Origin of the sequence: Rhizobium sp. BT04, assembly GCF_030053135.1 — a bacterium.
Lineage (GTDB): Bacteria > Pseudomonadota > Alphaproteobacteria > Rhizobiales > Rhizobiaceae > Rhizobium > Rhizobium binxianense.
This window is the reverse complement of sequence record NZ_CP125652.1, coordinates 1,004,141-1,060,817: the sequence shown is the minus strand read 5'-3', so window position 1 is coordinate 1,060,817 and position 56,677 is coordinate 1,004,141. Positions and strand designations below refer to the sequence as shown.

The following is a 56,677-nucleotide window of genomic DNA, read 5'->3' as shown; positions in this document are numbered from 1 at the left end:
CCTTGAACAGATTGGTGGTCGATATCTGGCAGCTCCAGTCGGCAGGGCAATTGTAGACTGCGCCCTTGGACGCATCGTCCTCGGCCGGGAAGAGTTCGGGATGTTTCAGCGCATCTTCGACCGAACGGATGTCGGGGTGGGCGTCGGCGATGAATTTCGGGATCCACCAGCCCTCGACCGCGCCATCGGCAAGAATCTCGGCTCCCTGCACCAGCCGGCCGCTGTTGACGGCCTGATCGAGCAGGGCCCGGACGGAATTGATCCAATATTCCGAGGCGACGTCGGGGGTGCCTTTCTCGTTCATCGAGGCGAAGGTCGGAAGGGTGTCGCCGTCGACGATGGTGACGGAGCAGCCGTAGCCCTTTTCCAGGATGATCCTGTCGAAGTTTGCCGCTATACCTGCCGAGGCCCATTTCATCTCGGCGATCGAAACCTTGCCGCACTCTGCGGCTTCGGCCGGCGCGATGGTAGAAAGAGCCGCGGCAAACACGGCCGTCATCAGATACGTCTTCATCGTCATTCCCCGAATTCTTAGGCGGACGCGCGGCCGGATTTGCAATCCACCGACAAGGCTGTCCGGCGGCTCGTCGCAGGCGATGGTCAACAATGGCGCATTTTGGCGAAGCCTACGCGTTCGCTCGCAGAAATCAACCGTCTTCTGCTCATGGTTGCGTCTCTAAATATTTGAATTCGAAGAATTTATGTCAGTATCCCCCGAATGGCGCCCTCGGGCGAAACGCACGCTCTTGGCGATCGCCGGCGGACCTTCGGCAGAAATTTCGGCGAGAATGTCAAAAAAGATCGAAATTAACATTTGCGTAAGCCTTCAATAACTCTCCGGTAAGAATGTGCCGTTATCAGTTGGGTCGTGGCGGGAATGACCGCCGCTTCTCTGGTTCAGGTAGTGCGTACCGGAGAGAGCGAGCTTCGCCGTGTAGGGGCGAAGACGCCTGAGTTTTCGGCAAACCGCGCAGAGCCAAGGCGATGCGCGGTTTTCGCGTTTATGCGCGCAGCCAGAGCCGGACCAAGCCTTGACCCGAGATACTAGCCCATTGTAGGCGTCGCCTCAGCGAAAGGCGGCCACCATGGCAAGAGCGATCATGCTGCAGGGAACCGGCTCGGACGTCGGCAAGACGGTGCTGGTCGCGGGCCTCTGCCGGCTGGCGGCCAATCGCGGGCTTGCCGTCCGGCCGTTCAAGCCACAGAACATGTCGAACAATGCGGCAGTTGCCGACGATGGCGGCGAGATCGGCCGGGCGCAGTGGCTGCAGTCGCTGGCGGCTCGCACGCCATCCTCGGTGCACATGAACCCGGTGCTGCTCAAGCCGCAATCGGACAACGGCAGCCAGATTATCGTGCAGGGCAGGGTGTTCGGCCAAGCCAAGGGGCGCGACTACCAGCGGCTGAAGCCGCAGCTGCTCGGCGCCGTGCTCGAAAGCTTCGAGAAAGTGGCTGCGGGTACCGATCTCGTTATCGTCGAAGGTGCGGGATCGCCGGCCGAGATCAATCTCAGGCCCGGCGATATCGCCAATATGGGCTTTGCGACGCGGGCCGGCGTGCCCGTCGTGCTCGTCGGCGATATCGACCGCGGCGGCGTTATCGCTTCACTTGTGGGCACGCATGCGATCCTCGACGAGGGCGACCGGGCGATGATTGCCGGCTATATCATCAACAAGTTCCGCGGCGACATCTCGCTGTTTGACGACGGCATAAGCGCCATCGAAGGCTTTACCGGCTGGCCGTGTTTCGGCGTCGTGCCGTGGCTGCCGGGCGCTGGGCGCCTGCCGGCCGAAGATTCGGTCGTGCTCGAACGGCTGGCGCGGGGCGGAGCGGGGGCGCTGAAGATCGCCGTGCCGGTGCTGCCGCGCATCGCCAATTTCGACGATCTCGACCCGCTGCGGACCGAGCCGGATGTCGAGCTGGTCTTCGTGCGATCAGGCGAGCGGATACCTGCCGATGCGAGCCTCGTTGTGCTTCCCGGCTCGAAATCGACGATATCGGATCTCGCCGATTTCAGGGCTGCGGGCTGGGACCGCGATCTCCAGGCGCATGTCAGGCGCGGCGGCCGGGTGATCGGCATCTGCGGCGGCTACCAGATGCTCGGCCGGACCGTGCATGATCCGCTTGGGCGCGAGGGCGGGACGCTGGAGACGCCGGGGCTTGGGCTTCTCGATGTCGAGACCGAGATGGCGTCGGAGAAAACCGTGCGCAACAGCCAGGCTCGCTCGACCGAATACGATACGCCGCTTGCCGGCTACCAGATCCACCTCGGCATCACCCGCGGCCCGGATTGCGATCGACCTTCGGCGATCATCGACGGGGCGCCCGACGGGGCGCTTTCGGCCGACGGCCGGATCATGGGCACCTACCTGCATGGCCTCTTCGGCAGCGACGCCTACCGCGCCCGGCTGCTTCAAAGCTTCGGGCTCTCGGCTGAGCGGAGGAATTACCGCGAGAGCGTCGATCGGGCGTTGGACGAAGTCGCGAGTGGCCTGCAGAGACATCTCGACCCGCGCTGGCTGGCCGGGCTGCTTGGGTAGACCTGATGTGCTCTGGGCGGGGCTGTCAGCGACACAGCACACCGGTCACCCCAACCTCCATCATTCTTGGGCCTGTCACAGGAATCCAGTGCGCCCAAGTCTCTGGGCGCGGAAGACATCCCGTTTGGATGAGAATCAATCACGGCGCAGACGCGCCGTGGGTGGATTAGGACAAGTGAGGCGCTTGGCCAGAGGAGATGATGCGGGTGAAAACCTGTGATTCATTGGGCATCTCGCTGCTATTGCCAAATTAGTTGACTGAGTCCATTAATTGTCGCGGCGGACTCGGTCGAGAGCGACGAAAACATGAGCGTATTGGATAGATTTTCACTGGCAGGTCAGGTGGCGCTGGTGACCGGCGGTGGCCGTGGTCTGGGCTTCGAAATGGCGCGCGCCCTGGCCGAGGCGGGCGCCCATGTTATCGTCAACGGACGCACGGCGGCGACGCTGGAAGGCGCCGTCAGGACCATCCGTGCCGCGGGCGGGACGGCGGAGGCCGCCGTGTTCGACGTCGCCGACCGGGAGGCTCAGCGTGCTGTGATGGCCGATATCGACAAGATCCATGGCCGTCTCGATATCCTGATCAACAATGTCGGCGCCCGCGACCGGCGGCCGCTGGCTGAATTCGACGATGATGCGATCATCGAGCTGCTGCGCATCGATCTGGCGGCGGCGATCACGCTTTCGCGCGACGCTGCCGTGCTGATGAAGCGGTGCAATCATGGCCGCCTGATCGCGGTCACCTCGATCAGCGGCCATGTCGTCATGCCCGGCGACTGCGTCTATCCTGCCGCCAAGCAGGGACTGACCGGCCTGATGCGTGGCATGGCGGTCGAATTCGGCCCGTACGGGATCACCAGCAACGCAATTGCGCCCGGCTGGTTCGCCACCGAGACGAATGCGGCGATGGCGCAGAATGAGGAATTGATGCCCTTCGTGCGCCAGCGGATCCCGGTGCAGCGCTGGGGACGCCCGGACGAGATTGCCTGCGCGGCATTGTTTCTGGCAAGCGGCGCCGCCTCCTTCGTCAACGGCCACGTGCTGACCGTCGATGGCGGCATGACGGTCAGGATGTGAGCGGCTGGGGATCCCATGCCGAAGGACATCGCCGCGTGGCGAGGCGATGTCCCTTTTATCGCCTCCCAAGAGGCAAACTGCAGCAGGTTTCGCCAATCGCCGGGGAGACTGAGGCAATTTGTCATCCGTGACACTGGCGTTTGTCGCTCTCGAATTCCGCATCTCTCATTCGCCCGGGAGTGGTATCGCGACGCGAAGCAGGCTAATGAATGGCATGCGCGACATGGCTCTTTCAGCCCCTGTCCTGCGGTTCCCGGTGCCTGGCCTCGATCGTGAAAACGGCTTCTGCGGCTCTTGGCCCGATGCGGAGGTTTTGAAAATTAACGATCATATTCACTGGCTTATAGAGCAGGGAATCACCAGCGAGCATATTGGCGATCTCGTCGCCGGGCTGTGCGACCGGCTGATCGCCGAGGGATTTCCGATCTGGCGGGCGAGCATCCGAATGCCCTCCATCCATCCCATGTATCGCGGCATCTCGGCCAATTTCATCAGGGGCGGCGTCACGACCATCGAAAATGCCGAACACGGCATTGCGGGGGAGCGCATTTTCGAGGAGACGCCGATATTCTATCTTTTGAACCGTGGCGAAAGAAGAGGGCGGTGGAGCTTGGAGAGAGGCGAGGGCCTCGCCTACAGCGAGCTTCACGAATTCGCGCTCGCCGGAGGCACGGATCACGTCATCAGCCTTTTCGAATTCCCGAAGGAGGTTGCGTTGCGCGGATTTGGTTTTTCGCTGACCAGCGACGCGCCGGGCGGATTTTCCGATCAACAACTTGGGATTGTCGAAGCGCTTTTCCCGGCGCTGGGGCTTGCGGCCTACCGCGTGGCGGCATCGAAGACCGCGACCGATATCCTCGCCGTCTATACCGGCGCCAGGACGAGTGCGCGCATTCTCGCCGGCGAAACCCAGCGGGGAACGGGCGGCTCCATCAATGCCGCGATCCTGCTTGCGGACCTCAGGAATTTCACCGCCCTGACCGAAGCCTATCAGCCCGAAGAGATCGTCGGCTTTCTGAACGAACATTTCGAACTGATCGACCGGCATGTCGAGGAAAATTCCGGCGAGATCCTGAAGTTCATGGGCGACAGCGTGCTGGCGATCTTTCCGACCGATGCGGACGATCCGCAACGGGCCTGCGTGGCGGCACTCGCTTCGGCGAGGAACCTGCTGAAGGCAAACGAGGCGCTCAATCGCGAGCGGACGGGCAATGGCGGCCCCGATATCGGCGTCGACGTCGTTCTGCATCTCGGCGAGGTTTTCTACGGAAATGTCGGCGCCCATGGCAGGCTCGATTTCACGGTGATCGGCAGGGCGGTCAACGAGGCCTCACGGCTCGAAAAGCTCTGCGGCACGCTGGATCAACCCCTCTTGATGTCGGAGAGCTTCGCGACGACCTGCGCCGCGCCTTGCCAATATCTCGGATCGTTCGAGCTGCGCGGGGTTTCGAAGCGGGCTGATGTCTTCAGGCTCGCCGACGCCGCTGAATAATTCAAAGTGCAGCAGCGTCCTTTGAGCGTCTGAAAAGACGTGGGGCGCTGTCGGTCGGAGCGGCTCAGATCTCGCCTGACACTTCGCGGCGGCGGCGGTCGAGTTCTTCGCTATAGCGGCGCAGCGTGTAGCTTTCGCTGAGCTGGCCGATCACCTTGCGTTCGATCAGATTGTTGACGACGGCGAGCGCTTCGCTTTCGCTCTTGTCGAAGATCGCCGCCGCCTGCCTGGCATTCATCTGCGGCTGCAGGAAATCGTTGCGGTAGCGGATGAAGTCGGCAAGCGACTTGCCCTCGTCCTGGGCGTCGGTCGGATTGGCGTAGATCTCCGGCACCAGCACCAGGCCCACATATTTGTCGCTCTCCTCGACAAGGATGACGCGTTGGGTCGAGCCGATCGGGAAGGCCTGCTTGAATTCTTCCAGCGAGATGCCTGATTTGGCGGTCTTGACGTCTGATCGCATCAGCTTGTTGACGGTCAGGTTGCGAATCCAGCCCACGTCGTGGGCGCTGCGGATGCTCTCGCCGCGCAAGTGGAAGCGCCACGTGGCGAAGGAGTAGCCGAAGGTCGAGCGCACCACGAGCGACGAGGTGATGACGGCGGCAAGCACCAGTGCGGTAATCGGGAAATCGCCGGTGATTTCCAGCGCCAGGAAGGTCATCGTCAGCGGCCCGCCGATGACGGCGACGGCGAGCGAACTCATGCCGACCACGGCATAGATAACAGGCGTCAGCGTCGCATCGGCGAAATAGGGGCCGCAATAGGCAAAGAGCTTGCCGAGCAGGGCACCCATGAACAGCGAGGCGAAGAACAGGCCGCCCCTGAAGCCGGAGCCGATCGAGATCGCCGAGGCGAAGGATTTCAACAGGAAGAGGCCGATCAGCGTCGGGATCGCCACATCGCGGGAGAGGTTGAGATGCAGCGCGCCGTGGCCGGCCGAAAGCACCTGCGGAGAGATCATCGCCAGCAGTCCGACGACGATGCCGCCAAGCGCCGGGCGGAAGGGCGGAGCGATCGCACTCTTGCGCGCCAGTTCCTCGACGAAGGCGACGCCCTGCATGATCAGGATGCCGACACCGGCGCAAAAGGCGCCGAGCAGCAGGGCCGGGATATAATCGGCCGGCACGACCGTGCCGAAGCTGCCGATATCGATGGCGAAATCGCCGTCGGCAAGCAGCCTTGCAATGAGAGTGGAGACAAGGGCCGAGACAACCACGGGGGTCAGCGAGACGATCGTATAGGTGCCGATGATCAGCTCGAAGGCATAGAAGGCGCCGGTCAGCGGCGCGTTGAAGGCGGCGGCGATAGCGCCGGCCGCCCCGCAACCGACGAGCACGCGCAGATCAGAGCGGCGAAGCTGCAGCTTCAGGCCGAATTTCGAGGCGATGCCGGCGGCAAGCTGGGTATAGCCGGCCTCGAGCCCGACGGAGGCGCCGAAGCCGTTGGAGATCAGGTTCTGCACGGCAACGATGATGCTGTCGGTCAAGGACAGGCGGCCGCCATGCAGAGCATTGGCCTCGATCGGATCGACCATCGGCTTCTTGCGTCGTTTCGCCAAGATGAAAAGCAACAGCCCGAGCAGGATGCCGCCGACGACAGGGGCCGCGAGCAGCAGCAGCTTGTCGTCGATGTCGGACGAGCTCAGCCTTTCGTCGTCGGCGATGCCGAAGACCAGCCGGTGCAATTCATTGGAGACGAAGCTCATGCCGGTGACGGCAAGCCCCGAGGCGATGCCGACGACAGCGCCCGCAAGCGACAGGCCGACCTCGCTGCGGCGGGTCAGCGCACGCAGCCGCCCCGGATCAAAGAAAACACGCAGCGCGCGCAGACGGCGCCGATCCAATTTCATAAGCATGGCCAGACAACTAGGCGGGGAGAGGCTCGGTCAAGGGCGGTGGCGCAGTCCGCTTGCAGTGCAATTGCGGCGAAAAGCCGGCGTTCGGGTCAAATATTTATGACGTAAGTCTCTGATAAAAGACGATATTTTTGGTGGAGTAAGTCATGTTTGAATGAGTGCGCCGCCTTACCGGCGATCGGGCGGCCGTCAAGGCCGGTTGACTTCACTCCCGGGCTTGCCTAACCATCCCTCAACGGATGGTCACCTGACCATCCTGATATAACGGATGGTTCCGGATCGGTGTAGCGCCCTTCCGGATGAAAAGGGAATGTGACGGGGCGGACCCAAGCCGGGCGCCTTTATCACAGCCGACCCCGCGACTGTAGAGCGGTCAGGGTCTTCCATCCGGCATCGAGCGCTTCCGGCCGGCCCCTGCAATGGTGCAGGCGGGACGGATGGGCGATATGCCGGAAAAGCCACTGGACATGCATGGTGATCAACCGGGGTCGGACGCCTCTATATCTACGAATCGTCCACTCTTTCACCGATGCAGCCGGGAAGGCGAGGCAGATCCGCCGGCAGGATCAGGGCGACCGGTTTCCGGTCTGCCCCGATCGGCCGACAACCGCGAGCCAGGAGACCTGCCATCCCGTGCCGGGCGAAAAGCCCAACCCTGGGCGCTATGCCCGCTGCCAGCACGGAGGTTGTCTTGGCTGAACGATTGAATTCAGCGCGGCCTGGTGCGGCGCGGCTTGGCGAGACCTTACAGGTGTCGGCGCCTTCCGTTGCGGCGTGTTTGGTGGGCACATTCCTCTCCTCCCTCATTCCTGTGCTCGTCACAGGAATCCAGTGCGCCCAAGTCGTTGGGCGCGGAGGACTCCCCTTTAACCGAGTCATTCACGGCGCGGACGCGCCGTGGCTGGATTCCTGTGACATCCCTCGGGCAAAGTCCGAGGAAGGGAATGAGGGAGGGTGGCGGAGCGTCGCGTTTCCTCTGGCGACGGTCTGCATATGACAAGCGCCCCATCCAACACCGTCTTCATCCTCGGCGGCGCCCGCTCCGGCAAATCCCGCTTTGCCGAATCCCTCGTCACCGCAACCGGCCTCGACCGCCACTACGTCGCCACCGGCCGTGCCTGGGACGAGGAGATGCAGGCGCGCATCATCAAGCACAAGGCCGATCGCGGCCCGTCCTGGACGACGCATGAGGAGCCGCTCGATCTCGTCGGTAAGCTCGCCGCCATCGACGGCGAGGGGCGTATCGTGCTGATCGACTGCCTGACGCTCTGGGTCACCAATCTGATGATGGAGCAGCGTGACATGGCGGCGGAATTTGCCGCCCTTGCCGATTTCCTGCCCGGCGCCAAAGCGCGGCTCGTTTTCGTTTCCAACGAGGTCGGCCTCGGCATCGTGCCCGACAATCGCATGGCGCGGGATTTTCGCGATCATGCCGGCCGGCTGCACCAATCGATCGCGGCGAAGGCCGCTGAAGTCTATTTCATCGCGGCAGGCCTGCCGCTGAAAATGAAGGGTTAAGTCCATGAACCAGCAGAAGATTCCCGCAACCGTCATCACCGGCTTCCTCGGCGCCGGCAAGACGACAATGATCCGCAACCTGCTCACCAATGCCGGCGGCAAAAAGATCGCGCTCATCATCAACGAATTCGGCGATCTCGGTGTCGACGGCGACGTGCTGAAAGGCTGCGGTGCGGAGAATTGTAGCGAGGACGATATCATCGAGCTCACCAACGGCTGCATCTGCTGCACCGTCGCCGACGATTTTATTCCGACGATGACGAAGCTGCTCGAGCGCGAACAGCGGCCCGACCATATCGTCATCGAAACCTCGGGCCTCGCCTTGCCGCAGCCGCTGGTCGCTGCCTTCAACTGGCCCGATATTCGCACCCAGGTGACCGTCGATGGCGTCATCACGGTGGTTGACAGTGCGGCCGTGGCCGCCGGGCGTTTTGCCGACGACCATGATGCCGTCGATGCGCGCCGCGCCGAGGATGAATCGCTCGATCACGAAAGCCCGATCGAGGAGCTGTTCGAGGATCAGCTCACCTGCGCCGATCTCATCGTTCTCAACAAGACCGACCTGATCGACGTCGCCGGCCTTGGCCGCGTGAAGAGTGAGGTCGCCTCGCGCATTGCCCGCAAGCCCGTGATGATCGAAGCCAGGAATGGCGAGGTGCCGGCAAGCGTGCTGCTCGGCCTCGGCATCGGCGCGGAAGACGATATCGCCAACCGCAAGTCCCATCACGAGCTGGAGCATGAGGACGGCGAGCCGCACGATCACGACGAATTCGACAGTTTCGTCGTCGAGCTTGGTGCGATTGCGGATACATCAAGTTTCGTCGAGAAGCTGAAGGGCATCATCGCTGAGCATGATGTGCTGCGCCTCAAGGGCTTCATCGAGGTTTCCGGCAAGCCCATGCGCCTGCAGCTGCAGGCCGTGGGTGCGCGCATCGACCAATATTTCGACCGCGCCTGGGCACCGGGTGAAGCGCGCAACACGCGTCTCGTCGTCATCGGCCTCCACGAGATGGATCAGGACGCGGTGCGCAAGGCGATCGAAGCGCTGGTCTGAGGATAGAGAATGCATCTGCTTCTGGCCCAGCAGGGGACGATCAGTGACGGCGACGAGGCCATCGACCTCGGCCAGTCGCCGGGCGATGTCCTGTTCCTCTCGGCCGCCGACACCGAGCTTGCGGCAATCGCCGCGGCTCATGCCGGCGGGGCGAGCGGATATGCGCTGAGGCTTGCCAGCCTGATGAGCCTGAAGCATCCGATGTCGGTCGATACCTATGTCGAGCGGACGGCGCGGCATGCGAAGCTGATCATCGTGCGGGCGCTGGGCGGAGCGAGCTATTTCCACTATGCGCTGGAGGCGTTGCATGCGGTCGCGGCTCGCAGCGGGGCGCTGATTGCAGTGCTGCCGGGCGATGCCAAGCCGGATGCGGGACTGGTTTCTTTTTCCAATGTTGATCTCGACGATCTCAATGCGCTCTGGGCCTATCTGATCGAGGGCGGCGATGCCAATGCGCGGGCTTTTCTCGATTATGCCGGGGCGATGTTGTCGGGTGCCGAGAAGCCGGCACCGGCGGTGCCTTTGATGAAGGCGGGGATCTGGTGGCCGGGGCGAGGGCTGATCGGGGTTGAGGAATGGCTGCCGGTTGTTGCTGCGGAGGTGTCTTCGGGTGTGGCGATGGTCGCAGAGGAGGGATTTGAACCCCCGACAGTCGCCATCAGCTTCTACCGCGCCCTCGTTCAAAGCGGCGAGACCGGGCCGATCGAGGCACTGGTCGAGGCGCTGGCCGCACTCGGCCTTCGGCCACTGCCGGTCTTTGCCTATAGCCTCAAGGATCCGATTTCCAAAGGCATTCTCGAAAGCGTGTTTTCGGCGCTGAAGCCCGATGTGGTCATCAATACCACCGGCTTTGCGGTCTCCGCGCCGGGTGCGGACCGGCAGCCGACGGTGCTGGAGGCGAATGGGGCGATCGTGCTGCAGGCGATCCTCTCGGCCTCGTCGAGGGATGCCTGGGCCGCTACCTCTCAGGGCCTTTCGGCGCGTGATCTCGGCATGAACGTTGCGCTGCCCGAGGTTGACGGCCGAGTGCTGGCGCGGGCTGTCTCCTTCAAGACGGCGGCGCGCTACGACGCGGCGGTCGAAACGAATATCGTCGCCAGCGAACCGGATGCCGGCCGGGTGCGTTATACGGCGGAGCTTGCCGCCAACTGGGCGCGGCTGCGCGGGACACCGGCGCAGGGCCGGCGCATCGCGCTCGTGATGGCGAACTATCCGAACCGTGATGGCCGGCTCGGCAACGGTGTCGGCCTCGATACGCCGGCCGGAACCATCGAGGTGCTTCGCGCGATGGAGGCAGCGGGTTATCCGGCCGCCGATATTCCGGCCAACGGTGACGCGCTGATCCGGCATCTGATGGAGGGGCCGACCAACTCGGGACGCGACGGCAGGGTCATCCGCGAGACACTTTCCCTGAGTCGCTACAACGGCTTCCTGGAATCTCTTCCCAATCAGATTCAGGATGAGGTGCGAGCCCGCTGGGGTAATCCCGAGGACGATCCGTATTTTCGCGAGGGCGTCTTCGCCCTGCCTTTCGCCCGCTTCGGCGGGGTGCTCGTCGGCATCCAGCCGGCGCGGGGCTACAATATCGATCCGAAGGAGAGCTATCATTCGCCGGATCTCGTACCGCCGCACGGTTATCTCGCTTTCTATGCCTTTCTGCGCCGTGAATTCGCGGCCCATGCGGTCATTCACATGGGCAAACACGGCAATCTCGAATGGCTGCCGGGCAAGGCGCTGTCGCTGTCGGAGAACTGCTATCCCGAGGCGATCCTTGGGCCGCTGCCGCATCTCTATCCCTTCATCGTCAACGATCCGGGCGAGGGCACACAGGCCAAGCGCCGGACTGCAGCTGTCATCATCGATCATCTGACGCCGCCTTTGACGCGGGCCGAGAGCTACGGACCGCTCAAGGACCTGGAAGCGCTGGTCGACGAATATTACGAGGCCTCCGGCGGCGATCCCCGCCGCATCCGCCTGCTCAGCCGGCAAATTCTCGATCTTGTGACCGATATCGGACTCGACCGGGATGCGGGCATTGCCGAGGGCGAGAGCGAAGGCGAGGCGCTGAAGAAGCTTGACGCCTATCTCTGCGATCTCAAGGAAATGCAGATCCGCGATGGCTTGCATGTGTTCGGCGTGTCGCCCGAGGGACGGTTGCTGACCGATCTGACCGTGGCGCTGGCGCGGGTGCCGCGCGGACTGGGTGAGGGCGGGGATGCGAGCTTGCAGCGGGCGATCGCTGGGGATGCGTTCGGAAACCCCTTTCAGCCAAAAGACCCCGCCCCAACCCCTCCCCACAAGGGGGAGGGGCTTGCTGGGCGCGCCGTCACTGCATCAGCTTTGGTCGCAGAGGTTGCCGCGAGTGCAGCGATAAGCCCCTCCCACCTGTGGGGAGGGGTTAGGGAGGGGTCTTCCTTCGACCCTCTCGACACGGATATGGCAGCCGTTTGGAGCGGCCCACGGCCGGATATCCTCGCAGAAATTCTCGACACCCTTTGGCGCACCCACGGCGACACCGTCGAGCGCATCGAACTGCTCGCCGCAAAGTTCGTTTCCGGCGAGATGGCGTGCCCGCTCCTCTGGTCCCAAACCAGATCGGTGCTCGCGGAGATCGAAACCCGTCTCAAGCCTTCCATCCTCGCTTGCGGCGCCGCGGAAATCGAAGGGCTGCTCAGAGGCCTCGATGGCCGGTTCGTCGTACCCGGTCCCTCCGGCGCCCCGACCCGCGGCCGGCCTGATGTGCTGCCCACCGGCCGCAACTTTTATTCGGTCGACAGCCGCGCCGTGCCGACGCCGGCGGCTTACGAGCTCGGCAAGAAATCCGCCGAGCTTTTGGTGCGCCGTTACGTGCAGGATCACGGCGAATGGCCGGTTTCCTTCGGCTTGACGGCCTGGGGCACCTCGAACATGCGCACCGGCGGCGACGATATCGCCCAGGCTTTGGCACTGATCGGCGTCAAGCCGCTCTGGGACATGAGTTCGCGCCGGGTCACCGGCTATGAGATCATCGCGCCGGCGATGCTCGGGCGGCCGCGCGTCGACGTGACGCTCCGGATCTCCGGCTTCTTCCGCGATGCCTTTCCCGAGCAGATCGCCCTGTTCGACAAGGCGGTCCGCGCCGTCGGCGCGCTCGAAGAGGACGAGACGGACAACCCGATTGCAGCGCGCATGCGCGGTGAGATGGCAAGGCTTGCCGCCGCCGGTCTCGACGCGGCCTCGGCGAAACGCCGGGCGGGCTACCGGGTTTTCGGCTCGAAGCCCGGCGCTTACGGCGCCGGATTGCAGGCGCTGATCGACCAAAAGGGCTGGGAGCGGCGCGCCGATCTTGCCGAGGCCTATCTCGTCTGGGGCAGCTATGCTTATGGGGCCGGCGAGGAGGGCAAGGCCGAACGCGGCTTGTTCGAGGAACGGCTGCGCTCGGTGCAGGCGGTCATTCAGAACCAGGACAATCGCGAGCACGATCTGCTCGACAGCGACGATTATTACCAGTTCGAGGGCGGCATGGCAGCGGCGGCCGAACAGCTCGCCGGCGCGCGCCCTTCGATCTATCATAACGACCATTCGAGGCCGGAAAAGCCGGTGATCCGGTCGTTGGAAGAGGAGATCGGCCGCGTCGTGCGCGGCCGCGTCGTCAATCCGAAATGGATAGCGGGCGTCATGCGCCACGGTTACAAGGGCGCGGCCGAGATCGCCGCCACCGTCGATTATCTCTTCGCTTTTTCGGCGACGACGGGGGCGGTCGGCGAACATCATTTCGAGGCCGTCTACCAAGCCTTCGTCGCCGATCCCACTGTGCGCAGCTTCATGATGGAGAAGAACCCGGCGGCATTCGACGAGATGCGGGAGCGGCTCAGCGAAGCGATCGACCGCAGCCTCTGGACGCCGCGCAGCAATTCGGCCCGGTTCGACCTGGCCGCCATACAACGCAATGAGGTAAACTGATGAGCGACGAGACCCCGGACAACAACGCGGGCGGCAAGGACGATGCGCGGCACGCCGAGAAAATGGCGAAGAAGAAGGTCGCGCGCGACAAGATCATGGCGACCAAGACCGATGGCAAGGGCCTGATCATCGTCCATACCGGCAAAGGTAAGGGCAAGTCGTCGTCTGCCTTTGGGATGATCTTCCGCCACATCGCCCATGGCAAGCCGTCCGCCGTCGTGCAGTTCATCAAGGGCGCGATGTGGACCGGCGAGCGCGATCTGATCGAGAAGCATTTCTCCGATCTCTGCCAGTTCCACACGATGGGCGAGGGTTTCACCTGGGAAACGCAAGACCGCGCCCGCGATGTCGCCGCAGCCTCGGCCGCCTGGGAAAAGGCCAAGGAGCTGATCCGCGACGAGCGCAATTCCATGGTGCTGCTCGACGAGATCAATATCGCGCTGCGCTACGACTATCTCGACATCAACGATGTCGTCACCTTCCTGAAGAGCGAGAAGCCCGCCATGACGCATGTCGTGCTGACCGGTCGCAATGCCAAGGAAGAGCTGATCGAGATCGCCGATCTGGTCACCGAGATGGAACTGGTCAAACACCCCTTCCGCTCCGGTATCAAGGGTCAGCCGGGCGTCGAGTTCTGAGAGGCAGGCGACATCCATCCCAAGCGGTAATCGAACGCCGATCACATACCGGTCGCGGCTTGGTGATTTGACAGGCGGATGGCCTATCCGGAGATTTGCCGCGACCCTTTGCCCCCGGAGAATACCATCATGAAAACCAAGGCCGCAGCCGCATTCGCCGGCTTTCTTTTGATTGCCACTCTCGGCGCATCCGCCGCCAAGGCGACGATCATCGACGACTGGAGCACAGTGAAGGCGCCGGCTGCCCCTGCTTTGAAACCGGTCGATGTGAAGGCCTCGGAGACGGCGCTTCTGCTCCTCGATTTCAACGGTGCGCAGAACCCGGAGAAGGGGCCCTGCAACACCAAGACCAAGCAGCGCTGCATCGCTTCGTTGCCGAAGGTCGAAAAGCTGATGAAAGAGGCGCGCGCAAGCGGCGTTCCCGTCGTCTACAGCATCACCGGTGGCGCGACGGCAGGTGACATCGCCAACGTGCTGGGGCCAAAGGAGGGCGATCCGGTCGTGCAATCCGGCGCCAACAAGTTCATCAATACCGATCTCGAAAATATCCTGAAGGATAAGGGCATCAAGACGGTCATCGTCACGGGCACGGCCTCGGAAGGGGCGGTGCTGAACACAGCCGCCTATGCGGCGCTCAAGGGCATGAACGTCATCCTGCCGGTCGACGGCATGTCCTCCACCAATCCCTATGCCGAGCAGTATGTCGCCTGGCATTTCGCCAATGCGCCCGGCGTTTCGGCCAAGACGACGCTGACAGCGATCGACGAGATCAAATTCGATAAATAAACACCAAGGAGGAACTGATCGAGATCGCCGATCTGGTGACCGAGAGGGAAAGCTTCAATTGGCGAGATGGCCGCGCAGGATCGCGGCCGTTTCCTCATCGGCCGGGAAGAGCGTCTCGATTGCGAGTTCCGACAGAGTGATATCGACAGGCGTGCCGAAGACTGTTGTTGTCGAGATGAAGGAGAGAAGGCCGGCCCTCGTTGAAAGCTGCAAGGGAACGGCGATGCCGGCAAGGTCGATATGTTGCTCGGTCGTAGCTTCAGGCGCGGGATAGGACAGCAGTTCCTTCAACAGCTTATCCAGTACCGGATCGCCCGAGACCGAAATCTGCTGACGCAACCGATCAAGGAGATGGGCGCGCCATTCCGAGAGATTGATGATGTGCGGTGCCAGCCCCTGTGGATGCAGGCTGAGGCGCAGCACATTGACCGGCGGTTCCAGCAGGGATGGATCGGCAACGGGTTCGAGCAGCGGTGCGATGGCGGCATTGACGGCGACAAGCGTCCAGTGGCGGTCGATGGCGATAGCCGGGAAGGGCTCGTGGCCTTTCAGCACCCTATCGATGGCGCGGCGCGCGGGCTCAAGGGCGGGATCATCCAGCCTGCGTTCGGCAAAGACGGGGGCGAAACCCGCCGCCAGCAGCAGCGGGTTCCGGTCGCGCAACGGCACGCCGAGGCGTTCGGCAAGATGCAGCAGCATGTCGCGGCTCGGTGTCGAGCGCCCGCTCTCGATGAAGCTCAGATGCCGTTGTGAGATATCGGCCTCCAGCGCAAGGTCGAGCTGGCTCATGCGGCGTCGCTGGCGCCATTCGCGCAGATGATCTCCAACGGAACGGGCGGTCGGCGGCATCAGGCGGCTTCCGGCAATTGGTCGATGAAGCCGCGGACGGATTTCAGCTTGCCGCCTTCGAGTTCGGCGAAATCCGTGCCCTTGATCAGCGCTTCGCCATTTTCAGGGCCGAGCCCCCAGGAAAAGCGCATGACCTCGCCATAGCCGTCGGCCGCGCCGATCAGCTCAAAGCGGAAACCGGGGAATCGGCTCTGCACGGCTTCGACCAGCGAATTGATCTGCTCATGGCCTTCGCCGCGCATCAGCGGATCAATGTAGGTTGCGGCTTCGCTCCAGCTCTCGGCGATGAGAGCACGGCGGCGGGCGGCGTCCGTCTCGTTCCAGATGGCGAGGTAGCGCTCTGCATTGGTCTTTGCGTCGTTCATCGGGTCATCTCCTTTTGATCGCCTGTCAGTTCCAGGCAGCGCGATCATGCGGGAAGGCGGTGCACCCTATCAATTACTTCAGAGGTAATGGAAGCTGGTCTGCTTCAGATGCCGAGCCAGACACGCAGCGGATTTGCCGGATCGGAGAGCAGCTTGACCGCAAGGGCGACGCAGACGATCACGAGCAGCGGCTTGATGAGCTTTGCGCCGATGCGCATGGCGAGCCGCGAACCAAGCTGTGCGCCGAGGAACTGGCAGACACCCATCAACAGGCCGATCTTCCAGAGAATGGCGCCGAAGCTTGCAAAGACGATCAGCGCCCCGAGGTTCGAGCCGAAATTGAGAAGTTTGGTGTGGGCGGTGGCCTTCAGCACGCCGAAGCCGGCGAGTGTGACGAAGGCGAGCATGAAGAAGGAGCCGGTGCCGGGGCCGAAGACGCCGTCATAGAAGCCGATGACCGGCACCAGCGTCAGGCCGAAGGCGAAGGGCGTCATGAGACGGTGGGTGTCGAGGTCGTTGAGATTAGGCTTGACGGCAAAGAAGATGGCGATCGCCAACAGCAGCACCGGCATGATCGCCTGCAGCACCTGTCCGGGCACGATCGTGGCGAGCGCGGCGCCGAGCGCCCCGCCCATGACGGCCATCAGTACCATCGGCAATTGTTTGTTGAGCTGCACGTGGCCCTTGCGGGCATAGGCGATCGTTGCCGAGGCGGCGCCGAAGATCGACTGCACCTTGTTGGTACCGAGCGTCTGCAGCGGCGGAATGCCTGCGATCAGCATGGCGGGAACGGTGATCAGGCCGCCGCCGCCGGCAATGGCATCGACGAAACCGGCAAAGAAGGCGGCCACACAGAGCAGCAGCAGAAGATGAAGGGCAATGTCGGGCAAGACGGTATTCCAGGAGGCTTTCTGGCGGCGTTGTTGCATTTGCCGTCCCAAGCTGCAATGGCTGCGGGGACACAGCGGGGCGCATTCGACGGCTTCCATGAGCGATATTTCCTTCGAGACGGCAGAGCGGCATGTTCTCGGGCTCGGCTGCGAGCGCGGGACGCCGCCTGCAGAGGTGCTGGCGCTTGCCGTCGAGGCGTTGAGGGCAGCCGGCATCGATGGAGCGGATCTCGTGGCCATTGCTTCGATCGACAGCCGCAGGCACGAGGCGGCGATCCTTGCGGTTGCCAGCCATTTTGCCGTGCCGGCGGTGTTCTTCGATGCGCCGCGGCTGGAACAGGAAACGCGGCGGCTCAAAAATCCCTCCGAGATCGTCTTTGCCCGCGTCGGCTGCCACGGCGTCGCGGAATCGGCAGCACTTGCGGCTGTCGGCGCGGATGCGGAGCTGCTGCTCGGCAAAATCAAATCCGTGCATGCGACGGCGGCGATTGCCCGCATCGGGTTGCAGAAAGCCTGACGGGCGTTATGGTGGCCGTATGTTGCGGCGCCGTTCGGCAGCCAGCGATTCATATCTAGAGGTATTCAATGCACAAGGTCATTTATGACACGGATCCGGGCGTCGATGACGCCATGGCGCTTCTTTTCTTGCACCGCCATCCCGTAATCGATCTAATCGGCATCACCACCGTTTTCGGCAATGCCTCGGTCGAGACGACGACGCGCAATGCGCTCTTCCTCAAGCGCGAATGGAATATCCCGGCACCGGTTGCCAAGGGCGCGAGCGTCACCATCGATCCCTCGCGCGCCGAGCGGGAATGGCCGGCCATGGTGCATGGCGACAACGGCCTCGGCGATATCGAGGTGCCCGGGACGATCGACCTGCCGCTCGATCCGCGCCCGGCGCATCGCTTTATCATCGACACCGTGCGCGCCAACCCGGGCGAAGTGCGGCTGGTCGCTGTCGGGCGGATGACCAATCTGGCGCGGGCGCTGAAGGAAGACCCGGAGATTGCGAGCCTGGTCAAGGACGTCGTCATCATGGGCGGCAATTTCTATGTGCCGGGCAACGTCTCGCCGGTCGCCGAAGCCAATATTCACGGCGATCCCGAAGCTGCCGACATCGTTATGACCGCACCCTGGAAGGTGGCGGTGATCGGTCTCGACGTCACCTCGATCACGACGATGAGCCGCCGCTATCTCGGCGAGATGGCGGCCAGCGGAGACGGGGCGGTGAAGCTGCTCGACGCACTGTCGCAGTCCTACATCGATTTCTACAAGCATGCGGTCGAGGACGGCATGATGGTGCATGACAGCTGCGCCTCGGTCTATGTCGTGGCGCCCGAGCTGTTTACCACGATCACGGGCGCAGTGCGCGTCGTCTGCGGTGGCATCGCCGATGGGCAGACGGTCGTCAAGCCGGATAGCCGCCGTTTCCCGCCCGGTGACTGGGATGGTCTGCCGAGCCAGATCGTCTGCACCGGCATCGAATCGGAGAAGGTCCTCGACCTCATTCGCAACACGCTGCTTGCCGCTTGACGGCCTGGAAGGCCGGCTGCGCCGCGGCTGGCCTTTGTGATGATATTATAATGTATTCATATTGTTGGGCGGGTTTATTGCCAAATCGAATCCGCCTCTTCGTGAAGTGAGTCATAGCAATCTTAGCAACTTCCAGTGAGGTGACGGGCGCGGCGTTGACCTTGCCCCTTGCTGGGCCTAGATCAGCAGGATGATCGATGCCGCATTCTCCCATCTTCCGGCACTGGAGCCGGGCAGCGTCTGGCTCGTCGGAGCCGGTCCGGGTGATCCCGGGCTGATGACGCTGCTTGCCGCCAAGGGGCTCGCCGAGGCGGATGTGATCGTCCACGATGCGCTGGTCAATGAGGAATGCCTGAAGCTCGCGCATCGCGGTGCCGAGTTGGAATATGCCGGGAAACGCGGCGGCAAGCCCTCGGCCAAGCAGCGGGATATTTCGCTGCGGCTGGTGGAGTTGGCGCGGGCCGGCAAGCGGGTGCTGCGGCTGAAAGGCGGCGATCCCTTCGTCTTCGGCCGTGGCGGCGAAGAGGCGCTGACGCTGGCCGAGCACAACATCCCCTTCCGCATCGTGCCGGGCATCACCGCCGGCATCGGCGGACTTGCCTATGCCGGCATCCCGGTGACGCATCGTGACATCAACCACGCCGTCACCTTCCTCACAGGTCATGATTCCTCCGGCATCGTGCCCGACAGGATCAACTGGGATGCGATCGGCCGCGGCTCGCCTGTTATCGTCATGTATATGGCGATGAAACATATCGCCGAGATCAGCGCCAATCTGATCGCCGCCGGCCGGTCGCCATCCGAACCCGTCGCCTTCGTCTGCAATGCCGCCACCGGCCGGCAGCAGGTGCTGGAGACGACGCTCGGGGAGGCGACCGAGGCGGTCGCCGCCTCCGGGCTGGAACCGCCGGCGGTGGTCGTTGTCGGCGAGGTGGTGAAGCTCCGGGCCTCGCTCGATTGGCTCGGCGCGCTCGGCGGACGGCGCTTGCTGCCCGATCCATTCTGCCGGTCCGGCAAGGTGCTGATATGAGTGGCCTCCTGATCGCAGCGCCGTCCTCCGGCGCCGGCAAGACGACGGTGACGCTCGGATTGCTCAGGGCGCTTCGCCGGCGCGGCATCGCGGTCGCGCCCGGCAAGGCAGGTCCTGACTACATCGACCCGGCCTTTCATGCGGCCGCAAGCGGCGCGCCGTGCCTGAATTTCGACCCTTGGGCGATGCGCCCCGAACTGATCTCGGCCAACTCAGCTCTTCACCGCTCCGGCGACCGCATCCTCGTCATCGAGGCGATGATGGGGCTTTTCGACGGAGCGGCAGACGGAAGAGGAACGGCGGCCGATCTTGCCGCCCAGCTCGGCCTGTCCGTGGTGCTCGTCGTCGATGCCTCGCGCATGTCGCAGTCGGTGGCGCCGCTGGTTGCCGGCTTTGCCGGTTTCCGCGCCGATGTCCGCGTTGCCGGCGTCATCCTCAACAAGGTCGGTAGCGAACGGCACGAGGCGATGCTGCGTCAGGCCCTTGAATCTATCCGCATGCCTGTTGTCGCCGTGATCGGCAGCGACAAGGCGCTTTCCCTGCCGGAGCGTCATCTCGGTCTTGTCCAGGCCGGTGAACATGCGACCCTTGAAAGCTTTATCGATCACGCGGCGGATGCCGTCTCCGAGGAGTGTAATTTCGAATTCCTGCTGCGCATTGCCAGGCAGGGGCTCAATCGGCCATCGTCCGCCAATATCGACCGGCTGATGCCGCTGGGCGCCCGTATCGCGGTGGCACGCGATGTCGCCTTTGCCTTTTCCTATGAGCACATGCTGCTCGGCTGGCGGCGTCGGGGTGCTGCGATCTCCTTTTTCTCGCCGCTTGCGGACGAGGCGCCGGCAGGTGACGCCGATGCGATCTATCTGCCCGGCGGCTATCCCGAGCTGCATGCCGGACGGTTAGCCGAGGCGCAGAATTTCCGCGCCGGCATGCTCGATGCGGCAGCACGCGACGTCAGGATCTATGGCGAGTGCGGCGGCTACATGGTGCTCGGCGATGGGGTGATCGATGCTGGGGGGAAGCGCTACGAAATGCTCGGCCTACTGCCCGTCGTCACCAGCTATGCCGAGCGCCGGCGCCATCTCGGCTATCGCCGTGTGACGCCCCTCGACGGCGCTTTCTTCGCACGGACGATGACGGCGCATGAATTCCACTATTCCACTGTCGTTTCCGAGGGTGAGGGAAAGCGGCTGTTTGCGGCGCAGGATGCACTCGGAACCGATCTCGGTGCTGTCGGGCTGAGGCGCGACCAGGTGGCGGGCTCCTACATGCATCTGATCGATCTGGCCGGAGCGGCCACATGAGCGCACCGATCGCCCATGGCGGCGGCATCACCGCCGCTGCCGCGGCCTTCGGCGGCAGGCCGGAAGACTGGCTCGATCTTTCCACAGGCATCAATCCGTGCCCCGTCGCCCTGCCTGACATTCCGGCAAGGGCCTGGCACCGCTTGCCGGACCGCGATCTCGTCGATGAGGCAAGGGTAGCTGCGCGTGATCATTATGGCACCGGCGAGATCCTGCCGTTGCCGGTGCCCGGCACGCAATCGGTGATCCAGTTGCTGCCGCGCCTGCTTCGACAGGGCAGGCAAGTTGCCGTGACGGACGAACGGGTCGCCGTGGCGGACGACAAGGTCGCCGTGGTGTCGCCGACCTATGGCGAATATGCGCGCGCCTTCACTGCGGCGGGTTTTGCCGTTGATGCGGTCAATGATGTCGCCTCGATTGGAGCTGGGCATCGGCTTGCGGTCGTCGTCAATCCGAACAATCCCGATGGACGCGCCTGGCCGGTTGAAACGCTGGTTGCCTTGCATGACAGGATGAAGGCAGCAGGCGGGCTTCTCGTCGTCGACGAGGCCTTCGGCGATACTGATCAGTGGCTCAGCCTCGCGAGCCGTGCGCAGCAGCTTTCCAACCTGATCATCTTCCGGTCCTTCGGCAAGTTTTTCGGGCTTGCCGGCCTGCGGCTCGGCTTTGCTCTTGCACGGGAGGATATCCTCGCACGTTTCGAGGATTGGCTAGGCCCTTGGGCGGTATCCGGCCCGGCGCTGTCGATTGCCGCCTCGCTGCTGCGTTCGGACGCTTCGACTATAGGCAGCCGCATCGATGAACGTTGCGCCGGCCTGCATGCGGCGCTGGAGGGTGCCGGGTTGCGAATAGCAGGAGGGACGGCGCTCTTCACCCTTGTCGCCGATACAAGGGCGAACGACATTTACACGCATCTGTGCCGCCATCATATTCTCGTCCGCAATTTCGATTATGCGCCGGAGTGGCTGCGTTTCGGGCTGACGCCCGATCCGGCGGCGGACAGGCGGCTTGGCGAAGCCCTTCAGGGATTTGAGCGATGACGATCGACGAAAACCTTCTCGTGCTGCTTCTGGCGCTGCTGCTCGACCGGATCGCCGGCGATCCGCAATGGCTGTGGTCGCGGGTGCCGCATCCCGTCGTCATCTTCGGCGCGGCGATCTCCTATGCCGACCAACAGCTCAATCCCTCAAGCCTGACGGGCTCCCAACGCCGGATGAACGGCGTTGCCGCGATCCTGACGCTGCTGCTTCTGTCGATCGCCGCAGGCTTCGTGTTCGACCGGTTCTTCGCGCTCTTCGGCCTTGCCGGCATCGTGCTGGAGGCCGGTCTTGTGGCGATCTTCCTGGCGCAGAAGAGCCTTGCCGATCATGTCGCGGCCGTCGCTACCGCTCTGCGCGACCACGGGCTTGCCGGCGGGCGAGCCGCTGTTTCGCGCATCGTCGGGCGCGATCCGGAGACGCTGGACGAGCCGGCCGTCTGCCGCGCGGCGATCGAAAGCCTTGCCGAAAACTTCTCCGACGGCGTGGTGGCCCCGGCGCTCTGGTATGCCGTCTTCGGCCTGCCGGGACTGATTGCCTACAAAATGTTGAACACGGCGGATTCGATGATCGGCCACAGGTCGGAAAAATACATCGATTTCGGATGGGCGGCCGCCCGGCTCGACGATATCGCCAACTGGCCGGCCGCCCGGCTCTCCATCCTGCTGATTGCCGCCGGCGCCTGGATCCGGCGGGGCATCAGCCCCTGCCGCGAGGCGATCCGGGTGGGGATGCGCGATGGTGGCCTGCACCGTTCGCCGAATTCCGGCCGGCCGGAGGCGGCGATGGCCGGTGCTCTTAACGTCCAGCTCGCCGGCCCCCGCATCTACGGCGGTGTCATCGTAACCGAGCCGATGATCAACGATGCCGGCCGGGACGTGGCAACCGCAGGCGATATCGACGACGGCGTGTCGGTGTTTAATGCGAGCTGCATGGTGCTCGCCGGTGTTACGTTCGGGTTGTTCTTGTGTTTTCTGTAGCGCCCGTGAGAATGCCCTCTCTGCCCGGCGGGGCAGAAAGGGTATCCCACGGCGCACCCACGCTCCCCGGTAGACAGCCCTCACTCAAACGTTTATTCCGACCGCCTCATACCTCCATCAGTCCGGAAGCAGAGCAATGACAGTCCAGGTTGAACTACCGTGCCCGAAGTGCAAAAGCACCAAGATGAAGTTCGAGCGTGCCGAGATCCGCGAGACCGACATCATCACCTGTGCCGCCTGCGGTCATAATCTCGGCACCATGGCCTCGATCCGCCAGAAGATGAACAAGGCCTACCAGCAGCTCAAGCAGCCTTCGGCGGCACGCAAGCTGCAGTGAGGCGGCCGCTGTCTTGCGGTGCCGTTTTCGGCTTAAACCTGTTAAAATTGTGATTACCATTCGGGTTAAAGCTAAATAGAAAGTATTTCCCTAGTCTCTCTGTCGTGAGGGCGCAGTTAAAACTGCGCGGGTGCGAAGAGGGGTTATCATGAAGACGATTTTGGCGGCTGCGGCCGCAAGTTTATTGCTGCAGTTTTCTCCGGTTGCCGCTCAAGCCGCAACCCTGGTTGCCAATATCAGCATCGGCAAGCAGACAATGACCGTCACCGAGAACGGTTGGGTGAAGTATCGCTGGAAGGTTTCGACTGCGCGCGACGGCTATGTCACGCCGACGGGTTCATGGAGCGCCAAGTGGCTGTCGCGCGATCATCGTTCGCGGAAATACGACAATGCACCAATGCCCTATGCGGTGTTCTTCAACGGCGGTTATGCCGTTCACGCCACCTACGACCTGAAGCGCCTGGGCCGGCCTGCTTCGCACGGCTGCGTCCGCTTGCATCCCGACAATGCAGCCCAGTTCTTCTCGCTGGCGCGCCAAGCCGGTCTTGCCAATACCCGCGTGGTCATTACGCGCTAACCCGCGCTAACCGCAAGGTTATGCGCCGTGCTAATCGCAAGGTTAGTGCCGCGCCAACTCCGGATAGGCGCTCCCGTTTACGTGCTGATCTTCTTTTCCAGCTCATGCATGTCGGGGACGATGATATGTCGGAAATTCTCGATGCGGATGACGCCGCTCTTGCGCAGCCTGGTCATCTGGCGGCTGACGGTTTCGATCGTCAGCCCGAGAAAGTCGGCGATCTCGGCGCGTGACAGCGGCAGGTCGAAGGCGGCGCTTGTTGCCCTTTGCGGCTCGGCATGGGTGGCGATGAGGTGGAGCAGGCTTGCGACCTTTTCCTCGGCAGTGCGCCGGCCGAGCGTCAGCATCCATTCGCGCGCGGCATCCAGCTCCTTCAGCGCCTGATCGTGCAGACTGCGCTGCAGCTCCGGCGTCTCCGATATCATGCGGTCGAGCAGGTTGCGGGGGAAGACGCAGATTTCGGCATCGGTCGCAGCCTCGGCCGACAGCGTGCTTTCGCGCACGAAAGGCCTGCCGATGAAATCGGGGGCGAATTGCAGGCCGACGATCTGCTGGCGCCCGTCTGGCATCACCTTGCAGAGCTTCACCACGCCGCGCATGATGTTCGAATAGAAAGAGCTTTCCGACCCTTGGGCGACGATCTCGCAGCCGGCATCGACCTTGCGGCGCAGCGAGTGGCGGCCGAGTTCACGCAGCTGGCTGCTCGACAAGGCGCCGCAGACGACGCCCTGCCGCGCCTGGCAGGACCGGCAGGCGACGGGGATGCCAAGCTCGAGAACCTCACCATGTGCGACGTCCATACCGTGATCCCTTCGAAATCCTGATGCCCCCCGGCCATGCCGGGCATGACCAGCATGCCGGGCATCTCCCCGACGATTACGCCGCGATCGCGGGTTCGGCTATCCCGATTTCTTCCCGCGCCGTTTGATCATTATCAATTTTGCCGGGATCGCGATTTGATCCAGATCAACTGTCGGTGCCTGCGGTTCCTGCGGGGAGGCGTTTGCGAGAGGGGAAGGCCGCACGCGGTTTTGATTCGGACGGTTTGGTCGCTCCGCTGGCGCAGCGGGCTTCCGGCACCGGCATCGCCTGTAGCCCCGATGATGGCAAAGGCCTGCATTCCATTGCTGTTTAGGCAACACCCGGCCGGCAAATTGCCGCAACGCCCGGACGAAAGCATTGGCTTTTGAAATGGATTTGCCTATGAGGAGGTTTAAATCGTCATTTCATGAGGTACAGCGCGTGACCGCTACATTCGATAAAGTTGCCGACATTATTGCAGAAACCAGCGAGATCGACCGCGCGACGATCACGCCGGAGAGCCATACGATCGACGACCTCGGTATCGACAGTCTCGATTTCCTCGATATCGTCTTTGCGATCGACAAGGAATTCGGCATCAAGATTCCGCTCGAAAAGTGGACGCAGGAAGTCAACGAGGGCAAGGTTTCCACCGAAGAATATTTCGTGCTGAAGAACCTCTGCGCCAAGATCGACGAGCTCAAAGCAGCCAAGGCCTGAGCGATATAATAGTCTCTATTTGAACGCCCTGCCGCCCTTGATATGGCGGCCGGGCGGTTTCGTTCCTAACTAGTGCACGCCGCCCAAATGTGTGCAGCGGTTTTGGGACAACGGCATGTACAAGAACAAAGACCTGAAGTGCGACGCGCTTCAGGCGTCACCGGCGGGCGGATCTGGCCTGTCGGGCCGGAGGATCCGAATGCTGCTGGAATATTTCCAGATGATTGACCGCGTCGAAGCGGTGGACCTGAAGAAGGGCACGCTCAAGGCGCGATCCGTCGTGCCGGCCAAGAGCCCCGTCTTCGAGGGCCATTTTCCCGGCATGCCGCTGGTTCCCGGCGTGCTCCTGATCGAGACCATGGCGCAGGCCTCCGGCATGCTGGTGCTCGCCGTCACCAATTTCGCCGCCATGCCCTTCCTGATGACGGTCGACGGCGCCAAGATGCGCACCTTCGTCGAACCGGAAGCCGTGCTCGACATCGAGGCGGTGCTCGAGCACGATGGTTCGGGTTTTGCGGTCACCAAGGCTAAAATCACCAGCGGCGGCAAGAAGGTCTGCGATGCGCAGCTGAAGCTTCGCACTATGCCGTTTTCCGAGGTGCCGCTCGGCGATATCGTGAAGAAACGTGCCGGCGAGATCGGGCTTTTGGAAGCGATCGCGGCTCAGGGAGTGATTGGATGAGCAAGGCTGCAAACGACGTCGTCATCTCGGGCATCGGCATCGTCACCTGTCAGGGCGTCGGCAAGGATGCGCATATCGCGCTGCTTTCGGCCGCAAGCGCGCCCAAGGCGATCGTCGAGACCGAGAAGTTCAAGCCCTATCCGGTGCATCCGCTGCCGGAGATCGACTGGTCGCAGCAGATCGCCAAGCGCGGCGACCAGCGCCAGATGGAGAACTGGCAGCGCATCGGCGTCTTCGCCGCCGGCTTGGCACTCGACGATGCCGGTTTCAAGGACGATATCGAAGCCTGCGGCACGATGGACATGATTGTGGCGGCCGGCGGCGGCGAGCGCGACATCAATGTCGATACGCTGATCGTCGACGAGGCGCTGAAGCGCAATGACCGCGAGCTGCTTTTGAACGAGAAGCTGACGACCGAACTCAGGCCGACGCTGTTTCTCGCCCAGCTTTCCAACCTGCTCGCCGGCAATATTTCGATCGTGCACAAGGTCACCGGCTCGTCACGCACCTTCATGGGTGAAGAAGCGGCTGGCATTTCGGCCGTCGAGACCGCCTTCTACCGCATCAAATCCGGCGAATCCTCGCATGCGCTGGTTGGCGGCGCCTTTGCGGCCGAGCGGCCCGACATGATCCTGCTCACAGAGGCGATCGGCGCCCATGCGCGCGGCGACTGGGTGCCGCTCTGGTCGCGCAGACCCAGCGACGGCGGCGGCATGATCACCGGTTCGGCAGGCGCCTTCCTGGTGCTCGAATCGCGCCAGCATGCTAGAGCCCGCGGCGCCCATATCTATGCCGTCATCGACGCCGTCGAGGGCGACCGCGGCAATCGCAATGCCGGTAATTTCGAAGTCCGGCTGGAGCGCCTCCTGGCGCCGGCCGCCGGCCTTGCCGCCGAGAGCACGGCGATCTTTTCCGGTTCGACCGGCATGCACGATCTTGCCGCCCGCGAGCGGGCGGTGCTCGAACATCAATTGCCCGACGTTGCAATCCGCGGCTTCGGCGGCGTCACCGGCCATACGATCGAGACGCAGTTCACGCTGGGTCTGGCGCTCGCAGCCCTTGCCGTCGACGGCAAGGCCAAGGTTCCGCCCTTCGATGCCGCCCATGAGGCGCCGATGCGGGCAGGCGCCACTGCCGCCATCGTGACCACGGTCGGCCACCAGCGCGGCGAGGGCGTTGCCGTTCTTTCCGCAGATGCGTGAGGAGTAAGGACATGACAGCTTCCGCTTACAGGGATCATCTCGGCCGTCCGATCGTTGCCGTCACAGGCATGGGCATCATCACCTCGCTCGGCCAGGGCCTCAGCGACAACTGGTCGGCCCTGACCTCCGGAACGTCGGGCATCCACGAGATCAACCGCTTCCCGACCGAGGGACTGTCGACGCGCATTGCCGGCACGGTCGATTTCATCGGCATTCCGGCGCCGAACGCCGTCGAGCGTTCCTATGCCTTCGCCCGCGAAACGACGATCGAGGCGCTGGCCGATGCCGGCCTTTCCGGCGATTTCAACGGCCCGCTGTTCCTCGCCGCCCCGCCGATCGAGCCGGAATGGAGCGCGCGTTTCGAGCTTGCCGACCGTTCGCCGGCATCCGATCATCCGGGGGATGCCTATGAGCGCTTCCTGACGGCGCTGCGCCAGCGGCCGGACCCGGCGTTCCATGAGGCAGCACTGTTCGGCGCTATTTCCGAGCGCCTTGCCGACCGGTTCGGCACCCGCGGCCTTCCCGTGACGCTGTCGACCGCCTGCGCTTCGGGCGTCACGGCGATCCAGCTCGGCATCGAGGCAATCCGCCAGGGCCGTACGACCCGGGCGCTGACGGTTGCGACCGACGGCTCGCTGAGCGCCGAAGCGCTGATCCGCTTCTCGCTGCTGTCTGCGCTTTCGACCCAGAACGATCCGCCGACCAAGGCCTCCAAGCCGTTCAGCAAGGATCGCGACGGCTTCGTCATCGCCGAAGGCGCGGCGACGCTGGTGCTGGAATCGCTGGAATCAGCGGTTGCCCGCGGCGCCAAGGTGCTCGGCATCATGAAGGGCGCCGGCGACAAGGCCGATAGCTTCCACCGCACCCGGTCGTCGCCTGACGGCGGCCCGGCGATTGCGACGATCCGCGCAGCGCTCGCCGATGCCGGCATGAGCGAGGGCGATATCGGCTATATCAATGCCCACGGCACCTCGACGCCTGAGAACGACAAGATGGAATATGGTTCGATGTCAGCCGTCTTCGGTGAGAAGCTGGTCGGCATTCCGGTCTCGTCGAACAAGTCGATGATCGGCCACACGCTGACGGCGGCCGGCGCCGTCGAGGCGGTTTTCTCGCTGCAGACGATGCTGACCGGGACGCTGCCGCCGACCATCAACTATAACAACCCCGATCCGTCGATCGTTCTGGATGTCGTGCCGAACAAGAAGCGGGAAGCTCAGGTTTCAGCCGTGCTTTCCAACTCCTTCGGCTTCGGCGGGCAGAATGCCAGCCTTGTCATGGCGCTCGAACCGGCTTAAGCGGTTCGCGACAATTTCAAAACAAGAAGACCGTCTTGAAGGCGAGGGATTTTGCCATGCGCGCTTTGCAACTGATCGATGACCGCAAACTTGAGATCACCGACCTGCCGGAACCGGACGCGCCTGCCGCCGGCGAGGTGACGTTGCGTGTCAAGGCGGTGGCGCTCAATCATATCGACGTCTGGGGCTGGCGCGGCATGGCTTTTGCCAAGCGCAAGATGCCGCTGGTCATCGGTGCGGAAGCTTCTGGCGTCGTCGAGGCGATCGGGCCGGGCGTCGCCAACGTGCTGCCGGGCCAGCTCGTCTCCATTTACGGCGCGCGCACCTGCGGCCTCTGCCGTCCCTGCCGCGAAGGCCGCGACAATCTCTGCGAACATGTTTCCGGCGTGCACGGCTTCCATCTCGATGGCTTTGCGCAGGAGAAGGTCAACCTTCCCTCGCGTCTGTTAGTACCGGCCCCTCCCGGCGTCGACGCGATCGGCGCGGCGCTTGCGCCCGTTACCTTCGGCACCGTCGAGCACATGCTGTTCGACAATGCCAAGCTCGAGCCCGGCGAGACGATCCTCGTCCATGCCGGCGGCTCCGGCATCGGAACGGCGGCGATCCAGCTTGCCAAGAAGATCGGCTGCACCGTCATCACTACGGTCGGATCCGACGACAAGATCGAAAAGGCCAAGGCGCTCGGCGCCGATCACGTCATCAACTACCGCACCGAACGCTTCGAGGGCGTGGTGCGCAAGCTCACCAAGAAGAAGGGTGTCGACGTCGTCTTCGAACATGTCGGCAAGGATACCTGGGCCGGCTCGATGCTCTGCATGAAGCGCGGCGGGCGGCTCGTCACCTGCGGGTCGACCTCGGGTGTTTCCACCGAGATGAACCTGATGATGCTGTTTCAGCAGCAATTGAAGCTCTTCGGCTCCTTCGGCTGCCGCATGGAGAACATGGCGGATGCGATGCAGAAAATGGGCCGTGGACTCGTCCATCCCGTCATCGACACCGAGGTCAGCTTCAGCGATATCGACCGGGCATTGGAACGGATGGAATCGCGCCAGATCTTCGGCAAGATCATCCTGAAGATGGATTGACCGCGTGAAGCTCTTCATCACCCGAATCGTTCTGGCGCTGAGGAATTTCCAGCAATGGCTGGTGGCCCAGGTAATGTTCGGTTTCCTGAATGTGCTGAAGCTATTTCCGGCCGATGGCGCGATCCGCTTCGCCGACAGGCTGATGCGCCGCCTCGGCCGGCGGACCCGCCGCCACAGGCTGATGCTGACCAATCTGCGCAACGCCTTCCCCGAGAAGAGCGAGGCTGAGATCGAGGAGATCGCACTCGGCAGCTGGGGCAATATGGGTCGGCTGGCCGCCGAATATGTCTTCCTCGACCAGTTGTTCGATTTCGATCCCGAAAAGTTGGAGCCGGGCAGGGTGGAGGTGTCGGGCATCCCTGTCTTTCTCGACCTGCGTGACAATCCGCGGCCCTTCATCGTTTTCACCGGCCATACCGCCAACTTCGAACTGTTGCCGGTGGCCGGCGCTGCCTTCGGGCTTCATGTGACCGTGCTCTTCCGGCCGCCGAACAATCCTTATGTCGCCAAGAAGGTGTTCGACTTCAGGAGCGTGCGCATGGGCAAGCTGGTGCCCTCGCATGCCGGCTCCTCCTTCGCGCTCGCCCGGCAGCTGGAAGCAGGCCAGGGCGTGGGCGTGCTCGTCGACCAGAAATTCCGCAAGGGGCTGAAGGGCACCTTCTTCGGACGCGAGGTCAAGACCAATCCGCTGCTGCCGAAGCTGGTGCGCCAGTTCGATTGCGAGGTCTATCCGGCGCGCTGCATCCGGCTGCCCGGAAATCGCTACCGGCTGGAAATCGAGCCGCGGCTGGATATGCCGCGCGACGCCAAGGGCAATCTCGACCTGCCGGCGGCCGCCCAGCTACTCAACGACAAGGTGGAAAGCTGGGTGCGGGAATATCCGGAACAGTGGCTCTGGTATCACGATCGCTGGCAAATCAAGCAGACGCTCGCGCCTTAGAAAGGGAGTCGCGTCGGGGCTGGAATCTGGAACCTGTTCCAAATGAAAAAGGTCCACCCTCATTTATCAGCGGTGAAAAGCGGCAGGTCCTGTCGGATTGAAACCGGGAACACTTCATGTTACCCGTCACCACTAAGGCGCGAATAATGTCTACTGCAGGGCGCATTTTAGAGGTGTAGCCAGGTCAGGTTTCGGACTCGTCTCTTGGGACAATGGGAGTTGGAGGCGTCTTGTTGGAGCTTTTTCGAGCTTTTTCCTTGCGTTGTACGCAAATCGAGGACGCCATACGCCTCGGCGACGATCAGCGCGTCACGGCGCTCGACCGCCATGTCGAGCCACTGGTCGAGGCCATCCTCGCCCACCGGGCGGTCAATCTGCTCGAAGTCTACATGCAACTGCAGTTTGTGACGCATCTGATCGGCCAGGACGCCGACGACAGCGCCAGCGTCACCGACCACACGACGGTGCTTTCCTTCCTGCTCGACCGTTATTTCGGGACACATGGGCCGGACTGGCGCGTGCCTTCGCCGCAGGATGCGCGCATCGAGCCGCCGGCGGCCTATGTCCCGGATACCGATAACGGCCAGTTCCTCAACGCGGTGATCCTTGACAGCATGCCGGATCGGGTGGCGGTGCTGACAAGGGATTATCGCTACCTCTATTCCAATCCCGCCAACAGCGCCCATCTCGACAGAAAGCCGATGGAACTGATCGGCCGTCATCTTTCCGAATTCATCGGCGAGGAGCGGTTTGCCGAATGCGCCAAGCACAAGCTCGACACCTGTTTTGCCGGCGGCCAGATCGACTACACCTATGAGCGCTCGGCCGGCAACGCCGGATCGCGGCAGGTGCGCTGTCGCATGTCACCGCTGCGCGACGCCGGCGGCACGGTGATCGGCGCGCTGATCGTCATGGGAGATATCGATCGGCAGCCGCAGGCTGGCTGATCCGATGCCTGCCTGCGGCTGCCTGATCATCGACTTTGCCCTCAGGCGGTCGCCCAGACGGCCAGTTCGTAACCGTCGCGGTCGAGGAAGTGGAAGCGGCGACCGCCGGGAAAATCGGTAATCGGCCGGCAGATCGTGCCGCCGGCCCTTTCGACCGAGGTCAGCACCTCTTCCAGATCCTTGGCATAGACGACGACAAGCGGGCCGCCCGGCCGCACGGGGCCGAAATCGGTGAAACCGCCCTTCAGCCGGCCATCGTCGAATTCGCAATAGTTCGGGCCGTAATCGGTGAAACGCCAGCCGAAGGCCGAGCCGTAAAAGGCTTTGGCGGCGGCGATGTCGGCGACGTTGAATTCGACATAATCGATGCGGCGATCGTGGTTTTCTGATTTATCGGCCATCTATCTCTCCATCAGGGCTTTCAGCATGGCGAGATCCTTCTCGACATGGGCGGCATCGGCGGCAAACTGCGCATCGGTCATGCCGGGCAGGCGCAACAGCGTGAACATGACCTCGCAGCCATCGCCGTTCGGCACGATGCGCAGCGCATTATAGACCCTGAGACCGGATTCGATCGTCACCGTATGGTCGATCACGCCGAATTCATTGGTCGGCACGAAGCTCACCTTGACGCTGCCAAGAGCGCCGTGGGCGATCCAATCGGCACCGTGAGGCTCGAGGCCGGTTGCGAGGCCGGAGGCCCAGAGCGGCATATTCTCCGGCTTGCCGGCGAAATCATAGACGTCGCGCCAGTCGCGCTCGATCGACAGGTGGATGATTTTCGCGGACATTGTCGGCATGGCTTGCAGGTCCTTGCATTTGGTTTCGTCAGAATAACAGACCGGCCGGCAGCGTCTTGAACAAAACGGTCAGCCCGGCCTTTCTCACTTGCTGAACTGGTCGAGTTGGCCGAGCTGGCCGAGAATGACGGCGGGCGTCAGTGTCGACAGTTCGCCGACCTCGCGCGTCATGTGGGGCTGGTCGGCAAAGCCCGCTTCGAGTGCAAGCCGGGCAAGCGGCATCACGTCCGACCTGCGGCAGAGGTCGAGGAAACGCTGAAACCGGCGGATGCGTTCCAACGTCTTGGCGCCATAGCCGAAATGGTGGTGGCAGCGGCGGCGCAGTTGCCTTTCGCTCATGCCAAGCCGATCGAGCAGACCGGACGCCTGGTGACCGCTATCGGCGGCGGCGAAGATCATGGCGGCGTCGCGGGCGGGTTCTTCCTCATCGCCGGCGGCCTCGAGCAGGCGGCCAAACAGCGCCATGGCTGTCGAAGGATCGGGACAATCACCAAGCCGCGCCTCGAATTCCGCCGTGTCCTTCCGGCCGATGTCGCCGAGCGGTACCGAACAGCCGACCAGCGCCGAGAGCGGTGTCTTCAGCCAGGGTGCCGCGGCCCCAGGCGCAAAACGTGCGCCGATGACGATCGTGCCGGGTCGGAGAACGGGAAAGGCCGCCGTCCTGTCGGGACCGGCGACGACCAGCCGGCCGCCGATCAAGAGGAGGTCGCAATAGCCGTCCGGCACGATCGCCACCATTGCCGGCGGTCCGTCATGCAGCGCATGCGACCAGAGCCGGCTGAAATGGCGTCTGAGCGGCGGCGGTGGCGCATACTCGCGGTAGCGGCCGGCGCGGGCCGCCAGCAGTGCCGTATCTTTCCGTCTTTCCGATGCCAATGCGATATCTCCCGAAACGCCGATGATACCATCAGATAGGGCGTTGAGGGCAGGTCGCGCAAAAACCTGCTGTCCGCCGATCAGCTTGCCGCCGGCCAGTTGTCGGACAAGTCGGCGTTGCAAGCCTCATTTCATTGACTTTTGCGAACCGATTAGACCCTTGGCAGACTTGCCGTTTGACCGAGACAGTGCCACAACACCGGTCCAAATGACACATCGGAGGTTTGTCGTGGAAAAGGCAGAAATCGGACTGATCGGCCTTGCGGTCATGGGCTCCAACCTGGCGCTCAACATCGCGGAGAAAGGCAATAAAATCGCGGTGTTCAACCGCACGCCGGAGAAAACCGACGAATTCTACGAGAGCGCCGGCGATCTGAAGAAGCAGATCATTCCTTGCAAGACCATCGAAGAATTTGTCGATGCGATCCGGCCGCCGCGCCCGATCATCATCATGATCAAGGCGGGCGATGCCGTCGACCAGCAGATGGAGGCGCTGCGTCCGCATCTTTCCAAGGGCGACATCATGATCGATGCCGGCAACGCCAATTTCCGCGACACCGTCGCCCGCTTCGACCGCCTGAAGAATACCGATCTGACCTTCATCGGCATGGGTGTTTCCGGCGGCGAGGAAGGTGCACGTCACGGCCCGTCGATCATGGTCGGCGGCACCGAGGAATCCTGGAAGCGGGTCGAGAAGGTGCTGACCTCGATTGCCGCCCGCTACAATGACGAGCCCTGCGTCGCCTGGCTCGGCAATGACGGTGCCGGCCATTTCGTCAAGACCATTCATAACGGCATCGAATATGCCGATATGCAGATGATCGCCGAAATCTACGGCATCCTGCGTGACGGCCTCGGCAAGAGTGCCTCCGACATCTCCGGCATCTTCGGCGAGTGGAACAAGGGCCGGCTGAACTCCTACCTGATCGAGATCTCCGAGAAGGTGCTTGCCGCCAACGACCCCGTCTCCGGCGGTCCGATGGTCGATATGATTCTCGACAAAGCGGGCCAGAAGGGCACCGGCAAATGGTCGGCGATCGAGGCGCAGAACATGGGCATTCCGGCAACGGCGATCGAAGCCGCGGTCGCTGCCCGCAGCCTTTCCTCGATGAAGTCGCAGCGCGAAGCCGCCGAAAAGATCTTCGGCACCCAGGCTGTGTCCTTCCCGATCGCCTACGGTCCCGAGCTCAACAAGGATCTGGAGCTGGCGCTGTTCGCCGCCAAGATCGGCGCCTATGCGCAGGGCTTCGCGGTGATGGCGGAAGCCTCGCGCGAGTTCAACTGGTCGCTGCCGATGCCGACGATCGCCCGTATCTGGCGCGCCGGCTGCATCATCCGCTCGCAGTTCCTCGACGAGATCACCTCGGCCTTCACCAAGGCCCCCGATGCCGCGAACCTGATCGTCACGCCGGCCTTCTCGGAAATGGTCAAGGAATCGATCCCGGCGCTTCGCCGCGTCGTCGCTGCTGCGATTTCGGCCGGCCTGCCGGTGCCGGCGCTGACCTCGGCGCTCACCTATTTCGATGCCTATCGCCAGGGCAGGGGAACGGCCAACCTCATCCAGGCACAGCGCGACTTCTTCGGCGCCCACGGCTTCGACCGCCTGGATGGCAAGGATTTCCACCACGGCCCCTGGGGCAGCGGTGCGGCAACCTTCTGAGGTTAGCCGACAAGAGATCAAGGAAGAGCCCGGCCGTCGTACCGGGCTTTTTCGTGGTTGCTGCCTCATGCTATCACCAGCAATCTTCGCTTGGGATCTGCGGTACTTCGCTTCAATGGAATAAGACATTGTTTGCAAGCGACAACGTGGCCGAGGAATTGACCGAGATGCTTATCCGAGACGAAACGCCGGAGGATATCGACGCGATCCATGATCTGACCTGGACCGCCTTCAAGCCGATGCCTTACAGCGACGGGACGGAAGCGGAGATTGTCCGAAGACTTCGCCAAAACGGCGATCTAACGATATCGCTGGTCGCTGCGCAGGACGGCGAGATGCTGGGGCATGTCGCGTTTTCACCTTTTACGATCGACGGCGCGCATGATGGCTGGTTCGGGCTGGGGCCGATATCGGTGAAGCCGGAGAGACAGCGGCAGGGGATCGGCAAGGCGCTGATTGCCAGGGGTCTCGAACTGCTGAACGAAAAGGATGCCAGCGGATGTGCCCTGATCGGCAATCCCGACATCTATAGCCGTGCCGGTTTCAGCAGTGACGGGCAACTGAAGTACCTCGACCTCGATACGCGGCTCGTGCAGCGGATTGTTTTTCGCGGATCCCCGCCAAGCGGGACGTTGCAATTCGCCCCGGCATTTGAAAGCTAGGATATTCCCTTCAAGGGTCGAAACTCCAAACCCAAGCTGACAGAGAAGGCGACGGTATGTCCGAAACGGGCGCGATGACCATTCGAACCCAGCGTCTCAGGCTTCGCATGCCCGAGATCGACGATTTCGCCGCCTATGCGCAGCTGATGGCGTCGCCGCGATCGGTCGGAATGGGCGGGCCGTTTGATCTGCGCGCGGCGTGGGGGATGTTCTGTCATGAAGTCGCTCTCTGGCAGCTTTTCGGGCACGGGGCACTGACGATCGAACTCGGCGAAACCGGCGAATGCGTCGGTCAGGTGGGGATCAATCATGGACCACTCTTTCCTGAGAAGGAGCTCGGTTGGTTCGTCTATGAGGAATATGAGGGCAAGGGTTATGCCACCGAAGCAGCCTCGGCGTTGCGCGACTGGGCCTTTGCGACGCTGAAGCTACCATCACTCGTCAGCTATATCGCTCCCGGCAATGCGGCTTCCGTTGCCGTTGCGGAACGGCTGGGTGCGCGCCTTGATCTCACCGCGGCCCGAAGTGATCCCAAGGATCTCGTCTACCGTCACCTGCCTTTCTGAAAAGAGAACATGGTCGGTGGCGCCGTGCGATTGGTTGCAGGCGTCTCAGTTCCTACATGTCAATCGGCCAGACAACGGGCTTCGCAAGAGATGGTGATATCGGATGACGGGCGCGACGCGGGAACACTGGGACGATGTCTACCGTACGAAAGCTGCCGATAGCGTCAGTTGGTATCAGCCGACGCCAGGGCCTTCCTTGCGAGCGCTTGACGAGCTGCACCTGCCGGCCACGACCTCGCTGATCGACGTGGGCGGCGGCGCATCGAACCTTGTCGACCGGCTTGTCGAGCGCGGGTGGTCTGATCTCACCGTTCTCGACATCGCCGCGCCGGCGCTCGAGGTCGCCAAGGCGCGGCTGCAGAATGATGCCGGCCGGGTTGCTTGGGTGGTTGCCGACGTCACGGCATGGCAGCCCGATCGCCATTACGATGTGTGGCATGACCGTGCCGTCTTTCACTTCCTCACCGAGCCCGAGCAGCGGCTGGCTTATCGTCGTGCGCGCGAAATCGGCACGGCGCCGGGCAGTTTCGTGATCATCGCGACCTTCGCCCCGGATGGGCCGGAACGGTGCAGTGGCTTGCCGGTCCAGCGTTACGACGCGGCCGCCCTTGCGGCAGAATTCTCGCCCGCCTTCACGCTTCAGCGCGACTGGCGCGAGGACCACGCAACACCCGCTGGTGGCCGGCAATCCTTCCAGTGGTGCGTTTTTAGGAGGCGCTAAACGCGCCGCCCCCTCAGCCGGCTCGGCCGGCGCGCGCCAGGCCGTGATCGACGAGGCCGTCGATGATGTCGCTGTAAGGAACGCCGCTTGCCGCCATCGCCTTGGAATACATGCTGATATCGGTGAAGCCGGGGATGGTGTTGATTTCATTGACGAGGAACTGCATGTCATCGGTCAGGAAGAAGTCGACGCGGGCCATGCCGTCGCAGCCGACAGCCCGGAAGGCTCTGGCGGCTACGTCGCGCATGGCCGCCTCGACCTCCTGCGGCAGTTCGGCCGGGACTTTCAGAGCCGCGCCCTTCTCGTCGATATATTTGGCATCGTAGCTGTAGAAGCCGTGACTTTCCGCAGGCACGATCTCGCCCGGCCGGGAGACGAAGAGTTCTCCCGCCGCATCTTCCAGCACGCTGAATTCGATCTCGCGGCCGCGCACGAATTCCTCGGCAAGCAGGATTCGATCATGGCGGAAGGCCTCAGTAAGGGCGGGCGCGAATTCCTGGCTGGCATGGACCTTGGCGACGCCGACCGACGATCCTTGCCGCGCCGGCTTGATGAACAGCGGCAGGCCGAGCTCGGCTTCGAGGGCTGCCAGCGAAGGGGCGGCACCCTTGTGGACGGTCACCGCACGCGCCACCGGCAGGCCCGCGGCCCTCAGCAGGCGTTTGGCGATGTCCTTGTCGAGTGCTGCGGCCGAGCCGAGGATGCCGCAGCCGGCGAACGGAACGCGGGCCACCTCCGCCACGCCTTGCACTGAGCCGTCTTCGCCATGCGGGCCGTGCAGCACGGGAAACAGGATGTCGATCCTTGCCAGCTCATGCGGTGCGCCATGGGCAGGCATCGCCAGCATCCGGCCCTGTCCCCCCGGCACGAGGCAGATTTCCGTTCCTGACGAAGGTGTCGCCAGCGCGCCGTCCTCAAAACTGCTCAGCAGCCATTGTCCCTCTTTGGTGATGAAGATGGGGACGGCGTCGTATTTCTCGGGCTTGAGCGCTCCCATGACATTGGTTGCCGAGAGCACGGAGACGTCGTGCTCGGCCGAGCGGCCGCCGAAGAGCACGGCAATGCGCAGCCTGTTTGGGGAAGGGGTCATGAAAGCCTCCGAAACGATCTGGTGTTGAAAAGGTCAGGCACTTACCGAAATGCCGCGACCCGCAAAGAAGCGGTCGAAGACGGCAAGCGGCAGGGTGACATCAGCCTGGCTCGCCGCGTCGTGGCCGGAGGGATTGTGGAAGCGGATCGCCTCCTCGCTGGCGGCCGTCACCAGCACCAGATGCCCGCCCTTTGACGGCGGTTCGCGCTCCGGCCAGCGGATGGCCGAATGCACCGAGGCGATGAAGAAGCGGCGCTTCGACAAAAGCTCCGGAATGGTCGATGTCTCGACATTGGTCATCGTCTCCGCGCCGAGCCCGAAATGGTCGGCGACGAAGCGGACGAAGGGTGCATAGATCAGCCCCTTGATCGAAGCGTCGATCTCGTTGACGACATAACCGCCATAACGCGTGCAGGCGCGGGCAAGCTCGAAAGTCGGATGGATCTCGCCGCGGGCGGCAAGGATCATCTTCAGGCAGGCCATGCCGCAGACATTGACTGCCCAGCGCGCATATTCCTCGATCGTCGCGGCGCCCGATTGATGCCAGAGCGGGTCGCCGAACAAGGCCTGTGATCCTTCGGCCAGCACCGGCAGCGTCATCCCGGGTGTTTCCCATTGGCTGAAATAGGGCACGCCGCTCTGCTGCATTATCGATATCCCCCGTGACTCATCTCATGGAATGGCCGGCAATCTTGGCTTTTTCGAGCCGATGTGTTCTTGCGAATCCCAAGGCAGGGTATGTTCCAGCCATTGCGCGAGCGGGTGCTCGGCGTGGCGGCAACGTTGATGCAAGAAGCAGCGTCGCGGCGTGTCCTTCGAGGCTCCGCCCTGCGGCTGCGGGCCTCAGGATGAGGGATGTTGAGGGGCCGCGCTCAAGGGTAGGGCGCTAATCCTACGTGTTTTCAATGGTGGCGTCGCTTCGCCAATTGCCATCCCGCTTATGTCCTTTCTCACCATCGCCTACCTCCCACTTTCCGGCCAGGTCGGCTGACTGATGCTCTGCAGCAGTTCCGGTTCGATGCCGTCGATGCGGGCGATGACGGCTTTGGCCATTTCGCGGCCGGCCTGGCGCACGTCTTCCTGGGCGGTGATAATCTCGGGGCGGATCCAGTTGAGGATCGGCACCGATTGTTTGGAGACCATGTCGAGGTCGCGGCCGAGCGCCTTGCCGGCGGCTTCGATGCCGGCATTGACGGCGATGGCCGCGCTGCCGGCGGAACAGACGATGCCGTCGGGCGCATTGGCCGAGCGCATCATCACCTCGACGACGTCGCGGATGTCGGCGAGCGGGGCGTCGGTGTTGACGCGCAGTGGCACTTCCTCGGCGCCGTAATCGTGCAGTCCGGTCTGGAAGCCGATGCGGATATGGGCGTAGTAGGTGAGCTTGCTCGGCGGCTGCAGCAGGGCGATGCGGCGGCGGCCGCGCTTGACGAGCTTTTCCACCGCCTGATGGGCGAAGGCCTCATTGTCGAAATCGTGGAAAGGGTGCGTCAGACCCGCATCGGTGCGCCCATGTGTGGCAAAGGGCATGCCGCGCTCGCTCAAGAGCCGCACGCGCGGATCGTCCGGCTCGATGCGCGAGATGATGACGCCGTCGGCCGAGCCGGTATCGAGGATATAGCGCACCGGCAGCATCGGGTCCTTGCTGTGGGAATGCGGCGTGATGACGATATGATAGGGCGTGCCGGACAGGACCTCGGAGATGCCGAAGACCATCTGGCTCGAGAAGCCCATGATCTCCTCGTCAATGCTGAGGACGAGGGCGATGACATTGGTCTTGCCGGTGCGCAGGCGCACGCCCGCTCTGTTCGGCTGGTAGCCGAGCTGGCGGGCCACCATGCGCACCCGCTCCTTGGTTTCCGCCCCGATGTCGGGCGCATCTTTCAGCGCGCGCGACACCGTCGTGACACCAAGGCCGGTCATGAAGGCGATGGTCTTCAATGTCGGACGCTCGCGCGTCGCCGGCGCCGATGCCGTTTGCTCGAAATTTCCCTTGTTTTCCATCCCTGTAGGCCTGCCTCGCGCGAATTGGTGTCGCTTATAGAGGCTTTTTCAAGCGCCGTAAGCCCGCCGCCTGCCAAAATCGCGCCTCCCTAAGAAAGGCAAATCTGTAACGATACAGTAGAAATGTCGAGTGCTTTTTCTTGTGTGCATTGCGGCATTGTGCGCTTAGGTTGAGTCGGCGATTCGTCCCCCGTTTTTCTGCACCTGCGAAAGGGGTAATATGGACGGTGACGCTAATGAATAAAAATTATCGAACTTATTCAATTGTATATGTCGGAAACGCACGTGCGAAAAGAGCTGATCGACTATCGGTGAAGAGGGTGTGGCGCTTCGATTGAAAACAGGCAGAAGCTGTAATTCCAGTTGATCCGGAAAAATTTTCCGGCGGGCAGTTGCGTGGGGAAATCGATTGATCTAAGTTTTTCCGGTAACGTTTCAGTGAGGGAGGAGAACTCATGAAAATCCGTATAATGGCGGCCATGCTTGCCGCTTCGGTCGCGCTTCCGTTCAGCGCCGCCAATGCCACCGATCTCGAAGTCACGCACTGGTGGACATCGGGTGGCGAATCCGCAGCTGTCGCCGAGCTGGCAAAGGCATTCGACGCCACCGGCAACCACTGGGTCGACGGCGCTATCGCCGGTTCCGGCGGTACGGCCCGTCCGATCATGATCAGCCGCATTACCGGCGGCGACCCGATGGGCGCCACCCAGTTCAACCATGGCCGCCAGGCCGAGGAACTCGTCCAGGCCGGCCTGATGCGCGACCTGACCGACGTGGCGACCGCCGAGCACTGGAAGGACATCGTTCGTCCGTCGAGCCTGCTCGATTCCTGCACGATCGACGGCAAGATCTACTGCGCTCCCGTCAACATCCACTCTTGGCAGTGGCTGTGGCTTTCGAACGCCGCCTTCAAGAAGGCCGGCGTCGAGGTTCCGAAGAACTGGGACGAGTTCGTCGCTGCCGCTCCGGCTCTCGAAAAGGCCGGCATCATTCCGCTCGCCGTCGGCGGTCAGCCGTGGCAGGCGACAGGCGCCTTCGACGTGCTGATGGTCGCGGTCGCCGGAAAGGATACCTTCAACAAGGTCTTCAAGGACAAGGATGCGGAAGTTGCCGCCGGTCCCGAGATCGCCAAGGTGTTCAAGGCGGCCGACGATGCTCGTAAAATGTCCAAGGGCAGCAACGTCCAGGATTGGAACCAAGCGACCAACCTTGTCATCACGGGCAAGGCCGGCGGCCAGATCATGGGTGATTGGGCGCAGGGTGAGTTCGCGCTCGCCGGTCAGAAGGCTGGTACCGACTATACCTGCCTGCCGGGCCTCGGCGTGAACGAGATCATCTCGACTGGCGGCGACGCCTTCTACTTCCCGTTGCTGAAGGACGAAGAGAAGTCCAAGGCGCAGGCTGTGCTTGCCAAGACCCTGCTCGATCCCAAGACCCAGGTTGCTTTCAACCTGAAGAAGGGCTCACTGCCGGTTCGCGGCGACGTCGATCTCGCCGCCGCCAATGACTGCATGAAGAAGGGTCTCGACATCCTGGCCAAGGGCAACGTGATCCAAGGCACCGACCAGCTGCTTTCGGCCGACAGCCAGAAGCAGAAGGAAGATCTCTTCTCCGAATTCTTCGCCAATCCGTCGATGACGCCGGAAGACGCTCAGAAGCGTTTCGCCGGGATCATCGCTTCGGCTGACTGATCGGTAGATTCGCTGCCGGCCGGACGATTTTGGTCGTCCGGGCGGCAGCGAGGTCTCTCCGGTATCTTCAGCAGATTTCGGACGTGGGGACGACAGGCGGCGCCTGCCGTTTCGTCACAGGTCGCAGTTGCGATTTGAGGAGGAGTATTCATGACGGGTCAAGCGCGAGCAGGCCGGCCAAACAAGTTGCTGCGCAATCTGAATGCCAAGATTGCGTCCATCCCGATGATCCTGACGGCGCTGGTGATCTTTGTCGGCGGCACGTTTTGGACGATCTTTTATTCTTTCACCAATTCCAAGCTCCTTCCGCGGTTGAGCTTTGTCGGTTTCGATCAATACCAGCGCCTCTGGGCGGCACCCCGCTGGGTGACGGCGATCGAGAATCTGGCTGTCTATGGCATCCTCTCGCTGATCTTCAGCCTGGTCATCGGTTTCATGCTCGCCGCGCTGATGGACCAGAAGATCCGTTTCGAAAACACCTTCCGCACCATCTTTCTCTATCCCTTCGCGCTGTCCTTCATCGTGACAGGCCTCGTCTGGCAATGGGTTCTGAATCCCGATTTCGGCATTCAGGCAGTGGTGCGCTCGATCGGGTGGACGAGTTTCACCTTCAATCCGCTCTATACGCCTGAAATCGTCATCTACGGCATTCTGATCGCGGCGCTGTGGCAGGGAACGGGTCTCGTCATGTGCCTGATGCTTGCCGGCCTGCGTGGGATCGACGAGGACATCTGGAAAGCGGCACGCGTGGACGGCATTCCGATGTGGAGGACCTATCTCTTCATCGTCATCCCGATGATGCGGCCGGTCTTCATCACGACGATCGTCATCATCGCCTCCGGCATCGTCAAGGTCTACGACCTCGTGGTCGCGCAGACATCGGGCGGACCGGGCATCTCCTCGGAAGTGCCGGCGAAATATGTCTACGACTACATGTTCCAGGCGCAGAACCTGGGGCAGGGCTTTGCCGCCTCGACCATGATGCTCGTCACAGTCGCGATCATTGTCGTTCCGTGGGCCTATCTGGAATTCGGTGGAGGGCGCAAGCGTGGCTGATGTAGGAACTCTCAACACCACTGCCGCCGGCATCGACGCCGTCGCGCCTAAACTCGCCGAAGGCCCCAGCGGCCCCAGGCCGCGCCCGGCGGTGTCGGCGCGCAACATCATGCTCTACGGCACGCTTATCATCGCAGCGCTCTACTATCTGTTGCCGCTCTATGTGATGGTGGTGACTTCGCTGAAGGGCATGCCGGAAATCCGTCTCGGCAACATCTTTTCGCCGCCGATGGAGATCACCTTCGAACCGTGGGTGAAAGCCTGGGCGCAGGCCTGCACCGGGCTCAATTGCGATGGCCTGTCGCGCGGTTTCTGGAATTCGGTGCGCATCACCGTGCCGTCGGTCATCATCTCGATCGCGATTGCTTCGGTGAACGGTTATGCGCTGGCAAACTGGCGCTTCAAGGGATCCGAGCTTTTCTTCTCGATCCTGATCATCGGGGCGTTCATTCCCTATCAGGTGATGATCTATCCGATCGTCATCATCCTGCGCGAAATCGGCATCTACGGTACGCTGACCGGCCTCGTCATCGTCCATTCGATCTTCGGCATGCCGATCCTGACGCTGCTCTTCCGCAACTACTTCGTGTCGCTGCCGGAGGAACTGTTCAAGGCGGCGCGCGTCGACGGGGCGGGCTTCTGGCAGATCTTCCTGAGGATCATGCTGCCGATGTCGCTGCCGATCTTCGTTGTGGCGATGATCCTGCAGGTGACCGGCATCTGGAACGACTTCCTGTTCGGCGTGGTCTTCACCCGGCCGGATACCTATCCGATGACCGTGCAGCTCAACAACATCGTCAATTCCGTTCAGGGCGTGAAGGAATACAACGTCAACATGGCAGCAACGATCCTGACCGGCCTGGTGCCGTTGATCGTTTATTTCGTCTCCGGGCGGCTTTTCGTCCGCGGCATCGCCGCCGGCGCAGTGAAGGGGTGATCACATGAACATGAATTCCAGTGTCTCCAATGCGAGCGTCTCCATCAAGGATCTGTCGCTGAACTTCGGCGCGGTCAGCGTGCTGAAGGATCTGAACCTCGACATCAACGACGGCGAATTCCTCGTGCTGCTCGGCTCGTCCGGCTGCGGCAAGTCGACCTTGCTGAATTGCATCGCCGGCCTGCTCGACGCCTCGGAAGGGCAGATCTTCATCAAGGGCAAGAACGTTACCTGGGAAGAGCCGAAGGACCGCGGCATCGGCATGGTGTTCCAGTCCTATGCGCTCTATCCGCAGATGACTGTTGAAAAGAACCTCTCCTTCGGCCTTCGCGTCGCCAAGGTGCCGCAGGCCGAGATCGACAAGCGCGTGGCGCGTGCGGCCGAGATCCTGCAGATCCAGCCGCTTCTGAAGCGCAAGCCGGCCGAGCTTTCCGGCGGCCAGCGCCAGCGTGTGGCGATCGGCCGGGCACTGGTGCGCGATGTTGATGTCTTCTTGTTCGACGAGCCGTTGTCCAACCTCGACGCCAAGCTTCGCTCGGAGCTGCGCGTCGAGATCAAGCGCCTGCACCAGTCGCTTGAGAATACGATGATCTACGTCACCCACGACCAGATCGAGGCACTGACGCTCGCCGACCGCATCGCCATCATGAAGAGCGGCATCATCCAGCAGCTCGACGACCCGACGACGATCTACAACCGGCCGCGCAATCTCTTCGTCGCCGGCTTCATCGGCTCGCCGTCGATGAATTTCCTGCACGGCGAATTGACGAAAGTGGGCGACGGCATCGCGTTTACAGCCAACGGCGTCAATTTCTCGCTCGCCGGCTACGACGCCTCCGAGACGCTGCAGCCCGGCCGCAAGGTGGTGCTCGGCGTTCGCCCCGAGCACATCAAGGTCAACGAAAACACAGGCGGCGAAGAACATGACGCCACCGTCGATATCGAGGAGCCGATGGGCGCGGACAATCTTCTGTGGCTGAAACATGCCGGTCATACGATGTCGGTACGTGTCAACGGCGCGCGCCGCTTCAATGTCGGCGCCAAGGTGAAGCTCAGCTTCGACATGACGGTCGCCTCGGTGTTCGATGCCGAGAGCGAGTTGCGTCTTTAGAGCGAGTTTGGCGAGAGCGCTAACCCACCCTCCGTCATCCGCGGACTTGACCCGTGGATCTATGCTCGCTGCTGGTGGAAGCGGTTTGGATCCTCGGGTCAAGCCCGAGGATGACGGAGAGTGGGGCGGGCGGAAGGAGCCCGTTCACGGAGCAGGCGCTTGGGGTTGGACATTCGGACGGCAACCAAACGCCGTCCTTTTCAGAATCATAATTCGGAAATGACAACGTGACGCAACAATCGACCCCCTCCGACATCGACCTTTGCGGTTCGTGGCAGCTCACCTCCGTTGATGGCGAGATCAAGAGCGTCATCGCGCTGCCGGGTGACGTGCACACCGCGCTCCACCGCGCAAAGCTGATCCCAGATCCCTATTTCGGCCGCAACGAGGAGAAGGTGCAGTGGGTCGCCCAGCGCGAATGGGCGGTGGAGCGCAGCTTCACGCTGCAGGAGGTCGAGGGCGACTGGTATCTCGATATCGACTATCTCGACACGGTCGCCAGCGTCTACGTCAACGGCTTCCTGGCGCTCGAAGCCGACAACAGTTTCCGCCGCTACCGGCCCGACGTGTCGAGCATGCTGAAACCAGGCGACAACTCGATCCGCATCGTCTTTGCCTCCAATGTCGCCGTCGGCGCCGCGCGGCAGAAGCAGCAGCCCTTCTACATTCCCTACAGCACCGGCAATTCGCCGATCCCCGACGGCAACATGCTGCGCAAGCCGCAATGCCATTTCGGCTGGGACTGGAACATCGCCATTGCGCCGCTCGGTCTCTACGGCACGATCGCGCTGCGTAAGCTGGAGACGGCGCGCATCGAACACGTCGTCACCCGCCAGACCCACAATAACGACGGCTCGGTCGACCTCATGGTGACGGCGAGCCTGTTTGCCAAGCATGCCGGCATCGCCCAGGTCTATTTCGATCTCGACGGCGAGCGCGTGCGTCTCGATGTCGGCGTCAAGGGCGAGACGGATGTCCACCATCTCTTCCATATCGACAATCCGCGTCTCTGGTGGCCCTCCGGCAGCGGCGAGCAGGCGTTCTACAGGCTTTCCGTCGAAACGCCGACGGATGACGTGATCAAGCAGATCGGCCTGCGCACCATCGAGCTGGTCACCACGCCGGACGCGGCTGGCAGCCGTTTTGCCTTCAAGGTTAACGGCCGCGAGATCTTCTGCCGTGGCGCCAACTGGATCCCGGCCGACGCGCTCTATTCGCTGTCTTCGCCCGAGAAGACCGAGGATCTGCTGCAATCGGCCAAGGCCGCCAACATGAACATGATCCGCGTCTGGGGCGGCGGCTTCTATGAGCAGGATCATTTCTATGATCTCTGCGACCGGCTGGGCCTGATGGTCTGGCAGGACTTCATGTTCGCCTGCAACCTCTATCCCTCGACCGAGGACTTCCTCGAGAATGTGACGATCGAGGTCGATTACCAGGTGCGCCGGCTTTCCTCGCATCCCTCGATCGCGCTCTGGTGCGGCGACAACGAGTTGGTGGGGGCGCTGACCTGGTTCGAGGAATCGCGGAAGGACCGCGACCGCTATCTCGTTTCCTATGATCGCCTCAACCGCACCATCGAGCAGGCGGTGAAAAAGGCGCTGCCCGGCGCGCTCTGGTGGCCGTCTAGCCCGGCGTCCGGCTATCTCGATTTCGGCGACGCCTGGCATGCCGACGGCTCCGGCGACATGCATTACTGGTCGGTCTGGCACGAGAACAAGTCGTTCGACAATTACCGTTCGGTGCGCCCGCGCTTCTGCTCGGAGTTCGGCTTCCAGTCCTATACCTCGCTTCCCGTCATCAGGACCTATGCCGAGGAAAAGGACATGAACGTCGCTTCCCCGGTCATGGAGCTGCACCAGAAGAATGCCGGCGGCAATGAGCGCATCGCCGGCACGATGTTCCGCTATTTCCGCTTCCCCAAGGATTTCCCGAACTTCGTCTATCTCTCCCAGATCCAGCAGGGGCTGGCGATCAAGACCGCTGTGGAATACTGGCGGTCGCTCAAACCCCATTGCATGGGCACGATCTACTGGCAGCTCAATGACACCTGGCCGGTCGCCTCCTGGTCGAGCCTCGACTACGGCGGCCGCTGGAAGGCGATGCACTACCTCGTCAAGCGCTTCTTCCAGCCGGTGGCGGTCGCCGCCATTCCTTCCGACGACGGCAAGACGATCCGCTTCTCGTTTGTCAACGACACGTTGGCCGATGTCAGCGCCGATCTTTCGATCTCGATCCTGACGATGAAGGGCGAGCGGAAGCACTTGAAAGACGTGCAGGCCGTATGTTCGCCGGATGCGGCGGTCACGGCTGCGACGATCGATGTCTCCGAAATTGCCGAGGGTACGCTGCTGGCCTGGCAGTTCACCGCGTCGAACGGCATGGGCGGCGAGGGGCACTATGTCAGCGGCACCTATAAGGCGCTGGAGCTGGAGCCCTCGGGTCTGACCGTTACCCACGAATATGTCGAGGCGAGCGGCGCCGTCGACATCAACGTCACCGCCGGGGGACTTGCGCTCTTCGTGATGATCGAGAGCGAGACGGACGGCAAATATTCCGACAACGCCTTCGACCTTGCATCAGGCGAGAGCCGCCGCATCACCTTCACCCCGGCACAACAGCTCGAACGAGGCAGATTGCCGGAATTCCGCTTCTACGACCTGCATTCCTGCCAATCGGCGGATTGATCCTTCCAAGAATGGGCACGAGGCCCAAGGAGACCATGATGACGAAACTCAGCTACCAGCTCTACAGCGCCCGCAACTTCCAGCCCTATTCTGTGATTTTCGAAAAGCTCGGAAAAGCTGGTTATGCCGAAGTCGAGGGCTTCGGCGGCATCTATGCCGATCTCGACGATGCCGGCCTGAACAGCCTTCGCGCCGAGCTCGACAAGAATGGCCTGGTCATGGCGAGTGGCCATTTCAGCCCCGATTTCCTGGAGAAGGAAGTGCAGAAGTCGCTCAACATCGCGGAGATTCTCGGCATGGATTCGATCTATGCGCCGCATCTGGCAGCTGATCAGCGCCCCTCCGATGCCGCCGGTTGGCTCGCCTTCGGCAAGCGTCTGCAGAAGATCGCCAAGCCCTACAAGGATGCCGGCTACGAATTCGGCTGGCACAATCACGATTTCGAATTCGTCAAGCTGGCTGACGGCTCGCTGCCGATCGAGCGCATCTTCGAAGGCGCCCCCGACATTTCCTGGGAAGCCGACATCGCCTGGGTCATCCGTGGCGGCGCCGATCCCTTCGCCTGGGTCGAGAAGCTCGGACCGCGCATCACCGCCGTGCACGTCAAGGACATCGCCCCGGCCGGCGAAGCGACGGATGAGGACGGCTGGGCCGATGTCGGCCACGGCAAGGTCGAGTGGGCCAAGCTGATTGCGGCGCTGCGCGCCACCAAGGCGAAGCACTTCGTCGTCGAACACGACAATCCCAAAGATATCGACCGCAACATCAGCCGCTCGATTGCATCCTTCCAGACTTATTGAGGCACATCATGACCAGGGAACTTGGCGTCGGCATCATCGGATGCGGCAACATCTCCACCACCTACTTCTCGCTCGCACCGCTCTTCAAGGGGCTGAAGGTGCTGGCCTGCGCGGATATCAACGTGCAGGCGGCCGAGGCCCGCGCCAAGGAATATGGCGTCAAGGCACAGACGATCGAGGCGCTTCTCGCCAATGACGAGATCGACGTCGTCGTCAACCTGACGATCCCGGACGCGCATTTTCCGGTGTCGAAGGCGATCCTCGAGGCCGGCAAACATGTCTATTCGGAAAAACCGCTGGTGCTTTCGCTGGAGCAGGGCGAGGAGCTTCGCCGCATCGCCAAGGCGAAGAGCCTTGCCGTCGGCTGCGCGCCCGACACTTTCCTCGGCGGAGCCCATCAGCTCGCCCGCAAGTTCATCGACGACGGCGGCATTGGCCGGGTGACTTCGGGCGCCTGCTACGTCATGAGCCCCGGCATGGAGATGTGGCATCCGAACCCGGATTTCTTCTTCCTGCCGGGCGGCGGCCCGATCCTCGATCTCGGCCCCTATTACGTCGCCAACCTGATCAATCTGATCGGCCCGGTGAAGCGCGTCGGCGCCATCACCTCGATGGCATCGCCGACCCGCACCATCACCAGCCAACCGCGTCACGGCGAAGTCATCCCGGTCAAGACACCGACGACGATCCAGGCGCTGCTTGAATTCGTCAACGGCGCCACGGTGACGCTGGCGGCGAGCTGGGACGTGTGGTCGCATCGCCATGCCAATATGGAGCTCTACGGCACCGACGGCTCGCTCTATGTGCCGGATCCGAACTTCTTCGGCGGCACCGTCGAGGCAAGCGGCCGCGACAAGGACATCAAGCCGCTCGAGGCCTGGGACCATCCGTTCGGCAAGATTAACCAGGAAAGCCCGAACGGATCGCGCGCCAACTACCGCACCGCCGGCCTTGCCGACATGGCGATGGCGCTGATCGAAGGCCGCGACGCGCGCTGCTCGCTCGACCGCACGCTGCACGGCGTCGACGTCATGACCTCGATCCTGAAGTCGGGCGAGGAGGGCCGTTTCATCGAGCTGACGACGACCTGCACGCAGCCGGCGGCGCTGGGTATCGAAGAGGCGCAGGCGCTGTTGAAGTGATAGGGTACGCCTGGGGTCTGCGGATCGCCAGGTACGCCCTCCGAACGTCATCCTCGGCCTTGTGCCGAGGATCTGCAAACCAGGCGGCGAATGCTCGGTATCGATTGATCGCAGGCACTCTTGAAAGAACTCGCGCGTTCGCTTGCCGTTTCAGCGCGCTTGTTCCAATAGCTCTGTCATGCCTGGGCTTGGTCCGAGGATCCGCAAGCAGCGTGGCAGATGCTCGGCACAAGGCCGAGCATGACGATCATAGAGATACTTTGAAGGAGTTATTCAGATGAGCTGGCAACCGGCCGCATACCGTTATTCGAAAATGAAATATAATCGCACGGGTCGTTCCGGCTTGAAGCTGCCGGCCGTCTCCCTCGGCCTCTGGCACAATTTCGGCGGTGACACGCCGCACGACCGCAAGATCGACATGTGCCGCACGGCCTTCGACCTTGGCATCACCCATTTCGATCTCGCCAACAATTACGGCCCGCCGCCCGGCAGCGCCGAGACCGCCTTCGGCGAGATTCTACGCACCGAATTTTCAGGGCTCCGCGACGAGCTGATCATCTCTTCGAAAGCCGGCTACGACATGTGGCCGGGACCCTATGGCGAATGGGGCAGTCGCAAATATCTGATCGCCTCCTGCGACCAGAGCCTGAAGCGCATGGGCCTCGACTATGTCGACATCTTTTATTCGCATCGTTTCGATCCGGAAACGCCGCTGGAAGAGACCTGCGGCGCGCTTGACCATATCGTCCGCTCCGGCCGGGCGCTCTATGTCGGCATCTCCTCGTACAATTCGCAGCGCTCGCGTGAAGCCGCAAAGATCCTCAAGGACTTGGGCACGCCGTGCCTGATCCACCAGCCGAGCTATTCCATGCTCAACCGCTGGGTCGAGGATGACAAGCTGCTCGATACGCTTGATGAGATCGGCATGGGCTCGATCGTATTCTCGCCACTTGCCCAGGGCATGCTGTCGACGAAATATCTCGGCGGCATTCCCGAAGACAGCCGCGCGGCGCAGAACCACTTCCTCAAGCGCGATTTCATCCGCCCTTCGATCATCGACAATATCCGCAAGCTCAACGGGATCGCCGAAAAGCGCGGCCAGACGCTGGCGCAGATGGCGATCGCCTGGGTGCTGCGCGGCGGCCGCGTGACCTCGGCGCTGATCGGCGCCAGCCGCTCGTCGCAGATTATCGATTGCGTCAAGGCGCTGGATAATCTTGAATTTTCGGCCGAGGAGCTTGCTGAGATCGATGTCTACGCCCGCGAGGCCGACATCAACCTCTGGGCCAAGTCGGCCGAACGCGCATAATCACATCCAGGCCCGGAGGAAAGCCTTCCGGGCTCTTTTCTGCTATGATCTGATGTACGTACAGCAAATCGCACCACCACTCGGAGGAGGCCGCTTCCATGATCCGCAATCCCATCCTGCCGGGGTTCAATCCCGATCCGTCGATATGCCGCGTCGGCGCGGATTATTACATCGCCACGTCGACCTTCGAATGGTATCCCGGCGTGCAGATCCATCATTCGCGCGACCTGGTGGACTGGACGCTGGTGCGCCGGCCGCTGGAGCGGAGATCGCAGCTCGATATGCGCGGCAATCCCGATAGCTGCGGCATCTGGGCGCCGTGCCTGTCCTATGCCGACGGGCAATTCTGGCTGGTCTATACCGACGTCAAGCGCTTCGACGGCAATTTCAAGGATGCGCATAATTACATCGTGACTTCACCTTCGATCGAGGGCGAATGGTCCGAGCCCGTCTATGTCAATTCCTCGGGCTTCGATCCTTCGCTGTTCCACGACGACGACGGCCGCAAGTGGTTCGTCAACATGCAGTGGAACCACCGCACCGAGAGCTTCGGCGGCTCGCCGAAATCGCCGGCCTTCGACGGCATCCTGCTGCAGGAATGGGACCCCGCAACGAAGGCGCTGAAAGGCCCGATCAAGAACATCTTCGCCGGCAGTCCGCTCGGCCTGGTCGAAGGGCCGCATCTCTTCAAGCGCGACGGCTGGTATTATCTGACCACGGCCGAGGGCGGCACCGGCTACGACCACGCCGTCACCATGGCGCGCTCTCGCAGCATCGAAGGCCCCTATGAGATGCATCCGAACATGCACCTCATCACCTCCAAGGATCATCCGGGCGCGATACTGCAGAGGGCAGGGCACGGCCAATATGTCGAGACACCAGATGGCCAGGCCTATCACACCCATCTTTGTGGCCGGCCGCTGCCGCCGAAACGGCGCTGCACGCTGGGACGCGAGACCTCCTTGCAGAAATGCGTCTGGCGCGGCGACGGCTGGCTTTATCTCGAAAATGGCACCAGCGTACCTGATGTCGACGTGCCGGGCCTTTTTGGCGCGGTGCCGGTGGAAAAGCCGATGCGCAGCGAATACAACTTCGACGGCGGCACACTGCCGGCGGATTTCCAGTGGCTGCGCACGCCGGAGCCTGCGCGCATCTTCAACCTGACGGATCGTCCCGGCCATTTGCGTCTGATTGCGCGTGAGAGCATCGGCTCCTGGTTCGAGCAGTCGCTGGTTGCCCGCCGACAGGAGCATCACAGTTTCCGCGCCGAGACCGTGGTCGAATTCGCGCCCGACACCTATCAGCAGGTTGCCGGGTTGACACATTATTACAACCGCCACAAATTCCACGCTGTTGCCGTGACGCTGCACGAAACACTCGGCCGCTGCGTCACCATCCTCTCCTGCAATGGCGACTATCCCAACGGACGCCTCAGCTTTCCCGCCGAAGGCGGGGTTCCGATTGCCAGCGAGGGCCGTGTCCAGCTCGCCATGGAAATCCGCGAGAACGACCTACAATTCTTCTGGCAGACCGAAGGCAAGGGCGCCTGGCAGCCGATCGGCCCGATCCTCGACGCCGGCGTGATTTCCGACGAAGGCGGACGCGGTGAACACGGCTCCTTCACCGGCGCTTTTGCGGGCGTGTTTGCTTTCGATACATCGGGTCGGGCGAAGACAGCTGATTTCGACTGGTTTGTTTATGACGAATTGTGAGGGGGCGCTTGACCATCCGATGCCCTCTCTCCAGCCTCATCCTGAGGTGCCCCGCAGGGGCCTCGAAGGGCGAGGGCGGCCACTCCATTGCAGGTGTCCAATCCGTGCCTCAACCCCAGGACACAAAAAGAAAGCCGGCGCAAGGCCGGCTAAAGACGAACGCGGCTGGACAGGGGATACTAGCCGGTTCCAAGCACTTCGTGACTGAACAATAACTTTCACTACATGCCGAGGCAGCAAAAAAGGGGCGCAACGAGAACACCCGGTGACGGCTCCGCAAAGGGGTGGGCGGCGGGGCGGATGCCGGTGCTGGCCTCGGCTTTCTTATCGGGCATTAAGATCACCGGATGATGACATCCGAAACCGGCGGCGGTCTTTCTTTTCAGCGGGGGGCGGCTTTTCGCAAAGATCGAATGCCGGCTAACCCGCCCGCGTTAGCGGGCCCTTCCGCGTCAGCGCGCCGCCCTCGCCGTCAACGGTGTTAGCAAGGCGCGAATGCACTGTTCACGTTCCTAAGGATGTTAAAGCGTCATCAAGGCACTATATAGCGAGTGAAATACTTGGATAATTCTCAAGAGTACCGCATGGCCCCCATTATTTCCGTTCAGAACCTCACCAAGACCTACGCCAACGGGTTCGAGGCGCTGAAGGGCATCAATCTCGACGTCGAAAAAGGTGAGATCCTGGCGCTGCTTGGGCCGAACGGTGCGGGCAAGACGACGCTGATCTCGATCATCTGCGGCATCGCCAATCCGAGCGGCGGCCGGGTGTTGGTCGCGGGCCACGACGTCGTGAAGGATTTCCGCGCTACGCGCGGGATGATCGGGCTGGTGCCGCAGGAACTGACCACCGACCAGTTCGAGACGGTGTTCAATACCGTGAGTTTTTCGCGCGGCCTGCACGGCAAGAAAGCCAATCCTGCCCATATCGAAAAGGTGCTGCGCGCGCTCTCGCTCTGGGACAAGAAGGACAATATGCTGCGCCAGCTCTCCGGCGGGATGAAGCGGCGGGTGCTGATCGCCAAGGCGCTGTCGCATGAGCCGGATATCCTTTTCCTCGACGAACCCACAGCCGGCGTCGACGTGACGCTGCGCAAAGACATGTGGCATGTCGTCGAAGAGCTTCGCGCCTCCGGCGTCACCATCATCCTGACCACCCATTATATCGAAGAGGCCGAGGAAATCGCCGACCGCGTCGGCGTCATCAATGGCGGGCAATTGCTGCTTGTCGAGGACAAGGCGGCGCTGATGGCCAAGCTCGGCCGCAAGCAGCTCATTCTCGATCTTACCGAACCGCTGAGCCGCTTGCCGGATTGTTTTGCCGGCAACGGATTGACGCTCGAAGCAGACGGCAATCGGCTGACCTATGATTTCGACGCCGGCAACGAGCAGGAGAGCATCGCGGCACTGCTGACGCGGCTCGGCGAGAACAATATCCATTTCAAGGATCTGTCGACCCGGCAGAGTTCGCTCGAAGATATCTTCGTGGCGCTGGTGGGAGCGGGCAAATGAACGTCGAAGCGGTCAAATCGATCTATTTCTTCGAGATGGCGCGCACGCGCCGCACGCTGCTGCAGAGCGTCATCTCGCCCGTCATCTCGACCTCGCTCTATTTCATCGTCTTCGGCGCCGCAGTCGGCTCACGCATTCAGGAGGTGGAGGGCGTGTCCTACGGCGCTTTCATCACGCCCGGCCTGATCATGCTGACGCTGCTCGGCCAGTGCATCAGCAACGGCTCGTTCGGCATCTATTTCCCCAAATTCACCGGCACGATCTACGAGGTGCTTTCGGCGCCGGTGGCGATGACCGAAATCCTGCTCGGTTATGTCGGGGCGGCGGCGACCAAGGGGATGCTCATCGGCTTCATCATTCTCCTCACAGCCAATCTCTTCGTCGACGTCAGGATCGAGCATCCCTTCATGATGATCCTCTTCTTCCTGCTGACGGCGATTACCTTCAGCCTGTTCGGCTTCATGATCGGCATCTGGGCCGGCAATTTCGAACAGTTGAACCTCATTCCCATGCTGGTCGTGCCGCCGCTGACCTTTCTTGGCGGCAGCTTCTATTCGGTCAGCATGCTGCCGCCCTTCTGGCAGGCGGTCAGCCACCTCAACCCCGTGCTCTATCTCGTCAGCGGCTTCCGCTGGAGTTTTTACGGGATTGCCGACGTCAACCCGGCGATCAGCCTGGCGATGATCACGGTGTTCCTGGTGATCTGCCTGGGGACGCTCGGCTGGATCTTCAAGACCGGTTACCGGCTGCGCAACTGATCCGGCCCTCAAGAAGTGCCGCAATTTCAACATGAAGGATTGCTCAGCAAGACGTCATCGGTCATGGGGCAATCTGATGATGGTCAGCAGCAATGTGCTTGGATGTGTCGCAATCGCTTCGATCTATTGTCTAATCCCGCAGCAAAGCCTGTCGCAGGAGACCGCCCATCCCATCAAGGTTACCTATGCCGTGGTGATGGAGGGGAAGGAGCCTTTCTCTGCCGAGGTGTCATGCCTTCCGGACGACGCATGCAGTCTCGCCAAGCATGACGATCTCGGCATTGATCTTGCAATTACAGTGTTTCCGGGCTCAGAGACGCATGGTGAATTGAGCATCTATTGCTCGCCCAATCCTTGTTCCTTCCAGAATTTGCGATCACGGATCGAGTTCTTCGGTCGGCGTGCTACTGTCGATATTTTGTCCGGTGAGGCTGACTCTGGTGTCACGACTCTGCTGGTTGTAAGGCGACGCCCGAGGATCGGTGAAGTCCTCATCTCGTACTGAGCGCATTGCCCCGTTTCCCGTCAGGCGCTGCTGACGAGAAGAGCGCCGGAGATGATCAGGAGGATGCCGGCTGCGAGCTTCATTATGTCAAGCTCGGAGGCTTCGCCGCCGCCGCTGACCTTCCTTGGTGGCAGCTTCTATTCGGTCAGTATGCTGCCGCCCTTCTGGCAGGCGGTCAGCCACCTCAACCCGGTGCTCTATCTCGTCAGCGGCTTCCGCTGGAGTTTTTACGGGATCGCCGACGTCAACCCGGCGATCAGCCTGGCGATGATCACGGTGTTCCTGGTGATCTGCCTGGGAACGCTCGGCTGGAATCTTCAAGACCGGTTACCGGCTGCGGAACTGATCAATCGCCCGAACACGCGCCATCGGAAAACCCGATGACACCATCGGTTTCTTCCGTTTTTCTTCCGCTCTGATCGGAAGCATCTGCTGTATCAGCCGAGAAGGAGATGGCAGATGACGGATATCAGGATCGAAGGCGCGAAGATCATTATTGTTGGCGGCAGTTCCGGAATGGGACTGGCGCTGGCGAGGCGTTTGCTCGGGGAAGGGGCGGCGGTGACGATCGCAGGACGCAGCGACGATAAGCTTACGGCGGCTCGCCGCGATCTCGGCGAGCATCCTGGATTGGCGACGGTTGCCGTCGATATATCGCGCGAGGAAGAGGTCGCGGCGCTCTTCCGCAATAGCGGGCCGGTCGATCACATCGTCAGCACGGCGGCCGATATCGAAGGCTCCTATCAGTTGCTGCCTTCGGTCGAGCTAACGGCGGCACAACGGGTGGTCGAAAGCAAGTTCTACGGGCCGCTGCTGCTGGCGAAATATGGTGCCGTCCGTCTGCCGCCCTCAGGATCGATTACCTATACGTCAGGTGTCGCGGCCTACCGGCCGGCGGCGCGTGGATCGGTGGTCGCAGCCGTCAATGCGGCGCTGGAAGGCCTGGTCAGAGCGCTGGCAATCGAGCTTGCGCCGATCCGGATCAACGCGGTGTCGCCCGGATGGGTGGATACGCCGATCTGGAGCTTCGTCGCCGGCGACGCCAAGCAGGCGACGCTTGATGCGATGGCGCAGCGCCTGCCGGCCGGACGCGTTGGACGGCCCGATGATATTGCCGATGCGATCCGCTTCCTGATCGGCAACGGATTTACCACCGGCACTATCCTGCATGTCGAAGGCGGGCATCGGCTGGTCTGAGCGGCGAGAGTTCTTGGCTTGCCGATTGCAGCAGGAGGGTAAGCGCCGGCGGCTGCACACGTCTGCGCCGCCACATCATCACCAGCGAGGCTGCGGGTGGTTTGCCCGGCCATGGCAGTTCGACGACGTCGCCCCGCGCTGCGGCCGGGCCGACCGCAAGGCGCGGGACGAGGCCATAACCGGTGCCGGATGCAACGAGTCGGATGATCGTCGCGATGCTGTCGGCTTCCGTGACGATTGATGGTGCTGCAATCTGCGCTTCGGCAAAGGCAGTGTCGAACAGGTGACGGTAGACGCAGCCGGTTTCGGTGGCGACGAAGGTTACGGTGCTCAGTGCCGCGAGGCTTGCGGGTGGCCGGGCTTGCGAATCGCCGCCGGCAATCAGCACCAGCGGTTCGCT

General features: G+C 62.4%; 52 protein-coding genes, 2 pseudogenes and 1 riboswitch (2 of these 55 cut by a window edge). Of the genes and pseudogenes, 41 read left to right on the top strand and 13 right to left on the bottom strand.

Annotated elements, in window-relative coordinates; all coding sequences use genetic code 11:
* On the bottom strand, window positions 1–520 hold the 5' portion of the coding sequence (locus tag QMO82_RS13755; RefSeq protein WP_283196646.1) for a glycine betaine ABC transporter substrate-binding protein. It extends 482 nt beyond the left edge of the window; the window shows 520 of its 1,002 coding nt (coding positions 1–520); it begins with the start codon at window positions 518–520; its stop codon lies beyond the left edge, outside the window.
* A gap of 565 nt (window positions 521–1,085) precedes the next feature.
* Here QMO82_RS13755 and QMO82_RS13750 point away from each other — a divergent pair.
* The 3 genes from QMO82_RS13750 (at window position 1,086) to QMO82_RS13740 (ending at window position 5,109) form a co-directional block, all read left to right on the top strand.
* Complete coding sequence (locus QMO82_RS13750; protein ID WP_183607012.1) at window positions 1,086–2,540, top strand: cobyric acid synthase; 1,455 nt, start codon at window positions 1,086–1,088, stop codon at window positions 2,538–2,540.
* A gap of 306 nt (window positions 2,541–2,846) precedes the next feature.
* Window positions 2,847–3,617, top strand: coding sequence for an SDR family oxidoreductase (locus QMO82_RS13745; protein WP_183607013.1), 771 nt, complete (start codon window positions 2,847–2,849; stop codon window positions 3,615–3,617).
* 205 nt (window positions 3,618–3,822) lie between these two features.
* A complete protein-coding gene (locus tag QMO82_RS13740; protein ID WP_246718261.1) occupies window positions 3,823–5,109 on the top strand; it encodes an adenylate/guanylate cyclase domain-containing protein in 1,287 nt (428 codons plus the stop codon).
* A 64-nt stretch (window positions 5,110–5,173) separates the two neighbouring features.
* Here the strand turns inward: QMO82_RS13740 and QMO82_RS13735 are convergent, their stop codons facing one another.
* Window positions 5,174–6,964 carry a chloride channel protein gene (locus QMO82_RS13735; protein ID WP_183607015.1) on the bottom strand — a complete coding sequence of 597 codons (1,791 nt, stop codon included), beginning with the start codon at window positions 6,962–6,964 and terminating at the stop codon, window positions 5,174–5,176.
* A 252-nt stretch (window positions 6,965–7,216) separates the two neighbouring features.
* Window positions 7,217–7,610: riboswitch (cobalamin riboswitch) on the top strand.
* Between the two features lie 347 nt (window positions 7,611–7,957).
* Here QMO82_RS13735 and cobU point away from each other — a divergent pair.
* From cobU to QMO82_RS13710, 5 genes are all read left to right on the top strand, one after another.
* Window positions 7,958–8,482 carry a bifunctional adenosylcobinamide kinase/adenosylcobinamide-phosphate guanylyltransferase gene (gene cobU, locus QMO82_RS13730; RefSeq protein ID WP_183607016.1) on the top strand — a complete coding sequence of 175 codons (525 nt, stop codon included), beginning with the start codon at window positions 7,958–7,960 and terminating at the stop codon, window positions 8,480–8,482.
* Between the two features lie 4 nt (window positions 8,483–8,486).
* Entirely contained in the window at window positions 8,487–9,536 is a 1,050-nt protein-coding gene (cobW, locus tag QMO82_RS13725) for a cobalamin biosynthesis protein CobW (RefSeq protein WP_283196645.1), read from the top strand.
* A 9-nt stretch (window positions 9,537–9,545) separates the two neighbouring features.
* The gene (gene cobN, locus QMO82_RS13720) at window positions 9,546–13,478 is read left to right on the top strand and encodes a cobaltochelatase subunit CobN (protein WP_183607018.1); all 3,933 of its coding nucleotides are present in this window, start codon (window positions 9,546–9,548) and stop codon (window positions 13,476–13,478) included.
* Window positions 13,478–14,116 (top strand): cob(I)yrinic acid a,c-diamide adenosyltransferase, encoded by a 639-nt coding sequence (gene cobO / locus QMO82_RS13715; RefSeq protein WP_183607019.1) that lies wholly within the window; start codon window positions 13,478–13,480, stop codon window positions 14,114–14,116. Before cobN ends, cobO begins: the two co-directional genes overlap by 1 nt.
* A 129-nt stretch (window positions 14,117–14,245) precedes the next feature.
* The gene (locus QMO82_RS13710; protein ID WP_183607020.1) at window positions 14,246–14,902 is read left to right on the top strand and encodes a cysteine hydrolase; all 657 of its coding nucleotides are present in this window, start codon (window positions 14,246–14,248) and stop codon (window positions 14,900–14,902) included.
* A gap of 54 nt (window positions 14,903–14,956) precedes the next feature.
* Here QMO82_RS13710 and QMO82_RS13705 read toward each other — a convergent pair whose 3' ends face one another.
* From QMO82_RS13705 to QMO82_RS13695, 3 genes are all read right to left on the bottom strand, one after another.
* The gene (locus QMO82_RS13705) at window positions 14,957–15,751 is read right to left on the bottom strand and encodes a helix-turn-helix domain-containing protein (protein WP_183607021.1); all 795 of its coding nucleotides are present in this window, start codon (window positions 15,749–15,751) and stop codon (window positions 14,957–14,959) included.
* Entirely contained in the window at window positions 15,751–16,116 is a 366-nt protein-coding gene (locus tag QMO82_RS13700) for a nuclear transport factor 2 family protein (RefSeq protein ID WP_246718262.1), read from the bottom strand. Before QMO82_RS13700 ends, QMO82_RS13705 begins: the two co-directional genes overlap by 1 nt.
* Before the next feature lie 104 nt (window positions 16,117–16,220).
* On the bottom strand, window positions 16,221–17,006 hold the full coding sequence (locus QMO82_RS13695; RefSeq protein ID WP_183607681.1) for a TSUP family transporter: 786 nt from the start codon (window positions 17,004–17,006) through the stop codon (window positions 16,221–16,223).
* Window positions 17,007–17,103: 97 nt separating this feature from the next.
* On the opposite strand from QMO82_RS13695, the gene QMO82_RS13690 reads away from it, so the two are divergent.
* The 8 genes from QMO82_RS13690 to QMO82_RS13655 all read left to right on the top strand — a co-directional run bounded on the left by QMO82_RS13690 (window position 17,104) and on the right by QMO82_RS13655 (window position 23,807).
* Window positions 17,104–17,523 (top strand): cobalamin biosynthesis protein, encoded by a 420-nt coding sequence (locus QMO82_RS13690; RefSeq protein ID WP_183607023.1) that lies wholly within the window; start codon window positions 17,104–17,106, stop codon window positions 17,521–17,523.
* A gap of 68 nt (window positions 17,524–17,591) precedes the next feature.
* Window positions 17,592–18,542: a nucleoside hydrolase gene (locus tag QMO82_RS13685; protein WP_183607024.1), complete on the top strand. Its 951-nt coding sequence runs from the start codon at window positions 17,592–17,594 to the stop codon at window positions 18,540–18,542.
* Window positions 18,543–18,732: 190 nt separating this feature from the next.
* Window positions 18,733–19,572 carry a uroporphyrinogen-III C-methyltransferase gene (gene cobA, locus QMO82_RS13680; RefSeq protein WP_183607025.1) on the top strand — a complete coding sequence of 280 codons (840 nt, stop codon included), beginning with the start codon at window positions 18,733–18,735 and terminating at the stop codon, window positions 19,570–19,572.
* The gene (locus QMO82_RS13675) at window positions 19,569–20,876 is read left to right on the top strand and encodes a cobyrinate a,c-diamide synthase (RefSeq protein WP_183607026.1); all 1,308 of its coding nucleotides are present in this window, start codon (window positions 19,569–19,571) and stop codon (window positions 20,874–20,876) included. Before cobA ends, QMO82_RS13675 begins: the two co-directional genes overlap by 4 nt.
* Window positions 20,873–21,916: a threonine-phosphate decarboxylase CobD gene (cobD, locus tag QMO82_RS13670; protein WP_183607027.1), complete on the top strand. Its 1,044-nt coding sequence runs from the start codon at window positions 20,873–20,875 to the stop codon at window positions 21,914–21,916. The genes QMO82_RS13675 and cobD overlap by 4 nt, the downstream gene beginning before the upstream one ends.
* On the top strand, window positions 21,913–22,893 hold the full coding sequence (cbiB, locus tag QMO82_RS13665) for an adenosylcobinamide-phosphate synthase CbiB (protein WP_183607028.1): 981 nt from the start codon (window positions 21,913–21,915) through the stop codon (window positions 22,891–22,893). The genes cobD and cbiB overlap by 4 nt, the downstream gene beginning before the upstream one ends.
* A 136-nt stretch (window positions 22,894–23,029) precedes the next feature.
* Window positions 23,030–23,230, top strand: a complete 201-nt coding sequence (locus QMO82_RS13660) for a hypothetical protein (RefSeq protein ID WP_097612989.1) — start codon at window positions 23,030–23,032, stop codon at window positions 23,228–23,230.
* Window positions 23,231–23,378: 148 nt separating this feature from the next.
* Complete coding sequence (locus tag QMO82_RS13655) at window positions 23,379–23,807, top strand: L,D-transpeptidase (RefSeq protein WP_183607029.1); 429 nt, start codon at window positions 23,379–23,381, stop codon at window positions 23,805–23,807.
* Window positions 23,808–23,884: 77 nt separating this feature from the next.
* On the opposite strand, the gene QMO82_RS13650 is transcribed toward QMO82_RS13655, so the two are convergent.
* Window positions 23,885–24,607 carry a Crp/Fnr family transcriptional regulator gene (locus tag QMO82_RS13650; protein ID WP_183607030.1) on the bottom strand — a complete coding sequence of 241 codons (723 nt, stop codon included), beginning with the start codon at window positions 24,605–24,607 and terminating at the stop codon, window positions 23,885–23,887.
* A 442-nt stretch (window positions 24,608–25,049) separates the two neighbouring features.
* Between QMO82_RS13650 and QMO82_RS13645 the strand changes: the two genes are divergently transcribed.
* The 7 genes from QMO82_RS13645 (at window position 25,050) to QMO82_RS13615 (ending at window position 31,482) form a co-directional block, all read left to right on the top strand.
* Window positions 25,050–25,328 (top strand): acyl carrier protein, encoded by a 279-nt coding sequence (locus QMO82_RS13645; RefSeq protein ID WP_003540486.1) that lies wholly within the window; start codon window positions 25,050–25,052, stop codon window positions 25,326–25,328.
* 199 nt (window positions 25,329–25,527) lie between these two features.
* Window positions 25,528–26,010 (top strand): 3-hydroxyacyl-ACP dehydratase FabZ family protein, encoded by a 483-nt coding sequence (locus QMO82_RS13640; RefSeq protein ID WP_003540474.1) that lies wholly within the window; start codon window positions 25,528–25,530, stop codon window positions 26,008–26,010.
* Window positions 26,007–27,212 (top strand): beta-ketoacyl-ACP synthase, encoded by a 1,206-nt coding sequence (locus QMO82_RS13635; protein WP_183607031.1) that lies wholly within the window; start codon window positions 26,007–26,009, stop codon window positions 27,210–27,212. The genes QMO82_RS13640 and QMO82_RS13635 overlap by 4 nt, the downstream gene beginning before the upstream one ends.
* Before the next feature lie 11 nt (window positions 27,213–27,223).
* A complete protein-coding gene (locus QMO82_RS13630; protein ID WP_183607032.1) occupies window positions 27,224–28,510 on the top strand; it encodes a beta-ketoacyl-ACP synthase in 1,287 nt (428 codons plus the stop codon).
* 56 nt (window positions 28,511–28,566) lie between these two features.
* A complete protein-coding gene (locus QMO82_RS13625; RefSeq protein WP_183607033.1) occupies window positions 28,567–29,595 on the top strand; it encodes a zinc-binding dehydrogenase in 1,029 nt (342 codons plus the stop codon).
* A 4-nt stretch (window positions 29,596–29,599) separates the two neighbouring features.
* Window positions 29,600–30,535 carry a lipid A biosynthesis lauroyl acyltransferase gene (locus QMO82_RS13620; protein ID WP_183607034.1) on the top strand — a complete coding sequence of 312 codons (936 nt, stop codon included), beginning with the start codon at window positions 29,600–29,602 and terminating at the stop codon, window positions 30,533–30,535.
* Window positions 30,536–30,765: 230 nt separating this feature from the next.
* The gene (locus QMO82_RS13615) at window positions 30,766–31,482 is read left to right on the top strand and encodes a PAS domain-containing protein (protein WP_183607035.1); all 717 of its coding nucleotides are present in this window, start codon (window positions 30,766–30,768) and stop codon (window positions 31,480–31,482) included.
* Between the two features lie 41 nt (window positions 31,483–31,523).
* Here the strand turns inward: QMO82_RS13615 and QMO82_RS13610 are convergent, their stop codons facing one another.
* The 3 genes from QMO82_RS13610 to QMO82_RS13600 form a co-directional block, all read right to left on the bottom strand.
* Window positions 31,524–31,883 (bottom strand): VOC family protein, encoded by a 360-nt coding sequence (locus QMO82_RS13610; protein ID WP_097619196.1) that lies wholly within the window; start codon window positions 31,881–31,883, stop codon window positions 31,524–31,526.
* On the bottom strand, window positions 31,884–32,282 hold the full coding sequence (locus QMO82_RS13605) for an SRPBCC family protein (protein WP_183607036.1): 399 nt from the start codon (window positions 32,280–32,282) through the stop codon (window positions 31,884–31,886).
* A gap of 84 nt (window positions 32,283–32,366) precedes the next feature.
* Window positions 32,367–33,158 carry a helix-turn-helix domain-containing protein gene (locus QMO82_RS13600; RefSeq protein WP_183607682.1) on the bottom strand — a complete coding sequence of 264 codons (792 nt, stop codon included), beginning with the start codon at window positions 33,156–33,158 and terminating at the stop codon, window positions 32,367–32,369.
* Window positions 33,159–33,366: 208 nt separating this feature from the next.
* On the opposite strand from QMO82_RS13600, the gene gndA reads away from it, so the two are divergent.
* The 4 genes from gndA to QMO82_RS13580 all read left to right on the top strand — a co-directional run bounded on the left by gndA (window position 33,367) and on the right by QMO82_RS13580 (window position 36,767).
* Entirely contained in the window at window positions 33,367–34,818 is a 1,452-nt protein-coding gene (gene gndA, locus QMO82_RS13595) for an NADP-dependent phosphogluconate dehydrogenase (protein WP_179869691.1), read from the top strand.
* 167 nt (window positions 34,819–34,985) lie between these two features.
* Window positions 34,986–35,480: a GNAT family N-acetyltransferase gene (locus QMO82_RS13590; protein ID WP_183607683.1), complete on the top strand. Its 495-nt coding sequence runs from the start codon at window positions 34,986–34,988 to the stop codon at window positions 35,478–35,480.
* Between the two features lie 56 nt (window positions 35,481–35,536).
* Window positions 35,537–36,046, top strand: coding sequence for a GNAT family N-acetyltransferase (locus tag QMO82_RS13585; RefSeq protein WP_183607037.1), 510 nt, complete (start codon window positions 35,537–35,539; stop codon window positions 36,044–36,046).
* 103 nt (window positions 36,047–36,149) lie between these two features.
* The gene (locus tag QMO82_RS13580) at window positions 36,150–36,767 is read left to right on the top strand and encodes a class I SAM-dependent methyltransferase (protein ID WP_183607038.1); all 618 of its coding nucleotides are present in this window, start codon (window positions 36,150–36,152) and stop codon (window positions 36,765–36,767) included.
* 13 nt (window positions 36,768–36,780) lie between these two features.
* Here the strand turns inward: QMO82_RS13580 and QMO82_RS13575 are convergent, their stop codons facing one another.
* The 3 genes from QMO82_RS13575 to QMO82_RS13565 all read right to left on the bottom strand — a co-directional run bounded on the left by QMO82_RS13575 (window position 36,781) and on the right by QMO82_RS13565 (window position 39,861).
* A complete protein-coding gene (locus tag QMO82_RS13575) occupies window positions 36,781–37,857 on the bottom strand; it encodes a D-alanine--D-alanine ligase family protein (RefSeq protein ID WP_183607039.1) in 1,077 nt (358 codons plus the stop codon).
* Window positions 37,858–37,890: 33 nt separating this feature from the next.
* Complete coding sequence (locus QMO82_RS13570; RefSeq protein ID WP_183607040.1) at window positions 37,891–38,505, bottom strand: C39 family peptidase; 615 nt, start codon at window positions 38,503–38,505, stop codon at window positions 37,891–37,893.
* A 312-nt stretch (window positions 38,506–38,817) separates the two neighbouring features.
* A complete protein-coding gene (locus QMO82_RS13565; RefSeq protein WP_183607041.1) occupies window positions 38,818–39,861 on the bottom strand; it encodes a LacI family transcriptional regulator in 1,044 nt (347 codons plus the stop codon).
* 455 nt (window positions 39,862–40,316) lie between these two features.
* On the opposite strand from QMO82_RS13565, the gene QMO82_RS13560 reads away from it, so the two are divergent.
* The 14 genes and pseudogenes from QMO82_RS13560 to QMO82_RS13495 all read left to right on the top strand — a co-directional run bounded on the left by QMO82_RS13560 (window position 40,317) and on the right by QMO82_RS13495 (window position 56,277).
* The gene (locus tag QMO82_RS13560; protein ID WP_183607042.1) at window positions 40,317–41,552 is read left to right on the top strand and encodes an ABC transporter substrate-binding protein; all 1,236 of its coding nucleotides are present in this window, start codon (window positions 40,317–40,319) and stop codon (window positions 41,550–41,552) included.
* A gap of 150 nt (window positions 41,553–41,702) precedes the next feature.
* Complete coding sequence (locus QMO82_RS13555; RefSeq protein WP_027684376.1) at window positions 41,703–42,608, top strand: carbohydrate ABC transporter permease; 906 nt, start codon at window positions 41,703–41,705, stop codon at window positions 42,606–42,608.
* Window positions 42,601–43,545, top strand: coding sequence for a carbohydrate ABC transporter permease (locus tag QMO82_RS13550; protein ID WP_183607043.1), 945 nt, complete (start codon window positions 42,601–42,603; stop codon window positions 43,543–43,545). Before QMO82_RS13555 ends, QMO82_RS13550 begins: the two co-directional genes overlap by 8 nt.
* A 4-nt stretch (window positions 43,546–43,549) precedes the next feature.
* Complete coding sequence (locus QMO82_RS13545) at window positions 43,550–44,656, top strand: ABC transporter ATP-binding protein (protein ID WP_183607044.1); 1,107 nt, start codon at window positions 43,550–43,552, stop codon at window positions 44,654–44,656.
* Between the two features lie 227 nt (window positions 44,657–44,883).
* A complete protein-coding gene (locus QMO82_RS13540; RefSeq protein ID WP_183607045.1) occupies window positions 44,884–47,343 on the top strand; it encodes a glycoside hydrolase family 2 protein in 2,460 nt (819 codons plus the stop codon).
* 38 nt (window positions 47,344–47,381) lie between these two features.
* Window positions 47,382–48,143 carry a sugar phosphate isomerase/epimerase gene (locus QMO82_RS13535; protein ID WP_183607046.1) on the top strand — a complete coding sequence of 254 codons (762 nt, stop codon included), beginning with the start codon at window positions 47,382–47,384 and terminating at the stop codon, window positions 48,141–48,143.
* 8 nt (window positions 48,144–48,151) lie between these two features.
* Window positions 48,152–49,285 (top strand): Gfo/Idh/MocA family protein, encoded by a 1,134-nt coding sequence (locus tag QMO82_RS13530; RefSeq protein WP_183607047.1) that lies wholly within the window; start codon window positions 48,152–48,154, stop codon window positions 49,283–49,285.
* A 277-nt stretch (window positions 49,286–49,562) separates the two neighbouring features.
* Window positions 49,563–50,594: an L-glyceraldehyde 3-phosphate reductase gene (gene mgrA / locus QMO82_RS13525; RefSeq protein ID WP_183607048.1), complete on the top strand. Its 1,032-nt coding sequence runs from the start codon at window positions 49,563–49,565 to the stop codon at window positions 50,592–50,594.
* A gap of 98 nt (window positions 50,595–50,692) precedes the next feature.
* Complete coding sequence (locus QMO82_RS13520) at window positions 50,693–52,306, top strand: glycoside hydrolase family 43 protein (protein ID WP_272782401.1); 1,614 nt, start codon at window positions 50,693–50,695, stop codon at window positions 52,304–52,306.
* A 584-nt stretch (window positions 52,307–52,890) separates the two neighbouring features.
* Window positions 52,891–53,817 (top strand): ABC transporter ATP-binding protein, encoded by a 927-nt coding sequence (locus QMO82_RS13515; protein WP_183607050.1) that lies wholly within the window; start codon window positions 52,891–52,893, stop codon window positions 53,815–53,817.
* Complete coding sequence (locus QMO82_RS13510; protein WP_183607051.1) at window positions 53,814–54,575, top strand: ABC transporter permease; 762 nt, start codon at window positions 53,814–53,816, stop codon at window positions 54,573–54,575. Before QMO82_RS13515 ends, QMO82_RS13510 begins: the two co-directional genes overlap by 4 nt.
* Before the next feature lie 76 nt (window positions 54,576–54,651).
* Window positions 54,652–55,080: a hypothetical protein gene (locus QMO82_RS13505; protein WP_246718263.1), complete on the top strand. Its 429-nt coding sequence runs from the start codon at window positions 54,652–54,654 to the stop codon at window positions 55,078–55,080.
* Between the two features lie 108 nt (window positions 55,081–55,188).
* Window positions 55,189–55,426, top strand: a pseudogene (locus QMO82_RS13500) (ABC transporter permease); the annotation flags it as partial.
* A gap of 113 nt (window positions 55,427–55,539) precedes the next feature.
* A complete protein-coding gene (locus tag QMO82_RS13495) occupies window positions 55,540–56,277 on the top strand; it encodes an SDR family oxidoreductase (RefSeq protein WP_183607052.1) in 738 nt (245 codons plus the stop codon).
* Here the strand turns inward: QMO82_RS13495 and QMO82_RS13490 are convergent.
* A pseudogene (locus QMO82_RS13490) lies at window positions 56,240–56,677 on the bottom strand (LysR family transcriptional regulator); it runs 486 nt beyond the window's last position. The gene QMO82_RS13495 and the pseudogene QMO82_RS13490 overlap by 38 nt on opposite strands.

Coding starts and splice junctions, on each gene's coding strand:
- QMO82_RS13750 (WP_183607012.1), top strand. CDS start 1,086: ATGGCAAGAGCGATCATGCTGCAGGGAACCGGCTCGGACGTCGGCAAG.
- QMO82_RS13745 (WP_183607013.1), top strand. CDS start 2,847: ATGAGCGTATTGGATAGATTTTCACTGGCAGGTCAGGTGGCGCTGGTG.
- QMO82_RS13740 (WP_246718261.1), top strand. CDS start 3,823: ATGAATGGCATGCGCGACATGGCTCTTTCAGCCCCTGTCCTGCGGTTC.
- QMO82_RS13735 (WP_183607015.1), bottom strand. CDS start 6,964: ATGCTTATGAAATTGGATCGGCGCCGTCTGCGCGCGCTGCGTGTTTTC.
- cobU (WP_183607016.1), top strand. CDS start 7,958: ATGACAAGCGCCCCATCCAACACCGTCTTCATCCTCGGCGGCGCCCGC.
- cobW (WP_283196645.1), top strand. CDS start 8,487: ATGAACCAGCAGAAGATTCCCGCAACCGTCATCACCGGCTTCCTCGGC.
- cobN (WP_183607018.1), top strand. CDS start 9,546: ATGCATCTGCTTCTGGCCCAGCAGGGGACGATCAGTGACGGCGACGAG.
- cobO (WP_183607019.1), top strand. CDS start 13,478: ATGAGCGACGAGACCCCGGACAACAACGCGGGCGGCAAGGACGATGCG.
- QMO82_RS13710 (WP_183607020.1), top strand. CDS start 14,246: ATGAAAACCAAGGCCGCAGCCGCATTCGCCGGCTTTCTTTTGATTGCC.
- QMO82_RS13705 (WP_183607021.1), bottom strand. CDS start 15,751: ATGCCGCCGACCGCCCGTTCCGTTGGAGATCATCTGCGCGAATGGCGC.
- QMO82_RS13700 (WP_246718262.1), bottom strand. CDS start 16,116: ATGAACGACGCAAAGACCAATGCAGAGCGCTACCTCGCCATCTGGAAC.
- QMO82_RS13690 (WP_183607023.1), top strand. CDS start 17,104: ATGAGCGATATTTCCTTCGAGACGGCAGAGCGGCATGTTCTCGGGCTC.
- QMO82_RS13685 (WP_183607024.1), top strand. CDS start 17,592: ATGCACAAGGTCATTTATGACACGGATCCGGGCGTCGATGACGCCATG.
- cobA (WP_183607025.1), top strand. CDS start 18,733: ATGATCGATGCCGCATTCTCCCATCTTCCGGCACTGGAGCCGGGCAGC.
- QMO82_RS13675 (WP_183607026.1), top strand. CDS start 19,569: ATGAGTGGCCTCCTGATCGCAGCGCCGTCCTCCGGCGCCGGCAAGACG.
- cobD (WP_183607027.1), top strand. CDS start 20,873: ATGAGCGCACCGATCGCCCATGGCGGCGGCATCACCGCCGCTGCCGCG.
- cbiB (WP_183607028.1), top strand. CDS start 21,913: ATGACGATCGACGAAAACCTTCTCGTGCTGCTTCTGGCGCTGCTGCTC.
- QMO82_RS13660 (WP_097612989.1), top strand. CDS start 23,030: ATGACAGTCCAGGTTGAACTACCGTGCCCGAAGTGCAAAAGCACCAAG.
- QMO82_RS13655 (WP_183607029.1), top strand. CDS start 23,379: ATGAAGACGATTTTGGCGGCTGCGGCCGCAAGTTTATTGCTGCAGTTT.
- QMO82_RS13650 (WP_183607030.1), bottom strand. CDS start 24,607: ATGGACGTCGCACATGGTGAGGTTCTCGAGCTTGGCATCCCCGTCGCC.
- QMO82_RS13640 (WP_003540474.1), top strand. CDS start 25,528: ATGCTGCTGGAATATTTCCAGATGATTGACCGCGTCGAAGCGGTGGAC.
- QMO82_RS13635 (WP_183607031.1), top strand. CDS start 26,007: ATGAGCAAGGCTGCAAACGACGTCGTCATCTCGGGCATCGGCATCGTC.
- QMO82_RS13630 (WP_183607032.1), top strand. CDS start 27,224: ATGACAGCTTCCGCTTACAGGGATCATCTCGGCCGTCCGATCGTTGCC.
- QMO82_RS13625 (WP_183607033.1), top strand. CDS start 28,567: ATGCGCGCTTTGCAACTGATCGATGACCGCAAACTTGAGATCACCGAC.
- QMO82_RS13610 (WP_097619196.1), bottom strand. CDS start 31,883: ATGGCCGATAAATCAGAAAACCACGATCGCCGCATCGATTATGTCGAA.
- QMO82_RS13605 (WP_183607036.1), bottom strand. CDS start 32,282: ATGCCGACAATGTCCGCGAAAATCATCCACCTGTCGATCGAGCGCGAC.
- gndA (WP_179869691.1), top strand. CDS start 33,367: ATGACACATCGGAGGTTTGTCGTGGAAAAGGCAGAAATCGGACTGATC.
- QMO82_RS13590 (WP_183607683.1), top strand. CDS start 34,986: ATGCTTATCCGAGACGAAACGCCGGAGGATATCGACGCGATCCATGAT.
- QMO82_RS13585 (WP_183607037.1), top strand. CDS start 35,537: ATGTCCGAAACGGGCGCGATGACCATTCGAACCCAGCGTCTCAGGCTT.
- QMO82_RS13580 (WP_183607038.1), top strand. CDS start 36,150: ATGACGGGCGCGACGCGGGAACACTGGGACGATGTCTACCGTACGAAA.
- QMO82_RS13575 (WP_183607039.1), bottom strand. CDS start 37,857: ATGACCCCTTCCCCAAACAGGCTGCGCATTGCCGTGCTCTTCGGCGGC.
- QMO82_RS13570 (WP_183607040.1), bottom strand. CDS start 38,505: ATGCAGCAGAGCGGCGTGCCCTATTTCAGCCAATGGGAAACACCCGGG.
- QMO82_RS13565 (WP_183607041.1), bottom strand. CDS start 39,861: ATGGAAAACAAGGGAAATTTCGAGCAAACGGCATCGGCGCCGGCGACG.
- QMO82_RS13560 (WP_183607042.1), top strand. CDS start 40,317: ATGAAAATCCGTATAATGGCGGCCATGCTTGCCGCTTCGGTCGCGCTT.
- QMO82_RS13555 (WP_027684376.1), top strand. CDS start 41,703: ATGACGGGTCAAGCGCGAGCAGGCCGGCCAAACAAGTTGCTGCGCAAT.
- QMO82_RS13545 (WP_183607044.1), top strand. CDS start 43,550: ATGAACATGAATTCCAGTGTCTCCAATGCGAGCGTCTCCATCAAGGAT.
- QMO82_RS13535 (WP_183607046.1), top strand. CDS start 47,382: ATGACGAAACTCAGCTACCAGCTCTACAGCGCCCGCAACTTCCAGCCC.
- QMO82_RS13530 (WP_183607047.1), top strand. CDS start 48,152: ATGACCAGGGAACTTGGCGTCGGCATCATCGGATGCGGCAACATCTCC.
- mgrA (WP_183607048.1), top strand. CDS start 49,563: ATGAGCTGGCAACCGGCCGCATACCGTTATTCGAAAATGAAATATAAT.
- QMO82_RS13520 (WP_272782401.1), top strand. CDS start 50,693: ATGATCCGCAATCCCATCCTGCCGGGGTTCAATCCCGATCCGTCGATA.
- QMO82_RS13515 (WP_183607050.1), top strand. CDS start 52,891: ATGGCCCCCATTATTTCCGTTCAGAACCTCACCAAGACCTACGCCAAC.
- QMO82_RS13510 (WP_183607051.1), top strand. CDS start 53,814: ATGAACGTCGAAGCGGTCAAATCGATCTATTTCTTCGAGATGGCGCGC.
- QMO82_RS13505 (WP_246718263.1), top strand. CDS start 54,652: ATGATGGTCAGCAGCAATGTGCTTGGATGTGTCGCAATCGCTTCGATC.
- QMO82_RS13495 (WP_183607052.1), top strand. CDS start 55,540: ATGACGGATATCAGGATCGAAGGCGCGAAGATCATTATTGTTGGCGGC.